The organism is Desulfocastanea catecholica, from assembly GCF_054657295.1.
Genome location: NZ_BAAHYZ010000015.1, coordinates 1 through 57,671, shown reverse-complemented (window position 1 = coordinate 57,671; position 57,671 = coordinate 1). Strand labels below are relative to the sequence as shown.

Annotated in this window: 53 protein-coding genes (1 of these 53 running past the window's edge); 13 read left to right on the top strand and 40 right to left on the bottom strand. The window is 51.0% G+C overall.

All coding sequences use genetic code 11. The features are described from left to right. Both ACYQ8U_RS14395 and ACYQ8U_RS14390 read right to left on the bottom strand, forming a co-directional pair. On the bottom strand, positions 1 to 109 hold the start of the coding sequence (locus ACYQ8U_RS14395) for a DUF3820 family protein (protein WP_459946250.1). Its footprint begins 119 nt before the window's first position; 109 of the gene's 228 nt are visible here — the first part of the coding sequence; the start codon lies at positions 107 to 109; its stop codon lies beyond the left edge, outside the window. Between the two features lie 12 nt (positions 110 to 121). Further along, positions 122 to 979, bottom strand: a complete 858-nt coding sequence (locus ACYQ8U_RS14390) for a DMT family transporter (RefSeq protein ID WP_459946249.1) — start codon at positions 977 to 979, stop codon at positions 122 to 124. Between the two features lie 290 nt (positions 980 to 1,269). On the opposite strand from ACYQ8U_RS14390, the gene ACYQ8U_RS14385 reads away from it, so the two are divergent. Continuing rightward, positions 1,270 to 2,481, top strand: a complete 1,212-nt coding sequence (locus ACYQ8U_RS14385; RefSeq protein ID WP_459946248.1) for an EAL and HDOD domain-containing protein — start codon at positions 1,270 to 1,272, stop codon at positions 2,479 to 2,481. On the opposite strand, the gene ACYQ8U_RS14380 is transcribed toward ACYQ8U_RS14385, so the two are convergent. The 3 genes from ACYQ8U_RS14380 to ACYQ8U_RS14370 are packed head-to-tail and all read right to left on the bottom strand — an operon-like array spanning position 2,476 to position 7,002. Then, positions 2,476 to 3,279, bottom strand: a complete 804-nt coding sequence (locus tag ACYQ8U_RS14380) for a polysaccharide deacetylase family protein (protein WP_459946247.1) — start codon at positions 3,277 to 3,279, stop codon at positions 2,476 to 2,478. The genes ACYQ8U_RS14385 and ACYQ8U_RS14380 overlap by 6 nt on opposite strands. Continuing rightward, complete coding sequence (locus ACYQ8U_RS14375) at positions 3,272 to 6,364, bottom strand: methyltransferase domain-containing protein (protein ID WP_459946246.1); 3,093 nt, start codon at positions 6,362 to 6,364, stop codon at positions 3,272 to 3,274. Before ACYQ8U_RS14375 ends, ACYQ8U_RS14380 begins: the two co-directional genes overlap by 8 nt. Before the next feature lie 5 nt (positions 6,365 to 6,369). Beyond that, positions 6,370 to 7,002, bottom strand: a complete 633-nt coding sequence (locus ACYQ8U_RS14370; protein WP_459946245.1) for a hypothetical protein — start codon at positions 7,000 to 7,002, stop codon at positions 6,370 to 6,372. 204 nt (positions 7,003 to 7,206) lie between these two features. Between ACYQ8U_RS14370 and ACYQ8U_RS14365 the strand changes: the two genes are divergently transcribed. Beyond that, positions 7,207 to 7,581: a hypothetical protein gene (locus tag ACYQ8U_RS14365; protein WP_459946244.1), complete on the top strand. Its 375-nt coding sequence runs from the start codon at positions 7,207 to 7,209 to the stop codon at positions 7,579 to 7,581. A 21-nt stretch (positions 7,582 to 7,602) separates the two neighbouring features. Here the strand turns inward: ACYQ8U_RS14365 and ACYQ8U_RS14360 are convergent, their stop codons facing one another. Genes ACYQ8U_RS14360 through ACYQ8U_RS14325 form a run of 8 tightly spaced genes read right to left on the bottom strand, consistent with a single transcriptional unit; the run spans position 7,603 to position 14,145 of the window. Further along, positions 7,603 to 8,427, bottom strand: coding sequence for a polyketide synthase dehydratase domain-containing protein (locus ACYQ8U_RS14360; RefSeq protein ID WP_459946243.1), 825 nt, complete (start codon positions 8,425 to 8,427; stop codon positions 7,603 to 7,605). Continuing rightward, on the bottom strand, positions 8,427 to 8,903 hold the full coding sequence (locus ACYQ8U_RS14355) for an acyl-CoA thioesterase (RefSeq protein ID WP_459946242.1): 477 nt from the start codon (positions 8,901 to 8,903) through the stop codon (positions 8,427 to 8,429). The genes ACYQ8U_RS14360 and ACYQ8U_RS14355 overlap by 1 nt, the downstream gene beginning before the upstream one ends. Continuing rightward, a complete protein-coding gene (locus ACYQ8U_RS14350) occupies positions 8,903 to 10,168 on the bottom strand; it encodes a beta-ketoacyl-[acyl-carrier-protein] synthase family protein (protein WP_459946241.1) in 1,266 nt (421 codons plus the stop codon). The genes ACYQ8U_RS14355 and ACYQ8U_RS14350 overlap by 1 nt, the downstream gene beginning before the upstream one ends. Positions 10,169 to 10,198: 30 nt before the next feature. Beyond that, positions 10,199 to 11,449, bottom strand: a complete 1,251-nt coding sequence (locus tag ACYQ8U_RS14345; protein WP_459946240.1) for a beta-ketoacyl-[acyl-carrier-protein] synthase family protein — start codon at positions 11,447 to 11,449, stop codon at positions 10,199 to 10,201. 7 nt (positions 11,450 to 11,456) lie between these two features. Further along, positions 11,457 to 12,455, bottom strand: a complete 999-nt coding sequence (locus ACYQ8U_RS14340; RefSeq protein WP_459946239.1) for a radical SAM protein — start codon at positions 12,453 to 12,455, stop codon at positions 11,457 to 11,459. A gap of 4 nt (positions 12,456 to 12,459) precedes the next feature. Then, the gene (locus ACYQ8U_RS14335) at positions 12,460 to 13,515 is read right to left on the bottom strand and encodes a radical SAM protein (RefSeq protein WP_459946238.1); all 1,056 of its coding nucleotides are present in this window, start codon (positions 13,513 to 13,515) and stop codon (positions 12,460 to 12,462) included. A gap of 13 nt (positions 13,516 to 13,528) precedes the next feature. Next, positions 13,529 to 13,795, bottom strand: a complete 267-nt coding sequence (locus ACYQ8U_RS14330; RefSeq protein ID WP_459946237.1) for an acyl carrier protein — start codon at positions 13,793 to 13,795, stop codon at positions 13,529 to 13,531. Between the two features lie 11 nt (positions 13,796 to 13,806). Continuing rightward, positions 13,807 to 14,145: an ApeI family dehydratase gene (locus tag ACYQ8U_RS14325; RefSeq protein WP_459946236.1), complete on the bottom strand. Its 339-nt coding sequence runs from the start codon at positions 14,143 to 14,145 to the stop codon at positions 13,807 to 13,809. Between the two features lie 361 nt (positions 14,146 to 14,506). Between ACYQ8U_RS14325 and ACYQ8U_RS14320 the strand changes: the two genes are divergently transcribed. Both ACYQ8U_RS14320 and ACYQ8U_RS14315 read left to right on the top strand, forming a co-directional pair. After that, positions 14,507 to 15,208, top strand: a complete 702-nt coding sequence (locus tag ACYQ8U_RS14320; protein WP_459946235.1) for a methyltransferase domain-containing protein — start codon at positions 14,507 to 14,509, stop codon at positions 15,206 to 15,208. Positions 15,209 to 15,269: 61 nt separating this feature from the next. Beyond that, positions 15,270 to 16,463 carry a U32 family peptidase gene (locus tag ACYQ8U_RS14315; RefSeq protein WP_459946234.1) on the top strand — a complete coding sequence of 398 codons (1,194 nt, stop codon included), beginning with the start codon at positions 15,270 to 15,272 and terminating at the stop codon, positions 16,461 to 16,463. Between the two features lie 18 nt (positions 16,464 to 16,481). Here the strand turns inward: ACYQ8U_RS14315 and ACYQ8U_RS14310 are convergent, their stop codons facing one another. From ACYQ8U_RS14310 to ACYQ8U_RS14290, 5 genes are read right to left on the bottom strand one after another with little or no spacing between them, the layout of a single operon-like run. Next, positions 16,482 to 17,519: a radical SAM protein gene (locus ACYQ8U_RS14310; RefSeq protein WP_459946233.1), complete on the bottom strand. Its 1,038-nt coding sequence runs from the start codon at positions 17,517 to 17,519 to the stop codon at positions 16,482 to 16,484. A gap of 5 nt (positions 17,520 to 17,524) precedes the next feature. Beyond that, the gene (locus ACYQ8U_RS14305) at positions 17,525 to 19,015 is read right to left on the bottom strand and encodes a B12-binding domain-containing radical SAM protein (protein ID WP_459946232.1); all 1,491 of its coding nucleotides are present in this window, start codon (positions 19,013 to 19,015) and stop codon (positions 17,525 to 17,527) included. Then, positions 19,012 to 19,818 carry a lysophospholipid acyltransferase family protein gene (locus ACYQ8U_RS14300; protein WP_459946231.1) on the bottom strand — a complete coding sequence of 269 codons (807 nt, stop codon included), beginning with the start codon at positions 19,816 to 19,818 and terminating at the stop codon, positions 19,012 to 19,014. Before ACYQ8U_RS14300 ends, ACYQ8U_RS14305 begins: the two co-directional genes overlap by 4 nt. Next, complete coding sequence (locus tag ACYQ8U_RS14295; protein ID WP_459946230.1) at positions 19,799 to 21,055, bottom strand: beta-ketoacyl-[acyl-carrier-protein] synthase family protein; 1,257 nt, start codon at positions 21,053 to 21,055, stop codon at positions 19,799 to 19,801. Before ACYQ8U_RS14295 ends, ACYQ8U_RS14300 begins: the two co-directional genes overlap by 20 nt. A 14-nt stretch (positions 21,056 to 21,069) precedes the next feature. Next, positions 21,070 to 21,327 carry an acyl carrier protein gene (locus ACYQ8U_RS14290; RefSeq protein WP_459946229.1) on the bottom strand — a complete coding sequence of 86 codons (258 nt, stop codon included), beginning with the start codon at positions 21,325 to 21,327 and terminating at the stop codon, positions 21,070 to 21,072. Between the two features lie 624 nt (positions 21,328 to 21,951). Here ACYQ8U_RS14290 and ACYQ8U_RS14285 point away from each other — a divergent pair. After that, on the top strand, positions 21,952 to 22,326 hold the full coding sequence (locus tag ACYQ8U_RS14285; protein ID WP_459946228.1) for a hypothetical protein: 375 nt from the start codon (positions 21,952 to 21,954) through the stop codon (positions 22,324 to 22,326). Positions 22,327 to 22,593: 267 nt separating this feature from the next. On the opposite strand, the gene ACYQ8U_RS14280 is transcribed toward ACYQ8U_RS14285, so the two are convergent. Beyond that, positions 22,594 to 23,790 (bottom strand): trans-sulfuration enzyme family protein, encoded by a 1,197-nt coding sequence (locus ACYQ8U_RS14280; protein WP_459946227.1) that lies wholly within the window; start codon positions 23,788 to 23,790, stop codon positions 22,594 to 22,596. Positions 23,791 to 24,165: 375 nt separating this feature from the next. Here ACYQ8U_RS14280 and ACYQ8U_RS14275 point away from each other — a divergent pair, with 375 nt between their 5' ends. Continuing rightward, positions 24,166 to 24,639, top strand: coding sequence for a VOC family protein (locus tag ACYQ8U_RS14275; RefSeq protein WP_459946226.1), 474 nt, complete (start codon positions 24,166 to 24,168; stop codon positions 24,637 to 24,639). A gap of 49 nt (positions 24,640 to 24,688) precedes the next feature. On the opposite strand, the gene ACYQ8U_RS14270 is transcribed toward ACYQ8U_RS14275, so the two are convergent. From ACYQ8U_RS14270 to ACYQ8U_RS14235, 8 genes are all read right to left on the bottom strand, one after another. Then, on the bottom strand, positions 24,689 to 25,948 hold the full coding sequence (locus ACYQ8U_RS14270) for a hypothetical protein (protein ID WP_459946225.1): 1,260 nt from the start codon (positions 25,946 to 25,948) through the stop codon (positions 24,689 to 24,691). Positions 25,949 to 26,026: 78 nt separating this feature from the next. Beyond that, positions 26,027 to 28,207: an acetate--CoA ligase family protein gene (locus ACYQ8U_RS14265; protein ID WP_459946224.1), complete on the bottom strand. Its 2,181-nt coding sequence runs from the start codon at positions 28,205 to 28,207 to the stop codon at positions 26,027 to 26,029. A 183-nt stretch (positions 28,208 to 28,390) separates the two neighbouring features. Beyond that, positions 28,391 to 30,286: a GNAT family N-acetyltransferase gene (locus ACYQ8U_RS14260; protein ID WP_459946321.1), complete on the bottom strand. Its 1,896-nt coding sequence runs from the start codon at positions 30,284 to 30,286 to the stop codon at positions 28,391 to 28,393. Positions 30,287 to 30,701: 415 nt separating this feature from the next. After that, positions 30,702 to 30,917 carry an amidohydrolase family protein gene (locus tag ACYQ8U_RS14255; RefSeq protein ID WP_459946320.1) on the bottom strand — a complete coding sequence of 72 codons (216 nt, stop codon included), beginning with the start codon at positions 30,915 to 30,917 and terminating at the stop codon, positions 30,702 to 30,704. Between the two features lie 286 nt (positions 30,918 to 31,203). Beyond that, on the bottom strand, positions 31,204 to 31,425 hold the full coding sequence (locus tag ACYQ8U_RS14250; protein WP_459946223.1) for a hypothetical protein: 222 nt from the start codon (positions 31,423 to 31,425) through the stop codon (positions 31,204 to 31,206). Between the two features lie 244 nt (positions 31,426 to 31,669). After that, positions 31,670 to 32,356, bottom strand: a complete 687-nt coding sequence (locus tag ACYQ8U_RS14245) for a cation:proton antiporter domain-containing protein (RefSeq protein ID WP_459946222.1) — start codon at positions 32,354 to 32,356, stop codon at positions 31,670 to 31,672. 382 nt (positions 32,357 to 32,738) lie between these two features. Beyond that, complete coding sequence (locus ACYQ8U_RS14240) at positions 32,739 to 34,001, bottom strand: NAD(P)/FAD-dependent oxidoreductase (protein ID WP_459946221.1); 1,263 nt, start codon at positions 33,999 to 34,001, stop codon at positions 32,739 to 32,741. Between the two features lie 72 nt (positions 34,002 to 34,073). Continuing rightward, the gene (locus ACYQ8U_RS14235) at positions 34,074 to 34,568 is read right to left on the bottom strand and encodes a 4Fe-4S dicluster domain-containing protein (protein WP_459946319.1); all 495 of its coding nucleotides are present in this window, start codon (positions 34,566 to 34,568) and stop codon (positions 34,074 to 34,076) included. 297 nt (positions 34,569 to 34,865) lie between these two features. Here ACYQ8U_RS14235 and ACYQ8U_RS14230 point away from each other — a divergent pair, with 297 nt between their 5' ends. The 6 genes from ACYQ8U_RS14230 to ACYQ8U_RS14205 all read left to right on the top strand — a co-directional run bounded on the left by ACYQ8U_RS14230 (position 34,866) and on the right by ACYQ8U_RS14205 (position 39,752). After that, positions 34,866 to 35,144, top strand: coding sequence for a hypothetical protein (locus tag ACYQ8U_RS14230; protein ID WP_459946220.1), 279 nt, complete (start codon positions 34,866 to 34,868; stop codon positions 35,142 to 35,144). Positions 35,145 to 35,162: 18 nt separating this feature from the next. Beyond that, positions 35,163 to 37,103, top strand: coding sequence for an aldehyde ferredoxin oxidoreductase family protein (locus tag ACYQ8U_RS14225; RefSeq protein ID WP_459946219.1), 1,941 nt, complete (start codon positions 35,163 to 35,165; stop codon positions 37,101 to 37,103). A gap of 21 nt (positions 37,104 to 37,124) precedes the next feature. Then, positions 37,125 to 37,622 carry a 4Fe-4S dicluster domain-containing protein gene (locus tag ACYQ8U_RS14220; RefSeq protein ID WP_459946218.1) on the top strand — a complete coding sequence of 166 codons (498 nt, stop codon included), beginning with the start codon at positions 37,125 to 37,127 and terminating at the stop codon, positions 37,620 to 37,622. A gap of 101 nt (positions 37,623 to 37,723) precedes the next feature. Further along, entirely contained in the window at positions 37,724 to 38,485 is a 762-nt protein-coding gene (locus tag ACYQ8U_RS14215) for a HesA/MoeB/ThiF family protein (RefSeq protein WP_459946217.1), read from the top strand. Next, entirely contained in the window at positions 38,482 to 38,754 is a 273-nt protein-coding gene (locus ACYQ8U_RS14210; RefSeq protein WP_459946216.1) for a MoaD/ThiS family protein, read from the top strand. The genes ACYQ8U_RS14215 and ACYQ8U_RS14210 overlap by 4 nt, the downstream gene beginning before the upstream one ends. Before the next feature lie 203 nt (positions 38,755 to 38,957). Further along, positions 38,958 to 39,752: an IclR family transcriptional regulator gene (locus ACYQ8U_RS14205; protein ID WP_459946215.1), complete on the top strand. Its 795-nt coding sequence runs from the start codon at positions 38,958 to 38,960 to the stop codon at positions 39,750 to 39,752. 720 nt (positions 39,753 to 40,472) lie between these two features. On the opposite strand, the gene ACYQ8U_RS14200 is transcribed toward ACYQ8U_RS14205, so the two are convergent. From ACYQ8U_RS14200 to ACYQ8U_RS14140, 13 genes are all read right to left on the bottom strand, one after another. Then, positions 40,473 to 41,663 (bottom strand): thiolase family protein, encoded by a 1,191-nt coding sequence (locus ACYQ8U_RS14200; protein ID WP_459946214.1) that lies wholly within the window; start codon positions 41,661 to 41,663, stop codon positions 40,473 to 40,475. Positions 41,664 to 41,775: 112 nt separating this feature from the next. Continuing rightward, positions 41,776 to 41,943 carry a hypothetical protein gene (locus tag ACYQ8U_RS14195; protein WP_459946213.1) on the bottom strand — a complete coding sequence of 56 codons (168 nt, stop codon included), beginning with the start codon at positions 41,941 to 41,943 and terminating at the stop codon, positions 41,776 to 41,778. Positions 41,944 to 42,089: 146 nt separating this feature from the next. Continuing rightward, positions 42,090 to 42,686 carry a hypothetical protein gene (locus ACYQ8U_RS14190; protein WP_459946212.1) on the bottom strand — a complete coding sequence of 199 codons (597 nt, stop codon included), beginning with the start codon at positions 42,684 to 42,686 and terminating at the stop codon, positions 42,090 to 42,092. Positions 42,687 to 42,790: 104 nt separating this feature from the next. Then, positions 42,791 to 43,804 (bottom strand): zinc-dependent alcohol dehydrogenase family protein, encoded by a 1,014-nt coding sequence (locus ACYQ8U_RS14185; RefSeq protein WP_459946211.1) that lies wholly within the window; start codon positions 43,802 to 43,804, stop codon positions 42,791 to 42,793. A gap of 94 nt (positions 43,805 to 43,898) precedes the next feature. Further along, on the bottom strand, positions 43,899 to 44,996 hold the full coding sequence (locus ACYQ8U_RS14180) for an NAD(P)/FAD-dependent oxidoreductase (protein WP_459946210.1): 1,098 nt from the start codon (positions 44,994 to 44,996) through the stop codon (positions 43,899 to 43,901). Positions 44,997 to 45,357: 361 nt separating this feature from the next. Continuing rightward, positions 45,358 to 45,897, bottom strand: a complete 540-nt coding sequence (locus ACYQ8U_RS14175) for a universal stress protein (protein ID WP_459946209.1) — start codon at positions 45,895 to 45,897, stop codon at positions 45,358 to 45,360. Positions 45,898 to 45,955: 58 nt separating this feature from the next. Continuing rightward, the gene (locus ACYQ8U_RS14170) at positions 45,956 to 47,188 is read right to left on the bottom strand and encodes a Tm-1-like ATP-binding domain-containing protein (protein WP_459946208.1); all 1,233 of its coding nucleotides are present in this window, start codon (positions 47,186 to 47,188) and stop codon (positions 45,956 to 45,958) included. A gap of 191 nt (positions 47,189 to 47,379) precedes the next feature. After that, the gene (locus tag ACYQ8U_RS14165; RefSeq protein ID WP_459946207.1) at positions 47,380 to 48,630 is read right to left on the bottom strand and encodes a Tm-1-like ATP-binding domain-containing protein; all 1,251 of its coding nucleotides are present in this window, start codon (positions 48,628 to 48,630) and stop codon (positions 47,380 to 47,382) included. A gap of 93 nt (positions 48,631 to 48,723) precedes the next feature. Continuing rightward, complete coding sequence (locus tag ACYQ8U_RS14160) at positions 48,724 to 50,319, bottom strand: AMP-binding protein (RefSeq protein WP_459946206.1); 1,596 nt, start codon at positions 50,317 to 50,319, stop codon at positions 48,724 to 48,726. A 34-nt stretch (positions 50,320 to 50,353) separates the two neighbouring features. After that, a complete protein-coding gene (locus ACYQ8U_RS14155; protein WP_459946205.1) occupies positions 50,354 to 51,547 on the bottom strand; it encodes an acetyl-CoA acetyltransferase in 1,194 nt (397 codons plus the stop codon). A gap of 72 nt (positions 51,548 to 51,619) precedes the next feature. After that, on the bottom strand, positions 51,620 to 53,038 hold the full coding sequence (locus ACYQ8U_RS14150) for an OB-fold domain-containing protein (RefSeq protein WP_459946204.1): 1,419 nt from the start codon (positions 53,036 to 53,038) through the stop codon (positions 51,620 to 51,622). A 119-nt stretch (positions 53,039 to 53,157) separates the two neighbouring features. After that, positions 53,158 to 54,627 (bottom strand): acetyl-CoA carboxylase biotin carboxylase subunit, encoded by a 1,470-nt coding sequence (locus tag ACYQ8U_RS14145; RefSeq protein ID WP_459946203.1) that lies wholly within the window; start codon positions 54,625 to 54,627, stop codon positions 53,158 to 53,160. Next, positions 54,620 to 56,371 (bottom strand): pyruvate carboxylase subunit B, encoded by a 1,752-nt coding sequence (locus tag ACYQ8U_RS14140; protein ID WP_459946202.1) that lies wholly within the window; start codon positions 56,369 to 56,371, stop codon positions 54,620 to 54,622. The genes ACYQ8U_RS14145 and ACYQ8U_RS14140 overlap by 8 nt, the downstream gene beginning before the upstream one ends. 314 nt (positions 56,372 to 56,685) lie before the next feature. Here ACYQ8U_RS14140 and ACYQ8U_RS14135 point away from each other — a divergent pair, with 314 nt between their 5' ends. Then, positions 56,686 to 57,633, top strand: coding sequence for a LysR family transcriptional regulator (locus tag ACYQ8U_RS14135; RefSeq protein WP_459946201.1), 948 nt, complete (start codon positions 56,686 to 56,688; stop codon positions 57,631 to 57,633). Positions 57,634 to 57,671 lie beyond the last annotated feature (38 nt).

The following is a 57,671-nucleotide window of genomic DNA, read 5'->3' as shown; positions in this document are numbered from 1 at the left end:
CATAGGGTTCGGGCAGGTCGATAAGCAGTCGCCCCGCGTACTTGCCGAAAGGCATTTTCATTTCCGCCAGATCGAGGAGCTGCTGAGGGTCAAAGGGAAGGTCGTGCACGTTCTTCTCCTGTCAAGGGATACGGCTGAGGGTGACCACGGCGGCAATAACCAGGGCAGCCCCAAGGGCCTGCACCGCGCCAAGGGTCTCGCCAAGAAAAACATAGGCAAGCAGCAGGGTGACTACCGGTTCCAGGGTGGACAGGGTTGATGCGTCATTGGCGCCGATACGCCGCATCCCGGCAAAGAAAAAGACGATGGGCAACAGGGTCGAAAAGACAGCTATCGAGGCCACGGCCAGCCAGCCGATCGATTCCTGTGGCAAACGTGGTCCTTCAAGCAGCATAGCCATGCCAAACACCACCGCTGCCGAGAGCATGATAACGCATCCGGCGCTGATGGCCCCGGTCTGCGAAGTGACTTTTTCCCCCACCAGAATATAGACGGTATAGACAAGAGCCGCACCAATGCCGCAGGCTATCCCTGTCGCCGTCCCGGCAAGACCGTCGCTGACAGTCAACAGAATACCAAAGAGCGAAACAAGGGCGAGCAGCATCTTGGTCCATGTCAGTCTGCGGCGACCAATTGCCGCGGACCCGATAATGACCAGGGCAGGATGCAGGTACAGCAACAGGCCGGTCAAGCCGGCGGTGGCATGGTGCAGGGCCGAAAAGAACAGAAAAGACTGGCCGGCATACCCGAGCGCGCCCATGGCTATCAGAATACCCAGGTCCCGTCCTCTCGGCCACGGTAAGCGCAGAACCGCCATCAAGGCAACCATCAACCCCCCGGCGCAAAAAAACCGGAAGAAAAGCACTGTGGTTGTCGATGCCCCTGAGGCAAAAGCAACCTTGCCGAAAATAGCCATCGCCCCGAAGCCGGTGGCGGAAAAGAGAACGAACAGGACACCTTGCAGGCGCGTCGACGCCATGGATCTCACCCGATTATTTCCTTATGCTCGATCATTACTTCTATTTTGTACCCTCCATTTCGCCAAAAGCAAACGGAATTGAACTTCCACAGGCTTTCTTTGACAGAACACCCATTCTGAAAAAATTGACGTCTGTCAATAGTTATCTCAATAAAGAATCAACCTTAATGTACTTTTTATCTTAAAAAGCATTCTGTCTCACTGATTCTTGTTTTTTTCCTCTAAAAGACCTAGGCTTTTAAGACTTCTTTAAAAAAAATACTATCAACCCGAAAAAAGAGAGCTTCAGATTGGAAACAATCATTGCCAGGCAACCGATATTCAACGAAAAAAGGCATCTCTTCGCCTACGAACTGCTATACAAAGGAGTGAACGCACTGAGTCTGGCCGATGTCGGAGGCAACCGGGCGACAAGCTCCCTCATCACCAGTTCGTTTTTAACAGAGGGGCTGGAGAAAATCAGTGGCAACAAACCCTGTTTTGTCAATTTTACCGAAGAACTGCTGCTGGAGAACATTGTTGAAAGCTTCCCCATCAAGAGCATTGTCGTTCAAATCCTTGAAGACGTTCACCCCACCGATAAAGTCATTATCGCCTGCAAAAAACTGAAGAAACTTGGTTATCTCCTGGCCCTTGATGATTTCGTTTACCATAAAAATTTTATACCCCTGATCGAACTGGCGGATATCATCAAGATTGACTTCCGCCTCACCCCTGTCGACGAGATTCACACAACCTTCGAGTGTTTGTCCCGGCACAGGGTAGATTATCTTGCCGAAAAGGTAGAAACACATGGTGAGTTTGCCAAGGCACAAAAACTCGGCTTCAAGTATTTTCAGGGATATTTCTTCGCAAGACCGGAGGAATTGAGGATTAAAGAGTTGGGGACTTCAAAAATTACCCTGCTCAACCTCCTCTCCGAGATAAATAAACAATCTTTCTCATCAAAAAAGATGACGGCTATGATTTCCGCCGATGTATCGCTTTCCTACAGATTACTGCGCTACATCAACTCAGCTTATTTCTATCTCATCAAGAAAATCGACTCCATTCACCACGCGGTGACCTATCTGGGTGAAAATGAAATCAGACGCTTTGTCACCCTGGCGGTCATTTCAGAAATATCCTCAAAAAAACCTGCCGAACTTGTCCGCTTAGCAGCTGTGCGGGCTAAACTTTGTGAACAGCTTGGTCAGGAGAGCTCTCAACAGACCAAGCCGAACGAACTCTTCATGCTTGGCCTGTTCTCCCTGCTTCATGCCATGCTTGATACGCCAATAGAGGATATATTAAACAAAATTCCGGTGTCCGATGATATTAAAGGAGCACTGACGGATCAGAGAGGACCTCTGGCAATATTTTTGACAATTGTCATCGCCTATGAACAAGGCAGCAGTGAAGAATGCTTCCAGGCCCTGGAAAAAATTGATATTCCTAAAGAAAAACTGTACCCTCTCTATCTCTCCTCGCTGGAATTTGCCGATATTTTTGTCAACTTATAACAAATTCGTTACGGCGATATTGACCGGGCGATTAATGATCTCTGCCAAGGGCACAACATTATAGTTCTTGGCCAGAGCGGCAAAAAGGTGCTCAAGTTCTTTTACCCATTCGTTTGATTCAGGGCTCCGATAGATAGGCAGGTCATGGAGCATGATAATATCCCCAGGCCGCAGGCGTCGTAAAATTTTATCGGCAAGGTTGTGGATATTTCGATTCCCCCGATCAAAGGCGCGGCAGCTGTAGGTAACGGTGATGAGGCCTTCCCCGGCCAACACCCCGCCGAGACGGGAACCGGTGATACCGACGGGTGGTCGGAAGACGAGAGGCCGTATCCCTGATTTTTTTAAAATTTCCTGGGTGGTATGGATATCGGCCCGCAGAGTTTTCCTGCTTCGCAGCATAAGAAAATAGTCGTGACACCAGGAGTGATTGCCGATGCTGTGCCCCCGGTCAAGGATCTCTGCCACCAGCTCCGGATATTTGGCGGCTTTTTCACCGACCAGGAAAAATGTGGCCGGCAGGTGGTGACGGGCAAGAAGGTCGAGCAAAAGAGGGGTCGACGCGGGGGAAGGGCCATCGTCAAAGGACAGGCAAATCGATTGTATCCCTCGCTGCCCGCGGCTGATGACCGGCAGGAAAAAACTGAATCCCGGCAAAAATGGCGCCACGGCACAGAGCAGGAGGAAAAGAAATAGCGGTACTGCCGCGAGTGACGGACTCAGAAAAAAGAGCAGAAAGGCCGCCGTCACGGCAACGAGACCGGTTTTCTCAGCAAGAGAAAACGATATTTCACGCATGTAGTGCAGCACCGGTTGACTCTTTTGCAGCCCGACAGACGATCCAGATCAACTCCGGATTGACCGCCGAGACCTCGTTGATGATGACAGTAAAACCCGCTCTTCTCATGCATTTTGCCAGATGTTCAGAGGAACGGTACCAGGGACGCCGGCCGCATACTTTTATCCGGCTGTCCTCCAATCGCCAGGACCAGGAAGGCCGACCCGTTGGCGGGAGGACAAACCTTGTCACCAGGATACCTTCATCGCCAAGCGCCTGAAAGCTGTTTTTAATGAGGGCAGTCGCCGTCTCGTCATCGAGATAATGCAGCATGTCAAGCAGCAGGACGACATCAGCCGGGCCCGGTGCAGGTGGCAGTTCCGGGGCCCAGCCGACAGTGACCGCACCCCGGTCGCCGAGGGCCAGGGCGGCCACCCTCACCCTCTCAGGATCAGGGTCAATGGCATAAATGTGTGCATCGGAATACTGTTCCAGGCACCAGCAGGCCGGCACGCCATAGCCGCAGCCGATGTCCAGAATGGTTGTCATATTTTTTCGTGTGGCAAGCATTCGCGGCAGATCGTCGAACATCGGATCAAAGCGCATTTTAAAGCGGGCAAACATCCGTGGATAGGCTTCCAGGGTTCGAAAACGATGCCGTACCCGAAGCGCAAGCGTATTGTCTTTTTTTTCGCGCAAGCGACCGATCTTGTGCTTTTCCCAGGCCATATATCTCTCGAGCAGGGGCGGCAACAGCAGGAAGGTCCCGAGCAGAGAATACCCAATACCGAGCAGCGATGTGATGCCTATACTTTTCAGCAGAGAGTGTTCGGCAAAGCAGAGAACACCAAAGCCGATCAGGGTCGAGGCACCGGCCATAAACACGGCGACTCGCACCAGAACATACGAGGGATGGGTGATATCGCGGTAACGCTGATGGGCGCGCACACAGAAAATAGAGTAATCAACGCCCATACCAAGGATGACCACGGACAGCATCAGCGCGGGAATATCAAGAGGACGGCCGATAAGGTTCAAGGTTCCCAGGGTACAGATATAGGCAAATAATGGGGGGAGCAGGGTGAGCAGGGTAAGCGGCAGGTTCAGATAGAAAAAGAACAGCAGCAGCACCACACTGCCGGCAATGATCGCCAGCATGGTGGTAAAGGTTGCAAAGAGGATCTGAGCCAGGCGCTCGGTAAAAAAAACCGAATCAAAGATCTTGCCGTCCTCACCGTAACGATGCAAAAAACCGGCCGCGTCATACTTTTTTCCCGGCAAAAGGGTGATAAACTGCAGCAGGCCGGAATCCTGGTCATTTTTTGATATGCCGAGCAGGTTGTAGAATTCGGCCGGAATCGGCTGCGTGTCGGCGTTAAAGGCCGGGTCGAGAAAAGAGTAAAAATCGCTGAAAGCATCGGGACTGAAGCCGAATTCTCCTCCAGCCGTGCCCAATGCCTTTTTGAGCTGTGCGATGCGCTGTTCGTCCCAGAAGGCACGCCAGGCGGCCAGATTTTGCTCGCCTCTTGCCCGGCCGGGAAAAATCATCGACGGCACAAATGCCCCAGCCAGCACCTCTCCTTCGATATCTTGTTCGATCTTATGCAGCAGGCGGTCGTTATCCGCCTGGATCGGCATGATGGCCTCGGCCGCGTTCATCAGCAGGACGCGCTGCCCCATGCTTCCCCAGACCTCGGTAAACAGTGCATCGGCGGCCAGGGTTTCCGCACTCACCGTGTTCATGCTGTTCAGGCTGACATAAAATTGCGGCCTGGCAAAAAAAAGCAGGCCAAGTGCCAGCAGAGCCGCGGCAAGTGCACCAGGTGTGCCGGTGCTGTACAAGATATTGACAAAACCACGAAGGGGCAAAACACGACCACTGCCGCGCGGCATGACCGGAAAAATTCGTGGAAAAACCGAATGGACAAAGAGAAAGGAAAAGAGGATGCCAAGGGCGGCAAATTGCCCCAGCTCGGCGAAAATCAAAAACCCACTCGAGCTGAGAATCAAAAAGGCGCCAACTGAGGTGACGACCGCCATGGTGCCGATCGACGAAACCTCATGTGACGCCTCCTTGCCCTTGGTTTCTCTGTTGCGATCAAGAAAAAGCAGGTAGGCGATGCCATGATCGACGGTGATGGATATTATCGCCCCGCCAAACCCGAGGACCATAACCGAGATCGAATCACGGAACAGGGAATAGACGAAAAGAGCGGCGGCGGTACCGGCAAGTGCCGGCACCAGGGACAACAAGCCCATCAGGGGCCTGGGAAAGGCAAAAAGCAGCAGTAATCCAATACCGGCTGTGGCGAGCAGCAGCGCCAGCTGTACGTCATGACGGATAATACGCTCATTATCCAGGGCAGCCCGATAACCGCCGACGGGGGTAAGGGTTACCTGTTGTCCCGAAGGACCATATTTTTCAGTGAGCTCGCTGGAGCTCTCGGCCAGAAGCCCGGTAATTCTGCGTGCTGAAGCAGTGTCGGTACCGGTGGCCAGTGGCCTGGCCGTAACGAGCAGATGCCTGCCGTCGGCCGAGAGGAGATGCCCCCGGTAAAACGTGGTGTTCAATGAGGGCGCGAGAGGCGCCATTTTCGCCAGGACCAGATCTTTCAGGCCAAGGGGATCCAGGTTAATAAACCCTGCCTGACCAATCCCGTCCATACTGGTTAAATCTTGATACAGGGTCAGCAAACGTTTGTCGATACGATCCGTTTCCAATAGAGGGGCAATTTGTTGCGTCAGCTCCTGTTGCGAGAACAGCAGCGGCAGGTTCCGCGCCGCGTGCAGGGCCAGCTGCGGAATGAGGTCGCCAATGGCATCGGTGCCGACCTGGGCAAAGAGCCCACTGTCGGCCATCTTATTTTCCAGGAAAGTGCCGATGGCAACCAGGGTATCCGGGGCCTCCTCATCGATCATGATATCGACGGCAATCTGATCCTGCAAAGGATGGTGCTCAAAAACATCAATCGCATCGGCGATGACCTGATCGCTCGACGGCAGGGAGCGAACCACATCAGTGTCGATGTCCAGACGCAGCACCCCCAGGGCGGCTAAAACACTGACCAGCAGCGCAACTACAGCGAGCAGGCGATAGTTGGCCATGGTTCTTACCATAATTTGCAAGCCAGAAGTGCCAGGAACAGCAAACCGGCCACAGGAATAAAGAGAACCGCCTTGTGATTCTGATACACCTCGTTCACCTTCTGGATAAACGGCAGCCCACCGAAGATTCGCCGCAGCCGGTCGATGATCACGGTCTGGTTATCGGATCCCGCCAGCCCCTGAAAGGCGCACATCGGATACAGGGCATAAAACTCCCGGTTATGACGGCGCAATAGCTCATCAAAAGGGACGCCCTGCCAGCTTTGCCGTACAATTTCTTTGGCAAAAGGACGATTCAGTACATATGCATGGGCGAGGCAGCGGTAGGTAATTTTCGCCAGAGGCATTTTTTTGATCCTTTTGCTGCCGTCGGTAATACAGCCAAGAAACAGTGCATCCCAATTGCCGGCAGAATCCAGATAGCCACACACCTCGGGCAAGGTTTCGGTCTTCGCCTCTTGAAAGAAGACATCGTCTTCAAAGATGAGGATGTGTTGGGCTTTTTCGTTCAACCCCCTGTTCAGGCAGATCATATGCGACTGAAAAATACCCTCTTCCCGGTTTGTCGGATGTATGGTGACAATAACGAACTCCACTCGGGGCAGTAGACCGACAGCGGCAAACTGTTTTTCGGCCAAGGCCCTCCTGTCCGGGCGCGACTTCAGAGAAATGCAGTAGATCCTGTCAAAAAAGGCCCAGGGGTCAGAATGGTTGGCTTTGGGTTGATTCACGTTGCTGGTTTGGTTACCTGTTGATACACTCATACAAAGATAAAAATCGGCATTCTCGGACAAGCTCCTGGCTGTCTCCGAATACCGTCAGACACCTTTCCCGCCGGCAATATGACTCGACTACTGAAGCAGACTATAGCAAAAATAGCTGCCACCGCTTACGTCCGCTCGGCTATTTACGACCAGGCCGACCTGTCGGCATTTCAACAAAAACCGACGCCGGTGGTCCTTGCCGGAGTCTTTGCCATCGGTTTGAGTTACGTTATTGGCTGGCCGGCCGTTGCTTTTTTTGGTGTCCTGTCGGTCAAGCTGCATAATCCATGGATCGTTGCGGTCGGCGGGCCGGTCACCTACGGTTTATCGCATGTGGTTTTTCTCCTTGGCATGTATCTCTCCGGAGCCAAGTACTCGCTGATCTTTCTTCGCTGGCTGATTAGGGTCGCCATGGAAAAACTGCTCACCTGGGCCAACCGACAGCCGGGCTGAACGGAAAAACCGTTACCCTGGTTACCTTGTCATTGTCCCACGCACATCGCGCATGCGCAGGCCGGTGGTAGTTTCATACAGCTGCCCCTCGTCGTCAAATATTGCCAGGTCAAAGACCAGTTCGTCGCTGGTCTGACAAACTTGTCTGACCTTCGTCTGGTAGCTGCAGCCCGCCTGCGTCGGCCGGATGATGACCCGTTCGGCAAACCCAACGGGAAAAGGAACAAAGTCGACGAATTGTTGACCGAGCACACAGGCGGCATGGAAAGCGCCATCGAGCGGAAAGGGCGAGCCGATAATTTTTTCGATGGGCGCTTGCGGCAGGTCGGGGGCCTGCAGTGTGCCCCACGCCTCAAACTCGGACAGATGCAGGGTCTCCCGCAGCGTTTGATACTGTGGTCCAAAGGGGACCAGCTGACGGTAGAGATATTCCGCGGGTATTTCCGTGAGCGGGCCGGTCAAGGGTGCGGCAGTAAGCTGTAAAACCGCGCGGTTTACGCTATCGCCCTGCTGAACTCCAGGAAAAAATACCTCGCCATGCGCCTTTATTCTGCTCATCGCCCGGCATTGAACGCGGCTGAGCAGTTGCGTCCGCAGTCGGCCATCGCCTGCGACCTCACAAAGTACGAGGCAGTCGAGGCTGGCGGCAGTGGGCGGAATTTCCAGGAATTTGGCAAAGCGGACATCTGCCATGACCCGGATATCGACTTCCGGATGAGTTTCACATACCCTGGCGGCGAGCAGAAGCATGGTCTCCACAGCCGGCAGAACGCTCCGTCCGGCAAAGCAGTGATCCTGATACCAGGGTTTAAGGGCAATTGTCAGGGGAAGACGCCCATCGCTCATCAACGGGGAAACCCATGCCACAGCTTGATGGTCTGTTGATCAATCTCCACCGGGATACTCTTGCCGTTAACGGCACAATGCCTGGTAAAACCGGTACAGCAGATTTCACCGTTGTCGGCCCTGGTAATGACATAGTCAAACTGTAATTTGACCATCTCCAGCTTGCCCGGTCGGGTATAGATATACATCAGGTCGTCGTAAAAGAGCGGCGAGTAATAGTTCAGCTCAGTTTTTATTATCGGATAGATATAGCCGCTTTCCTCAATTTTCTTATAAGGATAGTTTGCGTCGCGCATCAACGACGCCCGACCGAATTCAAAATATTTCAGATAGTTGGCATGATAGACCACCTGCGAACGATCGGTATCGGCATACAGGGTGCGCAGTTCGCAACGGTGCCAGATCTTGCCGCTGCGGCTCTCTTTGACATAGCCCGGCTGGTCGAGAAATTCGTGAAGAAAGGGTTTTGGTCGCATTATATTCCTCGAAAGACAATACAGCAGTTCGTCCCACCAAAACCAAACGAGTTGGACAGGACAAATTCATGCGCATGTTTGCGGGCTGTATCAGGGACCACATCCAGGTCACTGAACTGAGGGTCCGGGATATGGTTGACCGTGGGCAGGACGATCCCCTGCCCCATGGCCTCGATGGCCAGCGCCGCCTCGATGGCGGCGGAGGCGCCAAGGGAATGGCCGACCTGGGATTTATTGGCCGACACGGGTATTTTCGATACATTTTTGCCAAAAAAAGCGCGCAGACATTCGACCTCGGTGCTGTCGCCCGTCGGCGTCGAGGTACCATGGGCATTCACTGAGCCGATATCCGCGGGGGAAATTTCCGCATCGGCCACTGCGTCGTGCATCGCCCGAATAATGGTCGTCCCATTGGGCCGGGTAAAATGCAGGGCATCGGAATTCCAGCCGATACCGGCGATCTCCGCCCTCGGGGTGAGACCAAGAGAGCGGGCGGCATCTTCGGCGGCCAGCACCAGAACACCGGCGCCTTCCGCCAGGACAAAACCCTTCCGGTCTAAACTAAACGGCCTCGATGCCTGGCTGGGGTCTGGTGCTGCCCGATCCTTCGGACCAACCTTGATGGTTGCCTGCATGTTGGCAAATCCCTGAATGATCTCCGGAACGAGGCAGGTTTCGACGCCGCCGGCAAGAACAAAATCACAGTCACCGTCCCGAATCATCCTCGCCCCGATGCCGATGGCATGGTTGCCCGAGGCGCAGGCACCCTGGGGCGAAAAAATCGGTCCGGTAAAGCCCAGGAGCATCCCGGCCTTGCCGCCCGGCAGATTGGCGCAGACATTGGGCAGCAGATAGGGGCTGACCTTCAGCGGTCCCTTGTTGACATAGTTTTCCATGGCGATCCGGTAGGAATCGGTGCCATTCAGGGCCGAGCCGATCAGGCAGCCAGTTCTCGGCCCGGTGTCGTCGTTAATTTCCAGTCCCGCATGGACAAGGGCTCTGCGGCACACCTCCATGGTCAGAAAGACATAGGCCGCGTTCCAAAGAGAAGACTCTTTGCGGTTCACGTAGGAAAGCAGGGTCGGATCCCAGTCGGGTATCTCCCCCACCACATTGCTGCGGCTGGTGGTGGCGCAGCGGGTCAAGCGACGAAACCCGGCCAGACTATTCACCGCCCCCTGCCAGGTTGCGGCAAAGGTATTGCCGAGAGCCGTGGCGGCGTCATAACCGACGACCAGGACCTTTCTGTTTTTTGGTGCTCGCATGATTTTCAGATGCTGCTTATCAATTTGGTACTACGCTACTTTCTTGAAGACCGCACAGGCATTACAGCCACCAAAGCCAAAGGAATTTTTCAAGACAAATTCCTGTTCCAGGGAACGTTTCCCCTCGGCGACGCAGTCGATGTCGATGTCCGGATCAGCGGTATAATTGATGGTCGGCGGCAGGATACTCTCCCGCATGCCCTGCAGGGCAAGGATCGATTCAATGACACTCGAGGCGCCCATGGCATGACCGATGAGCGATTTATTGGCACTGACCGGCGGCAGATCATTGCCAAATACTGCTCGCATGGCCTCATGTTCCACCTTATCGCCGACTCTGGTCGAGGCCGCATGGGCGTTTATAGCCGCAATATCGCCAGGCACCAGCGAAGCATCGGTAATGGCATCGAGCATGCACTTACGCACGGTGTCGAAAGAGGGCGCGACAAAATGGTGGGCATCCGAGGTCATGCCCCAGCCGGCCAGCTCGGCATAATATCGTAGGCCATGGACCTCGGCAAAGTCCCTGGTGGTCAAAATCACCGCCCCGGCACCTTCGGAAATGACAAAGCCGCGACGATCGATGGAAAATGGCCGGCTACCACTTTCCGGCGGATCGTTTTCCCGGCCGTTGGGAGGATTGTACACGCCGTTCATGGTAAAAAAGCCGGCGACGATCGGCTCGACCAGGGCAAAATCCACCGCGCCGCAGATGGCCACATCGGCACGGTTCTGGGCGAGAAACATGGCGCCGATGATCATCGAGGTCAGACCGGTGGCGCAGGCACTGATGGTCGAGGTAATCGGCCCTTTGGCCCCGGTCTGGATAGCTATCTTGCCTCCGATCATATTGATACAGGAGTTGGCATTGACATAGGGCAGCGGCAGCCTGTTCTCCGCCTGCAGACGCCTGTCAGCGGCCAGAACCGCATCCAAGCCGCCGATTGCCGAGCTGTAGGTAACCGCTGTTCTGAGCGCAATATCCGGCGACAGCTCGATGCCGCTGCGCTGCAGAGCCCTTGCCACCGAGAGCATGGAATACTTGAAGACCGGCGAGGTCCAGGCGGCCTGATGCCGGGCGGAGAGAAAAGGATAGTCTTCCTCGTCAATATCCGGCACCTGCCCGGCAATGTGCACCGGGAAATTTTCCGGCAACGAAAAACGAGTCAGTGGACCGATGCCGCTTGTTCCGGCCAGGGCCTGCTGCCATTGCCTGTCCAGATCACTTCCCAGGGGAGAAATAGCGTCGTAGCCGACAATGACCGCATCTTTTCCTGCCATTGTCCACTTACCAGGGAATAAATTGATAGAGCTTGGCGAACATCTCGTAGACCTCGATCCAGTTCTGCAGGTCCTGTGGAGTTTTGATATGCGCCCTCTTGTTGACCATGACCCAGCTCATATGCGCCGCGCCATCCTTGCAGGTGCTGCAGTCGCGGGTTTCCGAGGTGCAACAGCGATGCATGGTCTGCAGGTCGGAAGACCAGCGGATAAAATTGGTCAGCCGTTTGGGCCGGGGCTCTCTCTTGTCGATGGGTTCGGTCACCGACGGGCATTCCATCCAGCCAAAGGGTCGGCCAAGCATCGTGCCGGTGGTGATGATCTGGTGATAATATTTCGAGGAAATGACCGTCTCCGGATATGTATCGAGCAGGTCATCCATCTCCAGACGGACAGCGAGCAATTCGTCCGGCTGCCATGAAAAGCCGTCGACATCCTCGTCATTGGACAGCAGCTGCATATGCACCTTGAGGCCGACGTCTTTTACCTTACGAATGATCTTTTCCGTCTTTCCCAGCTGTTTCGGGGTTATGGTATACAGATAGTAGGCGTGCGGGTCACCGGCGTAGTTGGCACTGGATATCCTGAAGGTGTCCTTGCCGCGCAGAATCTGTTCGTCTTCCGCATCGCCCCACAGGGAGATGCCGACCATCATGTCCGGAAAACGATCCCGGGGCACCTTAATGAGACCATTGGTCGCGCAGAAGGTCGGCAACCGCGTATAAAAGGCCTCGACTCGATCAAGACAGAGCGTCGGTTCGCCACCGATGAGAATAGCCAGATTCACCCCGCGGACCATCTCCTTGTCGACAAAGGCATGCCATTTGTTGACATCCTTTTCCTCCGAGGCTACCTCGTGCTCCCCCGAGGAGAAGAAGAAACACCCCTTGCAGCGCAGATTGCAGCGGTCGGTCACATCATAGATGGAACTGCGGATGTTGAGCTTGGAAATTTTTTTATAACGCTCGTACCAGTGATCATCGAGGAGGGAACTGACGGTTATCATGATTTTACGAAGGAGGTAAAGGCGGATTGATCATGGCTGCACACAGGTTCGGCCCCTTGGCATAGCCCCTGACCCAGACGGCAAGATAGGTGTCGGCATAGTCGAGCCAGGCGGAAAAAGTCACCGGATCGGTCGCATGCCGATACATTCTGGCGGTAACCACGGCACTGCCTGCGGCATAATGCCGGCAGTCGCGGCAATCGGTATCCGGCACACAGCAGGCGGCATCACGGTTCCACTGCAGATCGGTGCGATACTGCCGGAAGGATCGGCCGAGGCCGATATCGGTGGCCGCATTCATCCGGGGATAGGTACAGGAAAAAAGGTCATGCAGACCCTTTTCCGAGGTATGGGCGACAATATTATACGGTGAAAAAAGCACCGTTTGCGGATATTCAGCCAACATTTCACCCATGATTACCGCGGTTTTCCGCAGGGACTGGCTGGTATGACGAAGCGGGCCATCGTACCCGACAGGGGCGGAAAACATGTTAAAGGTGATCTGCTGGCCATTGTCCGCCAAGGTTTTCGTCACCTGACGAACCTCATCGATGTTGAATGGCGTGAAGGTATAGACAAAGAGTGCCCGTGGGTCGTCCTTATAGTTGGCCATCTGCCGGAGGAGCATGTCCGGGGCCTTACGCGTGACCAGACTGGTCTGGTCATTGCCCCAGACGGAAATGTGCACCCGGTAATCTATCTCCCGGGGAAGAGGTTTCAGGCCGTTGGTGGCTATCGCCCCAAGGGGAATGACCTCATGACAGACGGCACACAGCCGCGGCACCAGCGAGGGTTCGGCGCCAGCCAGAACGACAAAGGTAATGCCCCGCTCTTTTTCCGATTCCAGCAACTGCCGCCAGGCCGTTTCACTGGTGTTTTCTTCGGCAAACTGCTTGTCACCGACGAAATAATAACAGCCTTCACAGCGAATATTACACCGGTTGCTCATGTCGTACGTCGATTCGCGTAAAAAGAAATAGCGACGAACCTTTTCCCACCGCTCCCTGATAACCGGGTCGGCGATGATATCGGAGAATTTGTAGTGCTGTTCAGCGGACATCTAATCGTGATATCTAGTCGTTATTGGTAAGTTTGTCGTCGATGTACCGGGCAATGATACGAACGGTGGTCAGCTTGGGATAATCGTCTTCGTCGATCTGTATCTCGTACTCATCTCTGAGAAACAGGGCAACAGTGGCCATATCCATGGAGTCGACGCCCACCTCGTTGACTAAATCCAGGTCGGGATCAAAGGTCTCAGGGGTGACATCTTCAAGTTTGAGCTCGTTGATGATGATTTCAGCGATTCGGGTGATGGTTTGCGAGATATCGTTGTTCATGAATTCGTTATTTATGTCGTTTTCGTGTTGTCGTGTTGTGCTTTGGCAAAAAACATCCAGCCGGAACAGACATCGTCGTTCCCGCAGGTGATCTTGAAATTATATTGATCTTTTTTATCGCCGCATATGATTTGAATATCAAGCACATCCCCCGGCCTGACAATTTTTCTGAACTTAATCCGGCCAAGTCCCGACATGGATAAACCACCTGTTCCGGACTCGGTAATAAGATCGGCAACCATCTTCAACTGGGCGATTCCCGGCAAAATCGGGTTGTCGGGAAAGTGACCGGAAAACCAGGGTGAACTCCCATCCGTTGTCACCGAGGCAACGATTTTACCTTCTTCCATTGTTTTTTCAACTCGCCAAGACCACACGTTGACACCACATCCTCGCCTCGGTCGCCTGGCTGTATCTCTTATATTGGGTAAAAATTATAAAACCCAAGTTTATACCATCTAGGGTGGAAATACACAACAGGTAAGCCACGATGCATGTTGCCATATTTCCCTGCCGCAGCCCTGCGGCGTCACGTCGTTCACCCAAGGAATGTGAGAGCTCCGCCCCCCTTTTTTTCCGGTCGGATAGTCGAGGATTTCATCCCTATCCGGTTTAACGTATTGAAAGCCAGGCAAGAGTGATGGTATATAATTACCAGATGCACCTGCCGGTCTGCGCATGCCGGCACAACGGGAAAAGGAAAGAGACCGCATGCAGAGAGTTCCGGAGCCAGAACTTATGAACTATGCCGAGCAGGCCGCCGCTTATGCAGGCTCGGCGCTGGACAACGCCTACTGGCTCTTCGTGCAGCTGTTTCACAAATATTTTCCCGACCCGGTCGCAAACACTGCAATTCTCGACCTTGGCTGCGGCCCGGCTGCCATCCCGCTGCGCCTGGCCCGGCTTTTCAGCACCTGCGAGATACACTGTGTCGACGGCGCCGCCCATATGCTGATCGAAGGAAAGAAAGCTGCCCAACGCGAAGGTCTTGAAAATAAAGTACTTTTTTTCCATGGCACTCTGCCGGACAAACTACCGCTGCCACGCAACCGTTACGAGATCGTCATCTCCAACAGCTTTCTGCACCACCTTGCCGAGCCGATGATTTTGTGGCACGCGATCCACCAGTATTGTCTGCCCAAGGCGTCAATCCTGATCATTGACCTGCTGCGGCCCAAAAATGAACAAGCGGCCCGGCGTATCGTCGACAGCTATCTGCCCGACGGATCGCCATTGCTGCGCCATGATATGCTGCTCTCCCTGCGCGCCGCATTTACCGTCGACGAAGTCAGGGCGCAATTACGGCAGGCAGGTCTGGCTGAACATCTTACGCTGACCATGGCATCTCCTTTCCAGTTTGCTGCCCACGGTCAGCTGAACGGAGCGCATTCCGACAAGCAGAATGGATTTTAATGCCCCGCGCCAAGGTGGCAGGACAAAAAAAGAATTCCCATGATACCGAAAAGGAAAGTGCATGAAACTAAGCGTTGCTGCGAATTGGGACATGGAATTGCTGGACGGCCTGGTGGACATCCCGGAGGTAACGTCGATCTATGCCAAACTGCCCTTCGACGTTGTCGGCGGAGGCAGAGCCGGCATTGTTTTGCCCTCGGTGGACTGGGATTTTGCCACAGCCTACATTGATGCCGCCCATCGGCAAGGTCTGTCCTTCTGCTACCTCCTCAATGCTCCCTGTCTTGGCAACCTGGAACAAACCGAGGAAGGCAAGAAGCACATACTCAGCTTCATTGGCCAGCTGGTCGACATCGGCGTCGACAGCGTATCGATTGCCAACCTCGCCGTGGTGGCGCTGGTCCGCCGAAATTTCCCGGATCTGGCTATCCGGGGCAGCGTACTCAGCTGGCCGACCAACCTTCCGCGCTTGAAGTACCAGGAAGCACTTGGCATCGATCCACTGATTATCCCCTACAGTGAGTTCAACCGTGACTTCAGGATGTTACCGAAAATCCGGGCAGGACTGTCCTGCGGCATGCAGCTGTTTGTCAACGTCTCCTGTATCTACAACTGTTCCTACTTGGCAGAACACGCCTGCAGCGTGGGCCATGCATCCCAGCTGACCCAGAATACCCAGCGGCCAAACGCCTTTCTCGATTTCTACCTCTGGCAATGCACCCGTCGGCGCCTGCTGCATCCGGAACTCTTTTTGATGAGCCGCTGGATCCGCCCGGAAGATCTGCATATGTACGAAGCGATGGGCTTTGATGAATTTAAGATTATCGACCGTTCACGTTGCACGCCATGGCTGTTGCGTGCGACCAGGGCCTATGCCGATCGACGCTACACAGGCAACCTGCTGGACATCCTCTCACTGGAGCTGCTCGGCGACCCGGCCGGCTTCCACAGCGATATAGAACACCAGGTTCATGAACGGATGCGCCACTATCAGCCGGAGGAGAGGCGGCTGCTGCTGCGCATGCTCAAGCTGCGACGGCGGCTTCTGGCACTAGACCTGACCATCGACAATGCTGCATTAACCGACTTCCTCGATGGCTTTCGGAAAATGCGCTGCGCGGAGACCTACTGCGAGGATTGCCGCCACTGTCATCGATACGCCAAGCGGGCCGTCCGCTTTGACCGGGCAGAAGCCGAAATACTGGCCGAAGATATCGGCCAACTGCTGGAGGATTTCCTGACTTTACAGGCCTGAAAGCCCGCCGCCCCACCTTTACGACTTTTCAGAATCGGCATTGCGCCAGCAGGTGGGATCCGAGGCAAGATAATCCCCGGTGAGCTGATAGGCGGCGCCTCTGCAGCCATAACATTCCGCCGCTTTTTCACAACTGCGGCATGGTCCCTTGATCATCTGGCGGTAATTCTTCAGATTGTTGATCACCTCACTGTGTTTCAGAATAGCGGCGAGCGTATTGTGACGAATATTATCCAGAGGAATGGTCACGCCGACGCAGGGCATGACATCGCCGTTTGCCGTGACCACACAGGAGACCTGGTGGCGCATGCACCTGTTGCCGACCAGCGGCGGCTGGGGTTCCCAGCTCCGGCCGAATGTTTCCCGATCAATTGCCGAAAGGCGGACAAACAACTCTTTTAATTCCCCCGGCCCAACGTCGAGCGAACTGTTGCCAAGAGCATTGGCCTGGGGGGTAATGACCTCGAAATATGGCTCAATATTGCCTTCTCGCAGCCACTGCCACATAGAAGGCAATTCCGCAATATTCTGCCGGCAGATGACCGTGCTGATGGCGAGAAACAGCTCTCTGGACGGATACCCCGCCGCCTGCAGTGCGGCAAGCGCCCCATTGATTATCCGCCATGCGCCCTTTTTCCCGGCCAGCTGATCCTGAATCCTCTCGTTACGGGAATTGAGTTTCAAGGCGATCCGCACCCTTTCCTCAGCCAGGACGGTGGCCAGCGCCTGATCAATTCCCGAACCGTTGGTGAACATCTCAATTTCCAGGCCTTCCTGCCCGAGAAACCGGAGCATTTCGACAAGATACGGATAGATCGAAGGCTCGCCGCCGAGGATGATAATTTTTCGTGCACCCAGCCCTTTTGCCTGCAGAATAACATCCTTGATTTCTTCCCTGGAAAGCTCGTCGGTGCATTCTCTCGCAGCATCGACATAGCAGTAGGAACAGCGAAAATTGCAGACCCGGCTGAACTCGATCTCCATGGAAAGCAGTCTGTCGGCCGCCACAGCCTGACGGACTTCCTGCTCGGTAAATTCAAGATTATATATCTGCATCGCGCTCAATAATCCTCAAGATCGTCAAACTTGTTCATATTTTCCCATCGATCGACTTCTTTAAGATAACGGCCCTGCCAGCCGATCTTTTTCAGGATCCTGCTATAGCGCAATTTTAATAAAGGTTTAAAGAGGAAGCGCCAGATGGATATCCACGCCCAGCCCTGGCTCCTGACCTGAGCCGGGGGGTTCCACCAGCCCAGCACCACTTGCCGCTGAAACCAGAATTGATATTGCAGCTGTTCCGCATCCAGATATTTGGTCCGTACATTGGCCCACAGGCCATTATATTTTTTATAATCAGTCTGGTTGGTGACCAATCCCTGGTCAAGGAGGTACTGGCGCATTCCGGTTTTCGGATAGGGGGTCAACACCTGGCAGTAGGCGGCGTCGGCATCGATCGATTTGAGGTATTGATAATTTTCCCTGATCGAATCTTCATCATCTTCAGGAAAGCCGAAGATGAGGCCACCGATAACCATCATGCCGTTTTTATGGCAGTTTTCAATAGCCTTGTTGGCAAACTCGACAATGTTGCCTTTGTCGGCAACGCTCAGATTCTTTTTCGAGCCATTCTCTATGCCAAGAAAAACAGAACAAAAACCAGCTGCAGCCATTTTAGCGACCATCTCCTCGTTTTGTGCCATGGAGACACAATCGGCCTGGACAATGATGCGCAGATCGTCGTATTTCCTGGCAATGATCGCATCGCACAGCTCCATCACCCTGGAGGGTTTCAGGACCATATTATCATCGGTGATAAATATATATCTGGTCTTCCGTTGGTAATAAATATCGTCAATATCGGCGAGCACTCTGCTTATCGGATAGGTCCTGAAAGTGCGGCCATACATATGCTTCATCGAACAGAAGTTGCATGAGCGGGTGCAGCCGCGCGAGGTCTCGATCAGTTCAACTTTAGAGTGAAGGATATGATATCCCCAGGTCAGTCTTCGCTTGTCGCGGATCGGCAGCTTTAAGGTACTGAGGTCCAGATTTTCACCCCGGGGATTATGGGTAAACACACCGTCTGTTTTATATGACAGTGAGGGGATGTCAGCCAGAGTATCCCGACCGGCAATCGAGTTCACCAGGCGCCGACAGGCTTCCTCCCCTTCACCCCGGACCAGATAATCGATCCACTGCGCCTCCTCGGATGCCGCCGTCTCTTCATACATGAGAGTGGCATGATATCCGCCGATAACAATTTTGACCTCGGGGCGGAGTTCCTTGAGCAGGTGGGCAATCTTGATACAGGTATCGTACTGCCAGGCCATGGCGGAGAGACCAACGAGGTCGGGCGCGATTTTTCTTATCACCCTGGTGAGATATTTTTTAATCGAACGGCGTTTGCGGATCAGATCGATAAGGTAGACATCATGATCCGGGTCAATATTGCCGCCGATACAGGCTATACCGTGGTTTGGCAGATGAACTGCGGCCTCGTGGATGATGATCGGCACCACATCGGGCATGGATATTAGAATAACTTTCATGTCTGTCGCTCGCAGTACGCCTGCCGCACCCTCAGCTCAAGCTCTGCCGTTGTGGGTGGGTTCTGTTGATAGTCCGGTTCGATACAATCGATAATTTTAACGCTGATCCTATTTTTCATCCTGGTATTAAAGAGAAATTTCCCTGGAGTAAACAGTTTATCGGTATTGCGGATGTCCAGAACATAGATGGGAGCCCTGCAGAGCCGGGCTATTTTGAATGCCCCTTTATTGAAATTGCCGAGCTTGCCGTCCCGGCTCCTGGTTCCTTCCGGAAAAACAAACAGATTGCCGCCGGCTTGCAGATAGGATGGCATTGTGTCCATCTGCCTGATCATCAGTCCGGCAAACGGTCCCTCACTGGTCGCAGGAAGATACCCCGCCCTGGCAATTATCCAGCCAAAGATAGGCATGGTAAAGAATCGGGTTTTAACGATGGTCCGCTGTTGCGGGAAAAGAGCGATGAGCAGCAATGGATCGAGATAGGAAAGATGGTTGCAGACAATAACTGATGATCTGATAGCCGCCACCTGTGCATCAATGTCTATCCGCTGCCGGGGAGCGGTCACCCTGACTATACGAAAAAATATTTGATAGAACCGGCTATTCAACCGCTGAAAGGTCAGTTCCGGATCTTTGACAAGCAGAGCGGCGAGGAGATAACGCCAGGAAAAAAAGAGGATGAAACCAAACAGAAACCAGGCCCAGCAGATCAGGGTGACAATGCAGTCCATAATGCAGTTAATACCTCGATCCAGACAAGGCTGAGGGTGACTGGAACCGTTATCAGTCTGCATCTCTGCCATTTTTCACCAGCAGACAGGTATTCACGCCACCAAAGGCAAAATTTTGAATCGCTGCTATTTTCGTCTCAGTCTCCGTCAATTCACGGGTGTGCCGCAGCATGCTGCAGCGTTCATCGACATTTTCCAGATTCAGTGTGGGAGCAATAAATCCCTGTTCCATCATATACAGGGTCAAAATAGTCTCGATCACCCCACAGGTGCCCATGGTATGGCCCATATAGCTTTTCAGACCGGTCACCAGCGGCCTGTTCAGCGGATCATCGCCATACACGGCATCGATGGCCTGGGCCTCGATGACATCACCCATTTTCGTCGCCGTGGCATGGGCACTGACGAAATCGACATCCTTGGCAAGTATCTCCGCGTCTTTAAGGGCCAGTCGGAGGGTTGCGGTAATGCCGTCGAGGTTGGGCAGGATAAGATCTCCACCGTTGTTGTTGCAGGCAAATCCGATGACTTCTCCCAGGATGTCCGCGCCACGTTTTTTCGCCGACTCGTACTCTTCGAGAAGTACCGCGCCACCACCTTCTCCGACCACCAGGCCGTCTCGCCCCGCATCAAAAGGACGCGGAGTGCATTGCGGCCTCTGGTTGTACTTCACCGAACAGGCAAGCAGGTTATCAAAAACCGCCACCGTCGTGGTATCGTACTCATCCGCGCCGCCACAGATCATCGCATCCTGCATGCCGTATTTGATCGTTTCATAGCCAAAACCGATGGATTGACTGCTGGTGGTGCAGGCTGTGGATGAGGCAATGATCCGCCCGGTGATGCCGAACATGCGGCTGATGTTCACCGCGGTCGTGTGCACCATGGAACGCAGATAATCGACCGCGCCGATGGAAGAAAATTTTGACTCGAGATCGCTGAAAAAGGTTTTGTAGATTTCCCGCTGCACGGTCGGGCTGCCATGGGTGGAACCAAAGGCCACGCCGAGACGGCCGGAAGTGATAAATTCCTGGCTCAGCCCGGAGCTTTCCAGAACATCTTTGGCCACCTGACAGGCATAGTAGGCCACCGGCCCCATGGTTTTGCGGTATTGCCGCTTGAAACCATAGTCGATAGGATAATCCACCGTGCCGAAAACACGGGAATGGATGTGCTTTGACAACAGGCCGTCATCACGCAGGAAACCGACTCCGGACTTGCCCTGCCTGAGACTGTCTATAATATCGTTTTTTCCGTAGCCGATGGGAGTAATGGCCGAGCAGGCAGTAATGACAACACGTCGTTTCATGAAAAGAGACCAGCCTAGGAGGTTCGGGATTGTTGAATTCCTTCAACATAATCGAGAATATCATTAATGGTCCTGATGTCCATAGCCTTTTCCTTTTCTTCCCGGGTGAAGGAAAAACCGAGAATAAGTTCAATTTTCCCCAGCAGCTCGATGGCATCGATACTGTCAAAACCATGGTCATCCCGGAGATTGTCATCCAGGCCCGGCTGTTCAAATTCAAAATCCTCGGTAAGAATCGTCAGGATTTTATCTTTAAATTCATCTTTGGTCATAATAGCAGGCGGCGAACGAGGAAAATCACAAAAAAAATAACTACTTATATCATTATCACTGCGCTGGTCAGACGGAAAGTTGAGTCGGATACTACACAGTTTTTGGCAATTTCAAAAGGAAATATTGAACGGGCAGAGCAAAGGCGTACGACAGGCGATTATTATCTTCTTACGCCTCCCAACCATTTAACCCCACTCGGTTATTGTTGTCGGAAATATTTTAAAGTTGTCGGCAGACCGGCAAATTTTGCGCACTTATAGCGCAAAAAAGGTACTCCGCTCAACATGTTAATGTTGCCGATCATGTGCAGATGCCTGAATTGTGCATTCATTCGTGTTGGCATGATATGTGCTTAACATTCTGTTATTTACTGCCATAGTTTATTCGGACATGAGTCCATCTATGCAACGCAATGTAGAACAGTAAAGATACTGCGTCGTTTCATCCATCTCAATCCATAACAAAGGAGTTGACTTCAGACAAATGTGGATTGTCGGCGATGACTTATTGTTTAAAAAGTTTCAGGGGAAGACTCTGAAACAAGATCCTACCGAAAAGCAGGTTTGCCTGTGTGTCTGTATTGTACAGATACCCTGCAGACTGCACTCAACATGGGGGGAAATATGAAAAGACTGTCTCTATTTGTATCAGTGCTGGTGATGCTTTTTGTAGTAAATGGCGCTTTTGCTGCTGATGAACTGGCAATAAGCGGCAATGTAGATGCTATTGTGGCGAGTATCGAAAAGGGTACCGACCTAAGCACAATTAAAGCGGACTCCGTTGAACCGTATGTCTTCGTGATGGAGGAAAACGGCAAGATGCTGGTTCATCCTACCCTCGCCGGAGAGAGTTTGAAAGAAAAAGCGCCGCCTGTGTATGACGCCCTTATGAAGGCCAGCCCCGAAGGGGTTTGGGTGCAATATGAATGGGCCGGCAAAATGAAACATACCTACGCCAAAAGGACGAGCGGTAATCTAATCGTCGGCAGCGGATATTAAGTATGTCATTCAGCTGCACCCATGAATAACTTACAGATTATTTTCTTGTTTTTTTGCAAGAAAATAATCTGTACCAAGATATTTATCCCAGCTTATCTTCCGTTTACCGGGGTTAGCTTTATAGCCCATGGTACCGTGCAAAAGACACCTCTCTATTTTAGTAATTGAACAAAGGCTGGGCAAATGCAGCAAAGAGGTGTCTTTTATTGTTATTGTCGCCTGACCAGGAGATATTGGTCATATGGGACTAATTGACCTATTGGGCACTCAGACCTTGTCGAGGGCTTGCTTGAAGTCTGCCAGCAGGTCAGCGATCTCCTCACAACCGATGGACGCACGTACCAGTCCGTCGGTGATACCCGCTTTGAGTCGCATTTCGCGAGGCATAGACGCGTGGGTCATGCTGGAAGGATGTTGAATCAACGTCTCGATGCCGCCAAGGGAGACCGCCAGGGTCATTAACCGAACGTTGTCCAGTAGTCGCGCGCCGGCGTCCGTACCCCCTTTTACTTCAAAAGATATCATGCAGCCGGGACCCTCCATCTGTCTCGCGGCCAAGTCGTGCTGAGGGTGGCTGACAAGCCCCGGATAGCGCACCCATTCCACTTTCGGATGATTTTCCAGAAACTCGGCGACCTGCTTGGCACTCTCCTGGGCAGTTCTCACCCGCATGCCCAAGGTCTTTAAGCCGCGCAGGACAAGCCAGGCTTGATGGGGATCCATGCACGCCCCCAAGTAGCGATGCACCGGGAGAATGCGACGGAGCAGCTCATCGCTGGAAGGTACGATCATACCGGAGACCACATCCGTGGCGCCGTTGATGAATTTGGTCATGGAGTGCATGACGATATCAGTGCCCAAGGCGATGGGGTGTTGCACGATGGGGGAAACGAACGTGTTGTCCACCACGAGCAAGGCGCCGTGAGCCTTGGTGATCCTCGCAACGGCTTCGATATCCGTGAGGATGATGGTGGGGTTGGCCGGTGATTCTACAAATACGATTCTGGTCTCGGGCCGTAGCGCGGCTTTGATTTGGCTCAAATCAGACGTGTCGACAAAGGTCGATTGTACGCCGAACCGGCTCCAATCCCGTTCCACCACCATCCCGGAAGGGCCGTAAACGGAATGCGTGCCGATCAAGTGATCACCCGCGCGGAGGAGGGCGAAGAGAATCGTATTGAGCGCCGCCATCCCGGAACCCACTGCTATGCCTCCGGCTCCGCCCTCCAGTGAAGACACCGCCTGCTCCAGACGAGCGGTTGTGGGATTGCCGATTCGTGTATAGATATACCCAGGGTCGGTCCCCTGAAATCGGGCCATCCCCTGGGCGCAACTCTCGAATGCGAACGTGGAAGTTTGGTATATTGGCGGCGAAACGGCCCCTGTCTCCGGGTCTGGATGCTGACCTGCGTGGATAGCGCGAGTGGTCCAACCTACATTTTCCACGTTCGTTCCTTTTTTCATCGTGCCTCCTTCTTTTCGGCAGTTTTGATAAATCACCGACCTTTATTCGGTACAATTTTAATCATTGTTGTATGAACGTCGATAGAGCAAGGTAGTTGACGGACTTTTTTAAATTGGTGATTCGGCCATATAAATGGACTTCTGTTTTTGATATTTATTCTAGCTTGATGGGCTTTTGAAAACCTAAATCTGTGGATGGCTATGTGAAAATGTTCATCTGTCATATAGGCTCCTCATTTTTTCCTTCTCCCGTTGTTGCGTTCCTCCACAGGAAGACTACATTACACATTGAACAGGACTGATTGCCCCCTCGTTGGGCAACTTCCTGTTGTAGCGAACAAATCAGACAGTACATCACCCGTAAGGAGGTATATCATGACTAAGCCAATCCCGGAAGGATATCAAACCCTTACCCCTATGTTAATATTCAAGGACGCCGCCAAGGCAATAGATTTCTATAAAAAAGCCTTTGGCGCAGAAGAACGGCTCATAATGCCCGGGCCTGATGGTAAAGGCGTGATGCACGCCGAGATCCAGATTGGTTCTTCACTCATCATGCTGGGAGAAGAAAGCCCACAGTGTCCCGGAAAAAGTGCCGAGACCATGGGTGGATCGCCGATAAATTTTTATGTGTATGTCAAGAACGTCGATGATGCATTCAAGGTGGCGGTTAATGCAGGAGCCAAAGTTCGGATGCATATCGAGGACATGTTCTGGGGAGACCGTATGGGAACCGTGGAAGATCCGTTCGGCTACTGCTGGAACCTCGCCAGCCATACCAGGGACCTGACAGCGGAGGAAATCGAGGCGGGAGCAAAGGCTGCATTTGCCAAAATGTCTGAGAAATAGGCATGTTGGGCACAGAACAGACCGGAAATTATCAATAAATATCGCCTCTTTAATGCACAAAGAAAAAAAAGTTCATTAAAGAGGCAATTGCGCACATCACAACAGCATAATGCCAATTGCTGTTGATTATCCCTTGCGGTGATGCATTATAGCGACTCACCAATGCCAGCCCTACTCCGGACAACGGACTAGTTCCGGTTGAAATAGCCCAACTGCTTAGAAAAAGAAACCCCAACTGAGAAGGATCGGGATTGAGGGGGATGAGCAACGGACTCACGATTGCAATACTGACAATCGGATGAACCCCCATGGCCCCGACCACTATCATCACAGCTAAAGTTATGACAAATAACATTGGCGTAAAGGTTGAACCTGCGAGACTAAAAAATGAAGGGTACACGTGGGTAAGAGATTTTATGCCGGTAGAGAAGACTCCTGCGGCAAGAAACAGGGCAAATTGGCTATTTACCGATTCAATTCCGTTAGTGATGAAACACCCTATCGTGGCTGATCTTGGCCGGCCTTTCATGAACATCAATGCGCCTAGAGGTGAGACCAGACAAATCAGCAGCAGGACATTGACATCATGCCAAAAGTGATGAACGCAAATAACCACGGCGGCAAGAAAAACCGGAACGGTGAGGCTGTCAACCCGCAAAGGATACCCTGAAAATTCTTTTTTCCTGCAAAAACACACCTCAACGACGGAATACGTGATTGCGATAGCACTCATGGTGATCCCGGGAATCAAAGTTTCTTTCCAGCGCATTCCAGGAGCATGGGTGAGGGCAACACCGGTGGCGATAAAAAATGGCGACCACCAGGCAGCTGCGCAAAATGAACGGGCAAGAATGGTCATTTGTTCCCTGCTGAGAGTGCCGCTTTTTTGCAGTCGATCTGCAAAAAAGAACAAGGCTGACAGGTTGATCGCTGCCCCGAGAACATGTGTTCCCAGCGCCGTTGTAATTACGGCGCTGTTGCCTTGAGGTAGCTCCGAATTTTCCAGCCCCTGATTAGTCAGAGCAAGAAAAGCAACTGCAACGAACATGGCGAGAAGGGGCAGGTTCGCGGCAAAAATCTCTTTCCAACCGAGATAAACGCCTTGGCCGGCTGAAAAGAGAATCGCCAGGAAACCGATAAACAAAAGGGCCAAGGTCTGTTGCACCGCCCTCCGGCCAAGCATGCGCCATTTCAAAAGAGGAACCAGCCACGCCAGAAGGGTCGGCACAATCAGGATCGAGGGTACCAGTACGCTTATGAGGTACAAAACGAACGTACCAACTATCATCAATCCGGTATATTTTTTCATTACTGCCAATCAGTACCTTACCCCTCAAAGCCTGTCACTCAGTTCAATGCCCTTGAGATTTACCGGGGAAGTAGACCCTTAGGGTCGAGTTCGCAGCCGTGCCGGTTTCTTTCCCTCTCGTGCAGCTTCCCTTTCTAGAAAATCGCGATATTCACACATATGTCCCAATGCCTTAACTGCCCGTTCGGGACTGTTGAAGAAGACGCCGTTATATTTTGAGTTTTCAACCTCATAAATCGAACGTTTTTTAGGATCGGAAGTCATGGTTACACCAAGAATCGGCTTTCTAAACTTCTCCATCAATTCAACCGTATGCCTGACATACTGATGCTCCCATTTGTGCAGCCCTGACAGCATTTTCTGAGAGTCTTTCGGATCAGTCTCCGCGTCTACTGCATTAACGGATTCCAGCACCATCTGCAAAAGATATTCCCGTCCCGAAATTCCCAGATGTATTATGGCGTCACAACCATCCCAGGCCGCTAACACTTCAATGGCTTTCATTGGCAGTTCCAGATCTTTTTCACCAACCAGGTCAACGGGGTTGGTACGACTCCAGTAAGGTGGCAGCATTCCATCGAGCACAGCAACTATTTCATCGCTGAGCGGCTCCACGCGCAAATTCTGATCACTGCACAGATCACTTGTGACAACCCCCCATCCTCCACCGAGAGTCATAATTGCAACCCTGCGACCTTGAGGCATCGGCAGTGAAGAAAACACCATCGAGGCATCCAGCATATCTGCCGGATGATGGACGCTCACCACACCGGTTTGACGACAAAGCGCCTCAAAAAGCCTGAAGTCTGCTGCCATTGCCCCGGTATGACTTGCCGCTGCGCGATCTCCGGCCTCGGTTCTGCCACCTTTAAGGACAATTACCGGTTTCTTCCTGCCTACTCTGCGCGCCGATTCGAAAAATCTTTTCCCGTCTTTGACACTCTCAAGATAGAGAAGAACCGTCCTGGTCAGTTCATCTACCTCAAAAGTTTCCATAAAATCCTCTACGGCAACCATTGCCTCATTGCCACTTCCTCCGAAGGCTCTGATTCCCAACCCCTGGGAATCGGCGAAACTCAGCAACTGGACACCCATGTTCCCGGATTGCGATATAAGTGCGGTACTGCCCGGTTTTGGCCCTACATGGACTCCGGTTAAAATGATGTTGGCATGGGGATTCTGGATACCCATGGTATTGGGTCCAAGGAAAACAATTCCAGCATCACGTGCATCCTGGACAAGCTGATTCTCTAAAATTCTGCCATCGTCTCCTGTCTCAGAAAAGCCGGAAGATATCAACAAAACAGATTTTACTCCCTTTTGTTGTAAATCCTTGATCAAACCTCGCACCAACGCAGCGGGAATGGTGACAACGGCCAGATCAACAGGTCCTGGTACTTCGGATATGCTTTTAAAAACAGGTCTTCCCCACTGCGTTCCCCCTTTGGAGTTAATCAGATAGACCTCTCCCTTGTATCCATGGGCCAAAAGGTTAGCAGGTAATGACTGCCCCCATTTGCCAAATACGCTCGATGCACCAATAAAAGCAATTGATCCGGGATGAAATATATCACCAATGAGAGCAGGAGAGATAACGGGGCGTGGTATTTTGGGAGTCTCCTCCTGCAGCACGACCAGGCCATCAACAGCACTGACCTGACCATCCGGGCCAACAAGCAGTGGATTGATATCAACCTCTGCGACATCCGGTCGCTCAACTGCAAGTTTGGAGAGCGCTAATAGACAGTTGACAAGAGCTTTTCTATCCGCCGCTTGCTCGCCGCGATATTCGCCTAAAAGTTGAGAAGCTTTTATCTCGTCAAGCATGGTTTCGGCTTCTATTTCGTCGATGGGTACAGCTCTAAAGACTACATCATCCAACACCTCGGTAAACACTCCCCCAAGTCCGAACATCACGATTGGGCCAAACATAGGGTCACGCATCAAACCTGCGACAAACTCGCGCTTACCGTTGAGCATGGGCTGGATTAAATACCCTTCCAGATCTTTACCAGCTGACTCAAGGATCCCCTGCGCTGCTTCCCGGACCTGGTCAACATTGGATAAACCGAGTCGCACTAATCCTCGATCGCTTTTATGCGTTAGTTTTTTTCCATTGCCCTTTAATACAACCGGAAACTTAAGGTCGATTGCCGCTTGAACTGCATCTTCTCCATCTTTGGCTATAATTTCCTGTACTACCGGAACGCCATAACCAGCCAGAAGCTGTTTTGATTCTGATTCACTAAGACTTCTCATGTACATGTCCTTTTGATAAAAAGGTGGGAATAAGATGCAGTAGATTTAAAGATCAGCTCAATTAATGAGTAAGGACATACAGGATGCGATACAGACGCTAGAGATCTTCTATCGCACTAAGGTTGGATATCATCGAATGCAAGGCCCACCACGCTGCAGATCCCGCCTCCATGTTCCGTCTGATTATCCTTTTGCATCATCTGCCGCATTGGAGGATGGCTTGGGAACTGAATTGAAATCCATGATGATGGTGTTGTCGATGCCCACTTCCACCTTGGCGTTGGGATATCTTTTCTTGAAGACCCGCATCATCGATTTATTCTCCTTAAGTACGGTGGCGACAAACCCATGAAAGCCATTTTCCTTGGCGATGGATTCAAGCAGCGGCAGCATATGGGACGTAACCCCCAGGCCCTGGAAATCTTCGCGCACCACGAAAGCAACCTCCGCCCGGCCGGTTCCCTCGTCGGCATAGGTGCCGATGGCCACGATTTCCTGAAAGCCACCGCTCTGGATCAGGCCGATGATGGATATATTCTTGCGGTAATCCACGTTGGCCCACTGCTCCTGGGCATGCTCGTGGGAGAAAAGCTTCCTTTTATAAAAGAAGCGCAGGAAAATGGTCTCCTCTTTCAGTGAGTAAAAGAAATTGCGATAGGCAAACTCGTCCGAAGGCAGCAGGGGGCGGAACTCGATGGATTTGCCGTTGCGTAGCGTGACGCGGGATTTATACCCCTCCAGGAAGATCAGGTCATCCTGGGTCGGCGGCATCTGGTCGGCAAAAATGTAGTGCCGCTTCTTGGCCACGTCGATCAGCTCTTCCCTGAATTTGGGATGGGCGATCTGGGCCAGCTCCATCACCCGCTGGTAGATGCTCTTACCCTTGAGCTCGGCGATGCCGTATTCAGTGACCACGAAATTGACGTCACCGCGGGTGGTCGCCACGCCGGCGCCTTCGCTCAGGCTGGGCACGATACGCGACACTCGTCCACCCTGGGCCGTGGAAGGCAGGGCAATGATGGTAAAGCCTCCCTTGGACATGGCGCTACCGCGTAAAAAATCCACCTGGTCGCCGATACCGCTGTAAAACAGGTAGCCCATGGAGTCGCTGCACACCTGGCCGGTGAGATCCACCTCCAGGGCCGATGATATGGAAATCATATTGTCGTTGCGGGCGATGACCACCGGGTCACTGACGAAATCCGAGGCCCGGAAGTAGAACTGGGGATTGTCGTGCACGTAATTGTAGAGTTTTTCCGACCCCATGCACAGCGAAGCCACCACCCGACCGTCCAGCAAGGTCTTTTTCTTGTTGGTGATGACGTTTTTTTTCAGCAAGGGCAGGAACGAATCGGTGATCACCTGGGTATGGACTCCCAAATCCTTCTTATCCATCAAATGCGGCAGAATCGCATTGGCCAGGTGACCGAACCCGACCTGAATCGTGGCCCCATCTTCCACCATTTGATTGACGTAATAAGCAATGCGGGTGATCACCTCCTGGTTTTTGCTCTTCGGTATCGCTTCCACCAAAGGTTCTTCGAAGGGCACGATCAAATCGATGTCGTCCACGTGTACGATGCAATCGCCCCAGGTGCGGGGCATGCGGGGATTGACCTGGACGATTTTCAGCCGCGCGGCATCCAGGCCCGCCTTGGTGATATCCACCGAGATGCCCAGGCTGCAATAGCCGAAGCGGTCCGGCGGGCTCACCTGCACCAAGGCTACATCCAGGCCGATGCGACGGGTGGCGAACAAGTTGGGAATCTGGGAAAGGTAGGCTGGCAGATAGTCGATTCTGCCCTCGAAGGCAGCCTTACGCATGCTGGCACTGATAAAGAACAACTTCAGGGCAAAGCGTCTGAGGAAATCGGGATCGTCGACATACTTGGACAGGGTGATGGAGAGCATTTGATAAATCACCGCATCCTGGAGGATGGAACTGTCCACCAGGTTGTGGATCAAGTGCTGGGGTTCACCGCAACCCGTGCCGATGAAAATACGGCTACCGTTCTTTATCTGCGAAAGCGCCTCATGGGCGGTGACCACTTTTTCTGGGCAATAAGCCTTGAGATCCATCCGTATATCCTTTAATAACCCACTGTACTGAACCAATACATCGCCTATTTACCACAGGTTTTCGCAAATAGTCTTCTCACGAAACCATCATTTTTCCTTCTCCTGTCCACGATCATCGTTCCACAGTAGCCACCTGCGACAGTTTTTATCGTTTTTCAGAAAATATAAAGATACTTTATACACCTCTTAAAAATCAAGTTCCTAATGTTTTTTCGAATTACTTTATGCCCAACAACCTTTCGGCATTTCCGTGAAGAATGCTCGCTTTGGTGCGGTCTGAATAGGGCAGCGCCAGCACCCTGCTGATAAACCCTTCGACATCCAGCGATACCGCCGTCCATTCACTGCCGAACGAGATCCGGTCGGAATACCTTTTGAGATTCGGGAAATACCGGGACAAATGCCGCGTTGCAATTCATGCGATGCCAATGTGCATATTGCGGTGCCTCGAGATCAGCCAGGCGGCCCGGTCGTACCAGAATGGCCGCCCGCCGTGTTCCATGATGATCGTCAAATCTGGAAATGCGTCCGCCACATCATCCAGCAGCAGCGGGTCGGTATATTTGATCCGCGTCCCGTTGAAGATGGATGAACCGGTGTGAAACATAACCGGCAAGCCCGGCGATTGTATGTATTCACAAAAAGAAAATATAACTCTAAACTATTCTCAGTAAATTATTATATTTGTAACGATACCATTATGTTAACCAATGCTTAGCAGAAAAACAAATATCTCTTTTACTAACGACATGCACCTACTGCCCAAAAGGCTCTCTAACAGGACCAAGTTCTCTGCCGGCTTGATTATCAGATCATAGGCGTATCTTAAAACTGCCCGGATGACTTCAAGAAAGGTTTTGCCAACGAGTACATTATATTGAATATCCATTAGTTGTACAAAAGGGGCTACCAGTTTCTCAAGTCGACGTAGGGTGTTCAGTTGCCAGCGAGATCTGCAGTTCAGATGATATCGGTCCCCCTGGAGGTAACCCGTAGCCTGGCGTGATGACCGGGATCACATCGACAACAGTCAATCGTGCATTATTGCTTTCCGCCAGAGAGACGACCGGGGCAATTGCCGTTTGCTGCCGTTCAACGCTTGGTTCGTTGACATAGAGAATATTCTTGAAACGTCTCATATCTCACTCACTCCATAGCAATTTTTCCAGTCTTCCAGCCGCATGATGCCAGTGCTGTCTGTTTTCGGATACAGGGTCTGATGTTTTTACCAACTTCAACCAACGGGCAACCAATGGCAGCGACCACCCCTGGGTCACTGCGGAAACAAGGACAACAAAGAACACCACGTTAAAGAGCAGGTTGCCGCCCTCTCTATCCCAGCCAGAAGAGGAAAGGTTTCCAGGGTGATGGGTACAGCCCCTTTCAATCCAGCCCACCCAAGAAACAAAGTTCCCGCAAGCGAAAATGGAAGGGAAACACAGAAATCAGGACCGCGAGAGGTCGAGCCACGAATATCAACACCAAGGCGATTAACAGGCCTTCGCCGGAAACCACGATCAAGCGGCTGGGAAAACTCAGCAATCCCAGGATGACGAACAGGACAATCTGGCCAAGCCAGGTGCCGGCGTCATGAAAAAGGAAAATCCCATTCCGGAACACGATGGAGCTGGTGCCTAGAACAATGCCGAACAGGTAAATAGCAAGGAAGCCACTTCCCCCGAGTACTGCGGCCAATCCAAAGGAGAGCAGGCCGAGGGACAAGGCCAGGATTGGGTACAGGCCTGGATAGTCAAGGTTGATCCTGTCGATCAGCCAGGCGGCGACATAGATGATGCCGATTCCTACCCCGGTCCCGTCGCCGAACTGAAGCGCGGACAGCAGGGTGATGTCGGCAACGGTATCGGCAGTCTCCATGATCACGGCGATAAGACTGACTGTCAGGAATAGGGCCATCGGATCGTTCGATCCGCTTTCCACCTCGAGCGTGGCGGTCAATCGTTGGGGCAGTTTCAAACCACTAGTGCGGAGTACTGAAAAAACCGCCGCCGCGTCGGTGGAACCAACGATGCTGTCGAGAAGCATGCCGTGGAGCAGCGACACTCCCAACACCCAAGCAGCGGCGAAGCCTGTCAGTACGGCGGTGAGCAGCACCCCCTATCGTCGAAAGCGACAGGGCGGACTTCCATGTAGAGCGGACCGATGCCAATGACGTTCGAAGACCACCGTCGAACAGGATACAAGCACAGGGAAAATTCAGCGCTACAAACTTCGGGAGACTTTGACACCCCCTGATACCTGTGCATTATAGCTGAACACCGATAAACCCATCAAGGATATCCGTTGGCAGCGTCGGTGACGCACGCTTGATGCCTGATAAAGAGAAATATTCTCATGTGGACCGCCCTAAGCGGTTCCTTCGATATCCGCCTGGTCGACGACCACGGCCGCGCCGCCCAAGCGGCGTTGAGCGTGGAGATCGTTCAATGATCGGCTAGGGCGTTTGTAACAGATTTCCCATGTGGATCTGATGCCATGAATGCACGGCGCCGAGGGAAGAAATCTGTTTCGTCTTGCGCCTCAAGCGGTTCATATCGTCTCTGCGCCACATGGCACCGATGAAAAAACCGATGCTATCGGCGTATTTTCCGATGGCCTGTCCACCCATTACCTTTCCATCCAGCAAAACAATACGCAGGTAATCGTTTCCGTTTTCCTTTTCGATCAACTCCTTATCGCCCAGCATACAATCGTTGGCCCGCATGGTCTTGCCGAAGGTGACGGCGTGGGTGTCAAAAAAATGGGCCCGAGCAAACGCATAGGCACCAAGGTATCTGGCATTCTCACCCAATATGTTCCGGGCGACAATTTCGCCCTGTTCGATGGCGTTGTGTTTGAGTTGAAACATGGCCATTTCACCGGTGCAGGCATCGATGGTTTCAACGCAATCACCGCAGGCGTAAATGTCCGGGAGCGACGTTCGCATATACCGATCGACCTGGATACCTCTGTTCGTAGCGATACCGGCGGTTTTGGCAAGGCCGACGCCGGGGACCACCCCGGTTGCAACTACAACCGTATCACAGGGGATCTCACGCTTATCGGTGATGACCGCAGAGACCTTATTATCTCCCTTGATACGCAGAACTTTTTCTCCGGTATATACATGAATGCCATAGCCTTCCATTGCGGTTTCGAGCCGTTTGGCCGTTACCTCATCGAACAGAGCCGGCATAATCCAGTCCATCAGTTCGATGATGTATACCGCGTATCCCTTTTTCTTGAGCGCCTCGGCCGCCTCTATGCCGATAGCGCCGGAGCCGATCACAACTGCCCGTTGCCCGCTGTGCGATCGAAGCTTGAGGGTTTCGCGCAGCTGCTTACAGCTGAAAACACCTGCGCTGCGGATGCCCTCGATAGGAGGTATGAAAAGGTCGCCACCATGCGCAAGCACCAATTGATCATATTCAATCTGCGATCCGTTTTCCGTGGTAACCGTTTTGGCCTCCGGTGAGATGGAAACGGCCTTGCTGTTATACTGCACATCGATCCGATTGTTTTCGTAGTCTTCCATCTGCCGTCTAAACACGGCTGCCTCCTCACAGTCGCCACCTAATAAATAAGGCAACGAACAAGGGTCGTATTCCGGAAACGCCTCCGCCGAAACAATGCAGATGTCGGTTTCCTGGCAGCACTTTCGAATCGAAAAGGCCACCTGATTGCCTGAAATTCCATTTCCGATAATTACAACTTTCATGGTTTCCGCTCTTTTCGGTTGCTTAACGTTATGTTAATGGTTCACGTCGCCCCAAGGACGATTCGCAACACCTTAGCGCGAAGGGAAAATCTCCCTTCCCGCTCCCGCCCGTTCCCTGACAATATCGGCCGTCAAGGATTCGCCTTTGGCCATGGTCAGCGCGCCTTCATGGCCGCATGCCGCGACACACCACGGCCCCGCCTCATCGTTCATGCACATATCGCAGGTCATGGTCTGTCCCGTATAAGGGTTCGCCGAAGGACTGCCCACGGGACAAATGTAGATGCATGCCCGGCAACCAATGCAAACGTCCGTGTCGGTGACAACCGTGCCGTTGGCCTGCCGCACACGCGCGTTCATGGGGCAAACCTTGATGCATGGAGCCTTGTCGCAAGCCATGCAAATGATGGGCACATTGAGGGTCTGGCGCTCTAACCGCGTGACCTTGATTCTGGAAAGTGATGGATTGATGACGTTGTAGTGTTTCATCGAACACGCAATCATACATCGCATGCATCCCGTACATTTTTTTGCATTGACCAGTAGCTGTTCACGTCGTTTTTCCATGATTACATACCTTCTCGAGATCACCTGGGATCGTTTGGTTAATTCGAACGATCCATTGCGGGCCGAAATAATCGAACTTAATTCACTATAGTGAATATTTTCTATACTCAATTCATAGTACGAACACGCACAGATGTCAAATTAAAAATCTATTATACTATTAAATTATCGCCATTAAATAACAAAAAAATAACTTGAAATAACAAAAAATAACTTGACCGAATACAATTCTTACTGTATCTAATGTTCATTATAGTGATTTTTTTCTGAAATCAACCACAACACAAGGAGTTTCACATGTCTACTGACGACAGCAAATCTTCCGCATCTGAATCTCTTCGCAAAACCCGAACGTTCGGCAAGGTCAGATGCCACAACCCCAGCTGCATGGGGCGACTGGAACCCACTCCCGGCAGCCAGCAAATTTCATGTCCGAGCTGCGGGATGACCTATCGCCTGCACTGGGTAACACCACAACTTCCAAGAATTCGCGGCCCAGTCTGGAGTATCAACTGCAAATTAGCCGAGGAAACGTTAGCCAAAAAATTAGAGTCGTCCACCGACGATTCCAAATAGACAAGGAGGGAACGCGACATGGCACTGGATCGGAAAATTGCATACATCGACCTCACGACCGGCAACATCGAAATCAAACCCATTCCGTTGGAGGTCAGGAAAAAATTTATCGGCGGCCGCGGCCTGGATGCTTATCTGCTTTACAACCACGCACCCGAAGGCTGTGACCCCTTGGGTCCTGAAAACCCGCTCATCATCAGCGCCGGCCTGTTGTCAGCCACTCTAGCATCCGCCACATCGAGAACGCATATCATGGCCAAGTCTCCACTGACCAACCTGTTGGGCAGCTGCAATATGGGCGGTTTTTTTGCGCCGGAAATGGCCTGGGCCGGGTTCCACCACCTGGTGATCACCGGCAAGGCCGAAAAACCGGTTTATCTTTGGCTTCACAACGGTGAAATCGAAATCCGCGATGCCTCCCACCTATGGGGAAAATCAAGCACGGAAACCCAGTGGGCCATTCGGGATGAACTGGGCGATCAGGAGATCAAAAGTGCAGTTATCGGAGCGGCCGGTGAGAATCTTGTCACCTATGCCTGTGTGATGACCGGTATTAAAAATGCCGGCGGCCGGACGGGCATGGGGTGCGTGATGGGGTCGAAAAACCTTAAGGCCGTCGCAGCCCGCGGTGACATGGACATCAACATCGCGCACCCCGTCGATGCACTGGAGCATAACAAAAAATTCATTGAACAGATCACCAGCGCAAAAGTCAATCAGACCCAGGGCATCTTGGGTACCCCCTTTGTCTGGGGCGCAACCAACTGCTGGGGCGGCGTTCGGACCCGGAACTTTCAGTATAACCAGATGCTGTACGCCGACCAGATCGAACCTGAAGCCATCGATGAAATCGCCACGGAGACCATGGGCCCCCATCATATGGCGGGATGTTTCGGCTGCCAGGTGCATTGCCGGGCCAAATACAAGATCAAAACGGGTCCGTTGGCCGGCAAATACGATGAAGGACCGGAATACACCTCTCAGGGCGCCTTCGGCAGCGAACCAGACTGTAACAAGGCCGAAACCGTATTGTCCGCCAACCATCTGGTCAACCAGTACGGTGTCGACAACCTTGAAATCGGCAGCATCATCTCCTGGGCCATGGAGCTTTATGAGTTAGGAATCCTCACCAACAAAGAGACCGAGGGCCTGGAACTGCAATTCGGAAATGACCGGGCACTGATCGCGATGATTCACCAGATCTGCAACCGAAGCAGTTGGCTGGGCAATGTACTGGCCGACGGCGGCATTCCTGCATCCCAGACCATCGGCAAAAATTCCTTCGATTATCTCATTCAGGTCAAGGGAATGAACAACCTCCACTCCGATGAGCGGGGGACCCCTGGACTGGCTCTGAACATTGCCACCGCCTCCCGTGGTTCCGACCATCTGCGCAGCCGGCCGGCAATCGACCTGTATCACCTGCCGGAAAAGGTGCTGAGGAAAATATACAGCAGCCCCATTCCCTACGACGGGCCACTCTCTTCGGAACATACCGAGTATATTGGAAAGCCCTGGCAGGTTTTCTGGCATGAAAACTGTTACATGGCCGTGGACAGCTTAGGGATCTGCAAATATCATACGCTGTTCCTGGGTGCGACACTGCCCAATTTCGAAGACTGGCCGGCGGTTATTTACCACAATACGGGGCTTGAATTTACCCCGGTAGAAATTTGGGCCGCGGCAGAACGATGCAACAACCTGGAAAGGCTTTTCAATTTGAGGGAAGGGTTGAAACGAAACGATCCTTTCAAAGGCGACACTCTCAACCATCGCTATTTTGACGAACCCTGTCGAAGAGGCGCCCCTGACGTTGTCGGCCGTAAAATCGATCGGGAAAAATTCAGTATCATGATCGATGAGTTCTACGAACATCACGGTTGGGATAAAGAAGGCGTTCCGACAACTGAAACCTTAACGCGCTTAGGGCTGGATCAGGAACCCACCCATTTACTTTAAAAGCTGTCGAAGGAGAAAATAATGGACAAATTTCTCACGGTTAATGCCGAAAAATGTACCGGCTGCCGACTTTGCGAACAGGTATGCTCCGTCGTGCATGAAGGGGTATCCAACCCGGCGAAGAGTCGAATCCAAATCGTAAAGTGGGAAGATGAGGGGCGTTACATTCCGATGATATGCCAGCAGTGCGAGGATGCTCCCTGCATGAATGTCTGCCCGGTACGAGCCATTTCCATAGACAAGGATTACGGCTTTCTGGCGGTCAATTATGAAGTATGTATCGGTTGCCGTTCATGCATCAACATTTGCCCCTTCGGGGCCATGAATTACAATCGGACGACGCATCGCGTCTTCAAATGCGACCTGTGCGGCGGGGATCCGCAGTGTGTACGGTTCTGTGATGTTAAAGCGATCGATTTTGTATCATCCAATGCCGTCGTCGCCGGGAAGAAAAGGGAAAGCGCTCTGCGTCAATCCGAAGCAAAGGGGCTGCATGCGGCGGCAGGTGAACACGTTTAGTCCGAGTAAAGGTACCAACCGTGTTATGTCGGAATGATAATGATTGGTATGTTTAATTGTCATAGTACTCGAATTGATCCGGCCAGACAGGAGCGATGACCATGCCTCTCACACTTTCCGCCGAAGAGCTTGAGCGGTATGACCGTCAGGTTTGCATCGCTGAAATCGGCACAACGGGACAGGAAAAACTTAAAAAAGCAAAGATCTGTATCTGCGGGGCCGGCGGGCTCGGCTCTCCGGCGGCCATCTATCTGGTGGCCGCCGGTGTCGGCACCATCACTCTCGTGGATCATGACCAGGTCGCATTAAGCAATTTAAATCGTCAAGTCCTCCACCATGAAGCCGACATTGGCCGCCACAAGGTCGATTCCGCAAAAGAAAAGCTCGGCAATTTGAATTCGCATGTCACTTTAGACACCAGCCGGCTTAGAATTACCGAAGAAAATGTGGTCAGGTTAATTACCGGCCACGATATGATCATCGATGCGCTGGACAATCTGGAAACCCGTTATATTCTCAACCAAGCAGCGCTGGATTTGAACATTCCGTTCATTCACGGTGCAGTCAGCGGATTTGAAGGTCGCGTGATGACCGTCATTCCAGGCCAGAGCACCTGCCTGCGCTGCCTCTATCGCGGACCGGTGAAGCAACCCAGAAAAATACCGGTCATCGGCGTTACCCCAGCAGTCATTGGTGCGCTTCAGGCCACGGAGGCCATCAAGTACATTACCAGTATCGGTGATTTGCTGACCGATCGGCTACTGATCTATGATGGATTTAAGCTCAAATGGAGCGAATTCAAGTTACTGAAAAACCCAACCTGCGACCATTGCGGAAAGTCGCGAGGCAGGATTTCATCATGACCATTACGCTAAATATTCACAAAACACATCGACAATTTACCGACGGGATAGAAACCTTTGAAGTAGAAGGAAGCACGGTCGGGAATTGCCTCGATGCATTGGTAGAACGATTTCCCGGCATGCAGGAGGCGCTTTTTGACGGAAAGGCTAAACTAAAAAACCAGATTGAAATTTACCTGAATCTAGAGAGCGCATATCCTGATGAGCTGGGCAAAAAGGTCAAGGCCGGAGATGAAATCACCATCACCGTTATGCTGGCCGGTGGATAACCGCCTTTATTGTACCGTGAAGTCGGTGAATTATGGGTGAAAAGCAACACCCTGTTCCCATGTCACTATCAGCCTGGCCGTCACCCGCGAGGATCTGCAGCCGGTCTTAGTCTACCACACCAGGGATAACCGTATCAGGTCCCACGTGATGCTGTGCTGGCTCGCCCTGCTGCTTATTTAAATGTGTTAACAATTTGGATTATATGGGAAAAACCACTGTTCAAGACAAATTGGCCGGCTACAAGGCCCCAGCAGTACATCGCGCATTCGATCTGTTGCGCAAGGTGGCCCAATCGCGTGAAAACCTTAGCCTTACCGAACTGGCACTTCAATTGGGATATAGCAAAAGCACGACCCATGGACTGGTTCATGCCCTGCTTCGTGAAGGTGTCCTTACTCAAGGTCTTGACGGACGCAAGCTTTATTTGGGACCAGCGGTTGTTGACCTGGCCTTTTCGAGTTGGAATTATCTCAAAATGGTCGAATCAATCCAGGCATCGATCGACGAATTGAGGAATCAGATCAAGGAGACGATTGTTCTGGGTGCATTGATCTGCAACCGCATTCAGATTTTGGCCACCGCAGAGTCAGCGGACCCAATGAAGATATCCGCCTCACCCGGGACGGTTCTCCCCCTCTTTGCCGGGGCCTCAGGGAAGGTTCTTCTCGCTGAAATAAACATCGAGAGGGTGAAACAACTGATCCATGAAAAAGGTCTCCCCCGGCATACTCCCCGCTCAATCGTCGACGAAGAGAAGTATCTGACCGAACTGGAACAGGTGCGTACCAAAGGGTATTCCATCGACGACGAGGAGTACCTGACCGGTGTCAGAGCGGTAGCTTTGGCTTTGCATAACCTCAAAGGCCCACCCATGGCCATCTGGGCTGTGGGGTTGTCCAGCAAAATGGGGCTCGACAAAATTGAGGATGCCATTGCAATCATGACTGTCGCGGCGAAAAATCTTTGCAATTCGCTTGATGGGTCGTCCGGATATTAAGGAGACGATTGGGAGACACGCGTCCTATCGAGGACACCATGCCTCTCCGTTTTCTTCCCAAGACAGCGAAACGCAGATCGCGTCTCTCTTGCCACAACACTCCTGTTCCCACGCCCCCTCCTACAGCTGCGCGCACGGCGATCCTGACAACAAACAACCTGTCTCGTGCCATGTCCTTTTTCAATCCCTTTTCATGTCCATGTATCCATTTCCCGGAAGAACCATATTAAAATCATTATAAATTAAAGCGCCACCGCAGGTTATTCAGCTGACAAAGACAGCCTGATTTTGTAAACACACGCCGAATTCGCAGATTCTACTGAAAGCCGCAGCGCGCCTAGGTTTCAGCAGATTTGTAAACTTACCGGGCGCAGACCCAAATTATGTCCTGAGGGTAAAAAAGTGGAGCCGGACAGCTGAGCACCGCCTGGGAACTCCCAGCAAGACCCAGCGTGAAGTCCTATCGGACTTTGGCTACCACGTTGATGAGAGTGGGGTCTTACAGGGTCTTGTAGGCTAAATCTTTATACTGAGAGGGTTCACGGCCAGTCACGCTTATTATCCCCGAAACTCCTTTTACTCTTTTGGATCCTGTAAAGATATTCAGTAATGCACAAGGCATCGATCTCTACGTTGTGGCTCCCATAGGAAGCCACAACCAGCACCGGGCACAATCAAGACAAAATCCTGAGATTACTCAGAGGGGCAAACCATTGATGCTTAATTAACACGAAGGACCAAAGCCGCACCGGTGTCACCTGCCGCACAACCTGCGACGAGCACATAACCGCCGCCAAGCAGAACCGCTTCCTCAATGCCTTCGATCACCAGTCTAGCAACGGTGGGAGCTTGTGGGTGACCAAAAATCATAGAGCATCCGTAATTGTTCATTGTTTTAAGGTCAATGTCGAATTTCTTGGCAAAATAGAGATCATTGGCCGCAAAGGGATTATGGGTTTTTATGACCGAAACGTCATTAATGGTTATCCCGGCACGATCAAGAGCCATCTGTGCAGCGGGAACAGCAGCGGCAGGCATATGCGCTTTTTCCACCCTGGAAAAACCATAGGAGAGAATCTGGATTGTCTTGCTCGGATCATTACTCAGTTTCTGTGCCCTCTCCCGAGTCGTCACGATAATTCCTGCATTGCCATCTGCCGGATGGGTTTGGCTGGCATAAGTATGAATTCCACCCGGCATTACAGGTTTGAGATGGGCGATCCCTTCCCGTGTCACAGGAGTAACACCTTCATCGGCGTCAAGAGTAATGGTCTTTTTGCGGCTGACCTTCACTTCTACCGGGAACATATACCGCTTCTGGAAAGCTCGATCGTTTTTTAATGCCTCTTCATATTGCTCATAGCGCATGACAGCAAGTTCATCCGTTTCCTCACGGGTGGCAGTGATCAGCTTAGCAACATTCTCAGCGGTATTCAGCATCCCAAAACCAGTTGACGGATCAGCGTTCATATTATCCATATTCCAGTTCTCAGAGATCACTTCACCGCCTGGCCCATTTGGATTTGGCCAGATAAGATGAGGTGCATTTGACATCCGGTCAGCCAGGAAACAAAACGGTGTGGTCAGTGTGCCCGTTTCGACTGCCATGGCTGCGGTATGAATGCAGGTGGTTGAAGTTGAACAGGCCTGGATGATTGTCATTCCAGGAACTTGCGCACCCATCATTGCATTTGCCCAGGTACTTCCGTAAAAGCATGACTTCTGGACAGCAGTTATACCATGGTAGGTGTAATCAAAGACAGGAGTTTCCCAGCTATTGAAAGCCATCCAACGTTTTGCGGTCTCCGCACCCAGAATTATCGAATTTTCATTTGATAAACTGCCCTGCCATTTGGCAAAAGGACTACAATAGTAACCACCATAGGGGATATACGCTTTTTCAAACTTCATGGTAATAGACCTCTGTCATGTGGAATTTATTTTCTTGCTCTATTGTCCGCCTGGAAAAAAGAGTGACTTTTGATTCATTCTGCTTATTCCATTAACAAAAAAACAGCAAATATCATTCGATTTTTGTTGGATCACTCAGCCCTAAATCTACTTCTTGAAATTTGGCTTTCGCTTTTTCCAGAAACGCCATTATGCCTTCCTTAGAATCGTCAAGGCAATGCGTATCGCCGGATCGTTCATGGTTAATCTCAAGAGCGTTGTATAAGCCTTCCGTTTTCACGCCTCGATTAATCAGGTCAGCGATAACGGTCAGAACTTCTTTATGGAACGTATTGCGTCGGAACTATTTTGCCAATCGTGTTTTCGAAACACTTGATGCCGCATTTACCCCAGCAGAACTCGGTCTGACAGAGATGGCGGCAAGTATCATTCATTGATCAACCGTTTGACTATTCTTGGAATCGCCATTGTCAAAAGTTTTTCAACTTCTTCAATTGTTTTGAATACATATTCCGGATTTTCCTCCCAATGTTCCCAAACATCGTCTTGCCGCAAGGCCTCGGAATGATCTTCGCTGAACGCAACCCCTTTCCATTTTGCAATTTCTTTGAGGGTAACCATGTTTTGCTTGTACTCAGGATATAGCGCTGATAATTCTTTTTTCTGTTCAGGCAAGGAGACAACGATCAAATTCGCCTCTTTAATCATCGCGGGAGTCACGCACTGTGAATTCCATGCTACGGGGGCGGCGAGCCCCTTTTCGAGTAGCAGACGACGAACGTGTTCGCTCATATCAAGCCCATAAAATGGGTCTGGATGGGTGACAGCGAGCTTATCCAGAAATACCTTGAGTTCCTGAGGGAAAAATCCAGCAGACCGGACCGTTATTTTATTGGATAAAATCCCCTCCAGCCGTTTCATTTTTTCTCTTGTAAAAAGTTCGGAAAAGACACTTCTCACCCGGTTACGTATACAAAGAAACAATACGTTATAGGACGACGCCTTCTGCATATCTTTTTGCATATATTTTTTCCTTTATCGGTTGTTTCTCATTTCCCAACCTTCACCCCGTGCATTATCTACCCGCTATCAAACACATAAGCGAACTATTAACCTTCTTCAATCATCTAAATTGTATCCAATTTCACTACAATCTTTCCGAAATGTTTGCCCTTTTGCATGAATTCAAATGCATCGTGTACCTGGTCCATTGAAAATACACGATCGATGATCGGTTTTATTTTGCTCACCTCAAGGAATCCATGGAGTTGTTGTTGCATATCACGACTGCCCACATAAATACCCTTGACGGACAATGATTTCCTTATGATGGGCATGGGATTGACAGCTCCCTCAGTTCCGGTCAGCACACCAACCAGACTGATGCGCCCATTTGTTTTGGCGGACGCCATCGACTTTGCAAGCGTCCCGACCCCGCCTAGCTCCAGTACCAGATCGACGCCCAGCCCGTTGGTTTTTTCCAAAACAATTTTTTCCCAATCCGGGTTTTGTTTATAATTGACCAACACATCCGCACCAAGTTCTCCTGCCCTTTTCAGTTTCTCGTCGCTGCTTGAAAGCAGAATGACTCGCGCACCTGCTTTTTTTGCTATCTGCAAGGCAAACAGCGCCACGCCGCCTGTTCCGAGAACAAGCAGCGTTTCACCGGGTTTTAAGTTTCCATTGATAATCAATGCATTCCAAGCCGTCACGGCCGCACACGGCAGTGTTGCGGCCTCTTCGTAGGATAGATAACCTGGGAATTTAATGAAGCCGTCTTCAGGCCCGGTCACCAATTGCGCCAGCATTCCATCGACGGTTGCATTGCCCCTGACAGTGCCAAATTTGGTATCATCGATCTCTCCGCCCTGCCATAAAGGGAAAAATAGACCAACTACCCTGTCACCCGGTTTCAACCCGATTACCCCTGCGCCCACTTCCTCCACCGTTCCGGCACCATCGGATAACGGAATCAACGCCTGACTCACCCCCCGCGTAGCGGCAACAATGTCCTTGTAATTGATCGATGCGGCATGCACCTTGATTCTAACTTCGTTCGTGCCGGGTTTTTGCGGTTTCATTTCTTGAATGGTCAGCGCATCGAGGCCTTTTTTGCCGGGAACGATTACAGCTTTTTTCATATCTTTTTCCTATTCTTGATTTTTTATTCTTGAGAAAGGGGGAAAGCCAATCCTTGCATAGTCTCGCTTTCTTAAGTGTGGTTCGGTTGAACGGTTATTGAATTCTAAGCGTCTCGCCATAGGCAAAGACAAGTGCATCAAGTATTTTTTCGTTATGACCGGAGGCTTCTTTCTCAGCTTTTTTATTCACACTTACCAAATGCCGAATCGCCTGTATTATGGGTTGTATTGTATCAATATATTGACCGGCAAGGTCTTTTTCGGTATTCGACGTTTCCTTTATCGCTTCCGCGGCAAACATACCGCTCTTCAGCGCCGTGCCGATCCCTTCAAAAGTGATCGGTAAAATAAGCCCGGCAGCATCGCCCACCAGTAGGACGTTGCCTTGTGCGGGAACAAACGCGCCCGAGATCAGATCTTCATGAAGAAGCGGCTCCACGCAGCCGTCCTTCCAAATCGGCCTGGAACCCGGGTCAAAACCGTATTGCGCCAGGATGGTATTGATTTCGGTTCGAAGCTCTTTAATGCCGCTGCCTTCAATCAGAAACATGTCGCCTTTATGGTTCACATTAAATCTCGGGCGAAGCTTAAGTTTAGGAAAAAACCAATGAATATAATCTTTCTCCAAGTCCAGTGCTCCCATGTAACATTCACGAATCGGCGTCGTGTATTTCACCGGAAGATTGGGAAAAAGGGATTTTCGGGTCCGTGATGATGCCCCATCGGCACCAATCATATGGCGGCACACCAGTTCGATTGATTCGTTTCCTCGATCTATTAAAACCTTGACTTTTCCATCGGCGTTCATGATCGAACGCAGCCGGGTGCGGTCCCACACCTCTACACCGTCTGCAACGGCTTTTTCAGTAAGCCATGAATCAAGATCCCGCCTCCAGGCGATCGGCGTATGCCATTCTATTGTTTTCGGCGAAAGCCCGGGAACGTGAAACATATTGCCGGATAGGTATTTTGGCGCTGTGAGAATGTGCTCGGGAATAGTTCCGAAGTGTTCTTCAATCAAATTTTTTGCCCACGCCCCCATGACCATTCCTGAGCAAACCTTATCACGGGGTAGCGTTTTTTTTTCAAGCAGCAAGGTCCTGAAACCCGCCTTTGCACATAATTTCGACGCTAGTGACCCTCCAGGTCCTGCCCCGACAACGATTATATCGTATTTTTGAATCAAGCCCATAAATTCTCCCTCGTCAACCAATCTTTATCCGGCAATAAGCAAATTGGATTGGTACCATGGCCTTCCATAAATTTACCAGAAGACGCCCGGAAGGAATGGTTCCCCTATTACAACCAGGAACGATTCCATCAGTCGCTTGAAGGCTTTACCCCGGATGAAATTTATTTCAAAGAGCATATGCGTGAATTACCGATCACGGGCGCCACGATTGGGGCTAACTCAAGTCGCCCTACGGGCTCCATACGTTAGACCCAATCGTGAAAAGCGGCTCCATCAACCCGGGAGGGACTAACCACCGACTTGGAATTTATCACAGCCGGTTGGCTGTCCAAACAATGGGGACCACCCAGATTCTCATGCCTCAGTCAGGCGAAACATCGACTGGAAGAATTTTCTGGGGAGGGATGATAAATGTCGGTATGGGTGACAATTTAACAACCGCTTTAATTGTTTGGGATATCAAGGTACCGGGGGAAATATTTTCATGCGGGCTTAATATTATGATATCACAGTTTTTCTCTTGTGCAGTCGATAGTATTTGATCGGCGACAATGCCTTTTTTAATCAAAATTTCATCGGGCTGAAGAAACTCAGGATTGTTCTCATTTGATTCTTCGCAAAATTTTTTCAAAGCAGAATGAATAATTTTGCTATCTTTTCTTTTTGCTATTAATACATTCCTTGCATCACTCTCATGCTCTTTCATGATTTCATCGAATTTATCATCTCCAAATAACTTTTTAACTCGTTCTTCGAGAGAAATGGGAAGATCTTCAATAACATGCAGCAAAGTAATCGACCCTTTTAAGGACATGGCCAAGTGGACGGCCACGGGATAGGACTCTTGGCACTCTTTCGACAGATCGGTAGCGAATAGAATTTTTTGGGGGACTGTAATCATGACGAATCTCCATAACCATTAGGGTTGCTATTATCGCATAATGATAATTTGTTTGATTTCATTCGATCTCGGCAAAATATTCAACCGCTATCTCGCCGACTCTGACAAGATATTCCAAATCATCCCAGTGGCAATTTAGAATTTCCAAATGAACTTTAGGGTCCAATTTTTTTTCAATGGTTTCTATAAAAGCTTCTCTTCCTTCAGGATTGAAATACATCTGATCTTCTTTATCATAGTGATGAAAACCTTTTCTTGGGATTACAAAAGCGACCTTACCTTTCGAAGGGTTTAATCTTTCAGCCATGATTTCGGCCGTTTGAACCATCTCCTCGATAGTAGCCTTAGCCGTACCGATAATTTCATTGTGGGTAATGGTAAACCGCCCCTGCTTGCCGAACCTTTCCATATCCATGGCTGTTGGGGCAAATACGCCGACGTTTCCAGGTCCAATAATTGTGGGAATCCCCATTTCTGCGGCAGCGGTGAGCCTGTTTTGAGCGTGACAAGCAGCTCCGGCTATTGCGTGTAGGATCTCGAAGGAACAAAGATCGATCATTCCTTTTATGACCCCTTCCCGAATCAAATCCTCAAGAATCGAGCATTGCATACTTATGGAGTGAGCAACAGTAACCTTATAACCTTTTTCTTCAAGGAGTTTTTTCAATGGCCCCGCACAAGAAGAAACCCAGCCAATGGCGGTGAGTCCAATCCATTTTCCCTTCTCCAATGGATCTTCTTCAGTAACGACAGCGCATAGGCTTAATGCTGCACGTTTAAGATCCCTTTCAGACCATTGAGTTAGGCCAAAAAAGTCTGAAATCGGTTGTACAAGCATAATATCTGATCGAATAAACTCTGGATGAAGGTAGTCTGATACGGCAACGGTAGAAATCAACACTTTAGGGAAACCAATAGGCAAAACCCTGAGCGTTCTCAACGCCAAGGCGGTTCCCATACTTCCACCGATAGACAATACACCATCTATTTTTTGTTCTTCTGCCAATTGTTTTATTATGATTTCAGCGCCGCTGCCGAGTTTTTCAACAGCGACTTCGTAGCGACCGCTCTTTGCCGCTTCCATTAGCTCATCTAGGGAAGATCCGATTGCCTTGCTAAGATCCCTCCTCGTAAAATCGGCTGTAAATTGAGTCGGGTCCGATTTCAACCCAAGGTCCAACACCATACACTTAAGACCTTTTGATTCAATCAGCTTTTTCATGTAAAGGATTTCATCGCCCTTTGTGTCGCAGGTCCCTGTAATAAGTATCGTTTTTTTCGGCTGCGTCATTTCAATTCGCTCCTCTTTTGGCTATCCATGTCCAGTTCCAGGCACGCTATCGTTGTCGATATCCATTGTTCTTCAACAAGAAACGTCCCCCCCTTTGCCCTCCGACTTACCTGAGAAATGGTGCTCAGACTTTATGGACTGGTTGATGCATAATTCTTCTGCCATCAAATACGATTGAATCAAATGATTAATCAAGCATTTGATCTCCCTTTTATTGGTCCGGAGGCCATCATGGCATCCAAGCTGTCGACCAATTTTTTTGCTGTTTCAAAATCTTCCAGATTCGCATCGATCTCTTCGATTTCAATAGGTTTTTCCAGTTGTTTTTTAAGCGCTTCAATAAAATACCCATCTTGTTCAGGATCATAAAGAACGCTCCCCGACTTATCGATTGAAGACCACCCCTTCAAAGGGACAACCAGCTTTACAAGCCCTTTGGCATGGTTGAGCTTCTCGGCATAAAGGCGGGCTCCGATTTCGAGCTCGTCTTTTGGAAAACGGGCCATGGACCGCATTTCGTCCATTTTGAACACCCGACCGGAGGCTTCGTATTTTTCACGGTTTACCCTCGTTGGGCCGGCGCCAGTGATATTCAGGCAGCATGGCGCCCATACCTGAGGAATGCCCCGTTCGCCGGCGGCATCCAATCGGGTCATGTCCGCAGCTCGATTGCCGCTGGTTTTAGCTTCTATAAGTCCTGCGGGAACAATGTCGATTACGCCATCGAAGAAACCCTGGCTGATCAGCTTGTCCATGGCCCGGTCACTGATTCCCTGGGCATGGAACGGGAATACGGTATATCCTTTCTCTTCCAACAAGTTTTCTACGTTTTTCGCGCACCGGTCTGAAAATCCGATCTGGGTGATAGCAATGGACCCCTTGGGCAGCTTTAATTCGCGATGGTCAACTGATGCTGCCGCCATGCCGCAAATGGCCCCGGCTACTTGTGAAATGGCATTTTTAATCAAATCGTTGGTTCCGGCGATTTCCATGATCAGCTGCATCACCGTAATGTCCGTCGCCCCGAACAATTTCCCAACATAAGCGGGCATAGCTGCGGTGGTGCCGATGACCTTTGGAATGCCAAATGGCAGTTGTGACATAATTCTGGCACCGATCAGTGCAATGCTCATCCCACCGAGCGAAACGATGCCGTCAAGCGAATTTTCGCCAAGTAGCGCGCGTGCCTTGGCGACCGCCCCTTGGGTCATCCAGTTGGTGATGACCGCTCTATCCTCTTCAGCAAAAATATCTTCCATTTGCTTTCCCGCAAGCGAGGCAATCTCATTGGGACCGATATCCGCCTGATAACCGTGTTTTCCACCCATGCTGAGATCCATCAACACGGGATGATGACCGATCGCGGCGATTTTCTCCTTGAGCATCATCAATTGCTCGCCCTTGGTGTCCATGGTTCCGATAATAACTATTTTTTTTCCCATTTTTCGTCCTTGATAATCGTCTCAAAGGTTTTTTCACTGAATTGTGAATCGCTAACCACCTTTATAAGAAATCCATGGGTTTACCGATGTTTATTAACGGCTTATCTTTATTCCGGCCTGTTCACGATCCCAGGTATTCGCAGTAATGCCGGCTTTCTTGAGCAAGTGCTTTTGAACTCTTTCAGTCGGTGTTTTGGGAAGTTTTTCGACGAATTCGACAAAGCGTGGGACTGCAAAATAGGGCATCCGCTCATTGGCATGCGCAATGAGGTCCCCATAGTCGATGGTCTCTCCGGGCTGGAGGACAACACAAATTTTTACTTCGTCTTCGGCAAGTTCGGATTTCACGGCCACCGCAGCCGATTCCAGGACTTTGGGGTGCGTGTTGATGGCTCTTTCCACTTCGAAGGAGGATATGTTTTCTCCGCGCCTGCGCAGCGCATCTTTTTTTCGGTCTACAAAATAATAGTATCCATCTTTGTCCTTTTTAGCCAAATCTCCTGAGTGGAACCACAGGTTACGGCTGGCCTCCAGGGTTTTTTCAGGCATGTTGTAGTATTCGAGCATCATGACAAAGGAATCCTTGGGTCGGAAAACGATCTCTCCGATCTCACCCACGGGGACTTCACTATCGTCATCGTCGACGAGCTTGATTTCATAGATATCCATGGGTTTGCCACAGGATCCTTTGCGTCTGTCATCCACCCTCACATGGATGGGGATACCGATTTCGGTCATACCGAAACCTTCCAGGCATTTGATGCCGAAGCGGGCTTCCATTTCAGCCATCACATCGGCCGGACATCCTGCACCTAAGGCGACGACCGCAGGGTTGTACAGATCATCATCTTTTCGGGGTTGTTTGGCCAGAATCGGCATCACCGCCCCCAGGTAGTTGAATTGGGTCGCCCCATATTTGCGTATTTCATCCCAGAAATGTGAAGCGCTGAAGTGGTCAGCCAGCACCATCTGCGCTCCGGCCACCAGCGTCGTCAAGGTAGTCAGCACCTGGGCGTTGAAATGGTACAGCGGCATGAAGGTATAGAAAATATCGTCTTTGCCGCCATTTCGATACTCAAGCATTTTTTCCGCGCAGACAATCCAGAACTTGTGCGGCCCCAAGGCACCCTTGGAAAGACCGGTGGTACCTGAGGTGTAGATAATGCTGATGGGATCGCTGGGCGAAACGATTATGTCGACGGCTGCTTCAGAGGCCTTAAAAAAGTCTCCATAACGAATTGCCGGAATGTTAATTTTTTCCGTGTCCATTTCACCGGATGAACCGACAACGATTATTTTCTCTACTTTGGCAAGATCGGTCTCGATCAGCTTTAACCGTTCCAGATACTGTGCATCTATCACCAACATCTTCGAATCTGACTGGTCTACGATGTGCTTAAGGAATTCACCTTTGTAATTGGTATTGACCGGAACTTCAACCGCACCGATTTTGGACAATCCCATCCACAGATAGATAAACTCCGGGCAGTTAGGCAGCATGATGCTGACCTTGTCGCCCTTGGTTATGCCCAAATCGGTAAATGCATTGGCGCAGCGATTGGAAAAAAGATCCAGCTCCCTGTAGGTAATCGATTCTTCCTTGAATCTCATGAAAACTTTATCTGCGTTTTTTTTCACTCTGTCGGCAAGAAGTTCACCAAGTACTGTCGGTAGATTAGACTTTTTCATGGTTTTCCTTTGGTTATTTTTTTGGCGTCACACGTTATAATTTTTCATTGCCCAACACCACACAGCTGGCGATTCCCATCCCAGCGTTTCCACCCAGATTGTGGGCCAACCCCAATCTGGGATTTTTCACCTGTCGGGGACCGGCCTTTTCCTGCAATTGCTTATATATTTCATACATCATCCTCAAACCGCTTGCGCCCAGCGGATGGCCGAAGCATTTAAGCCCTCCATCGGTATTGACTGGAAGATCGCCGCCCAAAGTGAAGGTTCCCGCTTCAATATCCTCTACAGCCCCTCCTCGAGTGCTGAAGCCCAGGTCCTCGTACAGAATCAATTCATGGGTGGTAAAACAGTCGTGGACCTCGGCGAGGCTGATCTCTTTTCTAGGATCGGTAACACCCGCCTGATCGTACGCCATTCTGGATGCACGCACATTCTCTTCCACATGCACGTAATCATAATCCTGGCGCATGACTCCCTGACGCGCGCCTACACTGATCGCCAGCCCCTTGACATAGATCGGGTCCGATCGAAATTTTTTTGCCATATCCGCACGCACGACAATAGCCGCGGCAGCGCCATCGCTGACGCCACAGCAATCGAACAAACCCAGCGGCCAGGCCACGATGGGCGCATTGACAACCTGCTCCACCGACAGCTTGTTGTGGAAGTGGGCCTTGGGATTCAAGCTACCATTGTGATGATTTTTTACCGCGATCTTCGCAATCAGCTCTTTTCCGTATTCGGGTGTCAGTCCATAATGATGGAAATAACGTGTGCCGAGATAGGCAAACGAAGCGGGTGCGCTGAAACTCGAACCGATCGCCGAACTGCCATCGGGGTTGTCGCCCACAATGGCCGGCCCCTTCACACCGGTTTGGCCCGAATCCTTCAGTTTTTCCACGCCGATGGCCAGCGCGATGTCGCAGGCGCCTGAGGCAACGGCATATACCGCGCCCCTTAATGCTTCCGAACCTGTGGCACACATGTTCTCCACCCGCGTCATGGGGATATACTGCAGGCCCAAAGCCGACATGGTAAGGGCCGTTACCCCTGAAAAAACGGTTCCCAACCAGGCAGCCTGGATGTCTGACGGCTGGATACCGGCATCTTCGAAAGCTTCATAAGCAGCCTCAACGAGAAGGTCTTCAACCCCCATCTCCCAACGTTCGCCGAACCGGGTGCAGCCCATACCGATGATTGCGACTTTGTCTCTGATACTTTCCATATTGACCTCCTTAGCAACCGAAACAGGTTGGTATATTTACGAGTGCATTTTTTACTGCCATCAACCAACCAATCATTCGGCAACTGGCTTGGCTTTCCAAAAATAGTTGACAATACCTTCACCCTGAGACATTTTTCGAAAGGTCATTTCCAATGGCATGCCGATTTCAACACGGTCCAGATCATAATCGGTCAACTCGCATATCAGTCTCCCACCGCATTCAAAATCAATGACGCCATTGAGTCCTGGAGGATTTTTTGTCGGTTGAAGGTGATCCACGGCATAGGTAAACAAGGACGCCCTTTTGTCTGAGAAACAATAGGGCTCGAAATCGTCTTTGGTCTGGCAGCCGATGCATATTCTTATGTTTTTCCCGAGCGTGTGGATTTGCGGCAACCCGCAGTTTCTGCATTTAACCCCGGTAAGCGTCGAAATGACCTGACGCTCCCGCCACCGGCTGGAAAGCGACGGTTCTCCCCGGGGAGGCAGGCTCGGCGCTTCGAGTTGCATCAGGTTGCGCCAATTGAGATATCTACCGTAATCAATCGACCGGGCTGTCTGCATTTGTTTCTCCAAACCTGCCTGAAATGAAGTAACCGCTTCTGTCACCCGTAGGACAAAAGCATCTGCCCCATCGCCGTAGTTGGCCAGCAGTATCCGGTCTCCCGATTTGGCTTTGCCCACGGCCGCAATCAGCATGATCATGGGCCCTGCGGTACCGACATTTCCGATAAGGTCAAAGAAAGGATTCTGGATTTGGTCCGCTTTGAAACCGAGCTTGCCAGCTAACTGGGCATGCGCCCGAGAATCGGATGCCGGAAATACAATTTTTGAGAAATCATCCGTCTGAAGATTATTGGCCTTCAGCAACCCGTTGATGGTTTCCAACATGATGGGTTGATACCCTTGCTCCTCGACAAATCGCCCTTCTCCGGATTTGACAAAATGATCCTCTGTGGTGCGCCAGATACCGGTGAACTCACTGTTTGAACAATAACTCGATTCCACTTCGGCGATCACTCCTTCCCGGCCGATTGCCAGGCAGACCGCCGCATCACCGAGAAGCTGTTCATGCATCCCTTTGGGCGCACCCAATCGACAATCCGAAGCAGCCACCAATACAGTACCAGCAGATCCTGCCTCGACTGCGTCAAGGGCTGATCTCAGCGCGGTTGTACCCGCCCTTAGGGAATTGGTAATGTCGGCCGTGACGGTATGTCGTTTTGCTCCGATGGCACTGGCAATGATGGCCGCGCTCTGTTTTTCCAGATACGGCGCGGTTGTGGTCGCAAAGTAAAGCCTGTCCGGGTGAGATAAGTGATGCTTCAAGCATTCCTGAGATGCGGCCACGGCCATGGTGACTGCATCCTCGTCATATCCAGCCACTGCTTTCTGTCCCCCGATTGATCGCGTCCCCCACATTCTGGCGATCTCTTCACGGTGCAGCCTGTATATGGGGATGTAAGCCCCAAATGATGTTATGCCGGTCATCCCTGTCCTCCCTATAAATTATGACAAACCGTTTTCGGAATTTGTTTTGTTACAAATAGTTACATAGAAATGAAAACTTAACCGCCTGCACCTTGCCTTTTCTGTTATTCAGCGCGGCTTTACTGTTGGTGGTACATCTGGTTCGCCACCGCCGCCGCTGCAAAGGCAGCGACCCGGATTTTCTGCACGGACTTGAGCGGTAGTTTATCGGCCAGCATTTGTTTCTGCTCGATCATCACCTTCATGTTCTCGAGCATTCCTTTTTCTTCCTCGATAAAATGGGTATCAAAGTCGCCCTGTAGGAATCGCGGATTTTCCAACACCGCTTGATGAAAAAAAATATTGGTTTTAATGCCGCTGATGATATATTCGTACAATGCACGGCGCATCCGCTCCACAGCTTCATCCCGGTCTCTGCCCCAGGCGACGAGCTTTGAAATCATGGAATCGTAAAACGGTGATATGGAGAACCCCGCATAGACACCACTGTCCACGCGTATCCCGATGCCGCCCGGTGATTGGTAGTTTTTCAGCATTCCGAAGCTCGGTGTAAAATCATTAGCCGGATCTTCGGCATTGATCCGGCACTCTATGGCCCAACCGTTAATTTGGACATCCTCCTGCCCAAAGCTAAGGGGATTGCCGGATGCGATGCTGATCTGCTCCTTGACGATATCAATCCCGGTGATCATTTCCGTCACCGGATGCTCCACCTGAACCCGGGTGTTCATTTCAAGAAAGTAAAAATCTCCATTAGAATAAATGAACTCCATGGTGCCGGCCCCTTGATAGCCGATCCATTTGGCGGCTTTGACTGCCGTTTCACCCATTTTTTGGCGGATTTCCGGCGTCAACGCGGTAGACGGCGCCTCTTCAATCACCTTCTGATATCTTCGCTGAATCGAGCATTCCCGCTCATTGAGATGAACGGCGTTGCCGCGGGAATCGCCCAGTATCTGAATTTCGATATGCCGAGGATTTGAAATGTATTTCTCGATATAAACCTCGTCGGACCCAAAGGCGTTGACCGCCATCGCCCTGGAAGCTTCGATCGCCTTTAAAAGATCATCCCGGGAGTGAACGATCGACATACCGATGCCACCGCCGCCATCGGCAGGCTTAACGATCACCGGATAACCGATTTCTTCGGCGATGTTAAGGGCCTGCCCAGCGTCGCTGGTCGCCTCATCCGTACCCGGAACCACCGGTGTACCGGCCTTTCTCATCTCTTTTCTGGCCGATATCTTGTTGCCCATAATTTCAAGCACTTTTGGGGATGGTCCAATAAAGATGATGCCCTCTTCTTCGCATCGCCTGGAAAAAGTTGGATTCTCAGCCAGAAACCCATAACCGGGGTGAATCCCCTCGGCACCGGTTTCATGGGCCACTTGAATTAATTTTTCGATATCGAGATAGCTCAATTTAGGCGATGGAGGACCGATTAGAACAGCCTCATCCGCATATTTTACAAATAGAGCTTTCTCATCCGCTTCCGAATAGACGGCAACAGATTTGATCCCAAGTTCCCGGCATGCACGCATGACCCGGATGGCTATTTCACCACGATTGGCAACGAGTATTTTATTCATCTTTCTGCTCCACTACGATTAAAGGCGCTTCAGTATCGATGAAATCGCCAACCTGAACGTAGATTTCAGACACCGTCCCGTCAGTCGGCGCCAGTACCTCCCGTATCATTTTCATGGCTTCCGTTTTCACCAGTAAATCGCCTTTGGAAACGCTCTGGCCCTTTTGAACATCAACGGAGACAACCATACCTGCCATTGGTGTCAGTACAGCACCCGGAAGAATCGCTTTCGGCTTTGCCGGTCCGCTCGCAGTCCCTTCCCCATCATCGTTCAACGGTGTGATTTTCACGTTGAAAGTCTCGCCATCCACATCAATGGCAAAAGCATTCGGCATACTTGAAAAACCGCCGATGGGTACGCCGTGCTGTTTTGGCTTCTGTGTCGGCCTCATTTGCTTGGGATTCTTACCGGTACCCGGCATTGCCGTAAGACCCGGAATCAGAACCCGAAGCAAAAACTCATCATCATCATATTCATGCCCGATTTCATCCCGCAATACGGACAGGGGTTTGCCCCTTCCCTCAGGCTTCCAATTGAGTAATTTCTGGGTCTCTGGCGAACTCTTGATACGCTCCATGAGATCCTTGTCAACTGGCCCGATGATCTCGCCGTAATGCCCCATTACATATTTAACCGTTTGATCGAGTATCTTTTTATAACGCTGCCCTTGCAACACGTTCTCTACCGCCTGGCTACCCACTATTTGTGAATAGGGAGTGGCCATGATCGGATAGCCAAGATCTTTACGGACCTGGACGATTTCAGTGAGAAATTCATTAAGCCGGTCCCCCATCTTCATTTCCGCAAGCTGGCGCTTCATGTTCGACATCATGCCCCCCGGCACCTGGTGCTCGAAATGAGACAGATCGTATTCTTCAGGCACCCCGATTGGAAATCCGTTTTCTTCGGCAACCTTTGTAAAATGGGCGGTAACGGCCTCAAGCGCCTCATCATTGATGTCTGTCTCATACCCCATGTGACGCACATTCTTGAGTATATTTTGAATGGACGGCAAGGACGTCGCGTTGGCTAGAGGCGCCACGGCCGTATGTAAAACGTCAGCTCCAGCCTTCACTGCCTCCAAGTAGCACAGCGGCGCCAGCCCCGAGTTGCAATGGGAATGAAACTCAATGGGAATACCGTTACTATTCGCCTTGACTGTCGACACAAGCGCATAGGTCTGTTCCGGGGTCAATACCCCGCTGGCATCCTCAATGTAGACGGCATCGACCAGATCGCCAGCATCAAGGATCAGCTTTGTCCTCTTGGCCCAGAGTTCCGGAGTATGATAGGGGCTTTGGCAGACCATCAATGAGGGAACGCACCGGGCTCCCAGGTCTTTGACGGTTTTGGCAAAATAATAAAACCGCTCCATATCGGTCTGGTAATCGCACACCCAGAAGCTCTTCACCCCATTTTCCACTTGGCGCTTAATCCACAGGTCGATCACATCTTTGGGCGTATCCACATCAAAAGAAGCCAGGGCTGCCGTCATGAAAGAGCCTCGAATCGGTGTGTTGGGCATCAGTTTGGCAAGCGTCCGGATTCTCTCCCAAGGATTTGTGTCATAGTAACGAATTTCGACGACAAAGCCGTTACTTCCGTTTGTTGCGATCTCATGATAGCCAACTTCATCCATGACGGGGGCGATGGGGGTTATCATGTCCGTGCTCATCATAAGGCCCCAAAGGCTTTGTTGAGCATCACGTATGGTCTGGTCGACAAAATGAATTTTTCTGCTCATACCAAGCATTCCTTTATTCTGATTTAATTTTTTGGAACATGCCACTTTCGATGAAACATGTGCTAATCAAAATCCTGTTGGCATTCCGGGTATTCTGGTTGCGGCCTATAAACAGGCCAGTTGATGTTTATTTAAATAGCAGTAAACGAAATTATTTAGAATATTGATTACCTAATACTTATATTAGAAATTTTAAAATATGTGTGTTGACCATAAGTTACGTGTTGACTATAAATTACAAAAATTTTATTGTTTTAAAAAGAATGGTCGCTTTCAACAATTTGGGATCGGACAAAATTGGTCATGGAGATTAAATGGGACGTTTTCAGCTCAACCTGCATCACGTAATATCATTTTATTTCCTGGCAAAAGAACAAAGTTTCAGCAGAGCCGCTGAGCGATTGGGGATTACTCAACCGGCGGTGACCCAACATGTTCGCGGTCTCGAGACACAATTTGGCATAAAGCTGATAAATCTTAAAAAGCAGCGTGTCTGTCTTACAAAGGCCGGGGAGAGTTTGATTGCATATGCAGAAAAGCTGTTGAATCAGGCAGAGTTGACGGAAAATTTTCTTAAAAATTATAGTTCCAATAATCTCTCCATAGGCATTGCCGGCGGGTTGATTTCATCTTTTACAGGCCTAATCGACCATTTTAAAGAAATCCATCCTTCCATTAAGGTTTCACTAAGGGAAGCACCTTCTATAATTTTGATTGAAGAACTGCTCGATTACCAGCATGACATTTGCGTCGCCGGCACCATGTCGTCATATAGTGATAAGTTGAAATGCTACCGAATCAATTGTGATGAACCGATGGTTTTCGTGGCCAGCCCGGATTATCCGATAGACTGGTCAGGACCCGCGAAATGGACAGAATTGGCATCTCACCCACTTATTCTTCCTTCGGAAGGTTCTGATGGGCGAGCCATCACGCTGTATGAATTTAAAAAAAGAGGTTTGAAGCCCAATATCGGCACCGAGGTCAGCAACATCGAAATCGCCAAAGAACTTGCGAAGCTGAATAAAGGGATCGCGCTATTATTCGAGCCTAATATACGGCGACAAGTTGAAAAGGGTGAGCTGAGAATTATTCGAGTCGACGATGGCGAAATAAAAATGGGATCGTTCTATGTCATGACAAACCGTGAAGTCAAGCTTTCTCCTCCCGCGAGATTTTTCCTTTCATTGATTAGGGAGCAATTTAAAAAAACAATTCATGATCTTTTGGATGATTACAAGCCGGAAGTATGGAAGCAGTAGGCGCTTATTTCATCCACGCATGAATCTATCAAAATAAA

Bases quoted from the DNA above. Each gene is read 5' to 3' on its own strand.
- ACYQ8U_RS14340 (WP_459946239.1), bottom strand. From the start codon at position 12,455: ATGATAACCGTCAGTTCCCTCCTCGATGATCACTGGTACGAGCGTTAT.
- ACYQ8U_RS14165 (WP_459946207.1), bottom strand. From the start codon at position 48,630: ATGGGAAAAAAAATAGTTATTATCGGAACCATGGACACCAAGGGCGAG.
- ACYQ8U_RS14135 (WP_459946201.1), top strand. From the start codon at position 56,686: ATGGGACGTTTTCAGCTCAACCTGCATCACGTAATATCATTTTATTTC.
- ACYQ8U_RS14345 (WP_459946240.1), bottom strand. From the start codon at position 11,449: ATGGCAGGAAAAGATGCGGTCATTGTCGGCTACGACGCTATTTCTCCC.
- ACYQ8U_RS14320 (WP_459946235.1), top strand. From the start codon at position 14,507: ATGCAGAGAGTTCCGGAGCCAGAACTTATGAACTATGCCGAGCAGGCC.
- ACYQ8U_RS14145 (WP_459946203.1), bottom strand. From the start codon at position 54,627: ATGAATAAAATACTCGTTGCCAATCGTGGTGAAATAGCCATCCGGGTC.
- ACYQ8U_RS14205 (WP_459946215.1), top strand. From the start codon at position 38,958: ATGGGAAAAACCACTGTTCAAGACAAATTGGCCGGCTACAAGGCCCCA.
- ACYQ8U_RS14220 (WP_459946218.1), top strand. From the start codon at position 37,125: ATGGACAAATTTCTCACGGTTAATGCCGAAAAATGTACCGGCTGCCGA.
- ACYQ8U_RS14190 (WP_459946212.1), bottom strand. From the start codon at position 42,686: ATGCAAAAAGATATGCAGAAGGCGTCGTCCTATAACGTATTGTTTCTT.
- ACYQ8U_RS14375 (WP_459946246.1), bottom strand. From the start codon at position 6,364: ATGGCCAACTATCGCCTGCTCGCTGTAGTTGCGCTGCTGGTCAGTGTT.
- ACYQ8U_RS14170 (WP_459946208.1), bottom strand. From the start codon at position 47,188: ATGACGCAGCCGAAAAAAACGATACTTATTACAGGGACCTGCGACACA.
- ACYQ8U_RS14360 (WP_459946243.1), bottom strand. From the start codon at position 8,427: ATGAGCGATGGGCGTCTTCCCCTGACAATTGCCCTTAAACCCTGGTAT.
- ACYQ8U_RS14280 (WP_459946227.1), bottom strand. From the start codon at position 23,790: ATGAAAAAAGGAACGAACGTGGAAAATGTAGGTTGGACCACTCGCGCT.
- ACYQ8U_RS14200 (WP_459946214.1), bottom strand. From the start codon at position 41,663: ATGAAGTTTGAAAAAGCGTATATCCCCTATGGTGGTTACTATTGTAGT.
- ACYQ8U_RS14185 (WP_459946211.1), bottom strand. From the start codon at position 43,804: ATGAAAAAAGCTGTAATCGTTCCCGGCAAAAAAGGCCTCGATGCGCTG.
- ACYQ8U_RS14380 (WP_459946247.1), bottom strand. From the start codon at position 3,279: ATGCGTGAAATATCGTTTTCTCTTGCTGAGAAAACCGGTCTCGTTGCC.
- ACYQ8U_RS14295 (WP_459946230.1), bottom strand. From the start codon at position 21,055: ATGAAACGACGTGTTGTCATTACTGCCTGCTCGGCCATTACTCCCATC.
- ACYQ8U_RS14160 (WP_459946206.1), bottom strand. From the start codon at position 50,319: ATGAAAAAGTCTAATCTACCGACAGTACTTGGTGAACTTCTTGCCGAC.
- ACYQ8U_RS14325 (WP_459946236.1), bottom strand. From the start codon at position 14,145: ATGGAAGAAGGTAAAATCGTTGCCTCGGTGACAACGGATGGGAGTTCA.
- ACYQ8U_RS14270 (WP_459946225.1), bottom strand. From the start codon at position 25,948: ATGAAAAAATATACCGGATTGATGATAGTTGGTACGTTCGTTTTGTAC.
- ACYQ8U_RS14260 (WP_459946321.1), bottom strand. From the start codon at position 30,286: ATGGATCTCAAGGCTTATTGCCCAGAAAAAGTGGTCACCGCCCATGAG.
- ACYQ8U_RS14275 (WP_459946226.1), top strand. From the start codon at position 24,166: ATGACTAAGCCAATCCCGGAAGGATATCAAACCCTTACCCCTATGTTA.
- ACYQ8U_RS14215 (WP_459946217.1), top strand. From the start codon at position 37,724: ATGCCTCTCACACTTTCCGCCGAAGAGCTTGAGCGGTATGACCGTCAG.
- ACYQ8U_RS14390 (WP_459946249.1), bottom strand. From the start codon at position 979: ATGGCGTCGACGCGCCTGCAAGGTGTCCTGTTCGTTCTCTTTTCCGCC.
- ACYQ8U_RS14210 (WP_459946216.1), top strand. From the start codon at position 38,482: ATGACCATTACGCTAAATATTCACAAAACACATCGACAATTTACCGAC.
- ACYQ8U_RS14350 (WP_459946241.1), bottom strand. From the start codon at position 10,168: ATGCGAGCACCAAAAAACAGAAAGGTCCTGGTCGTCGGTTATGACGCC.
- ACYQ8U_RS14290 (WP_459946229.1), bottom strand. From the start codon at position 21,327: ATGACCAAAGATGAATTTAAAGATAAAATCCTGACGATTCTTACCGAG.
- ACYQ8U_RS14305 (WP_459946232.1), bottom strand. From the start codon at position 19,015: ATGAAAGTTATTCTAATATCCATGCCCGATGTGGTGCCGATCATCATC.
- ACYQ8U_RS14330 (WP_459946237.1), bottom strand. From the start codon at position 13,795: ATGAACAACGATATCTCGCAAACCATCACCCGAATCGCTGAAATCATC.
- ACYQ8U_RS14240 (WP_459946221.1), bottom strand. From the start codon at position 34,001: ATGAAAGTTGTAATTATCGGAAATGGAATTTCAGGCAATCAGGTGGCC.
- ACYQ8U_RS14310 (WP_459946233.1), bottom strand. From the start codon at position 17,519: ATGCAGATATATAATCTTGAATTTACCGAGCAGGAAGTCCGTCAGGCT.
- ACYQ8U_RS14225 (WP_459946219.1), top strand. From the start codon at position 35,163: ATGGCACTGGATCGGAAAATTGCATACATCGACCTCACGACCGGCAAC.
- ACYQ8U_RS14365 (WP_459946244.1), top strand. From the start codon at position 7,207: ATGACTCGACTACTGAAGCAGACTATAGCAAAAATAGCTGCCACCGCT.
- ACYQ8U_RS14315 (WP_459946234.1), top strand. From the start codon at position 15,270: ATGAAACTAAGCGTTGCTGCGAATTGGGACATGGAATTGCTGGACGGC.
- ACYQ8U_RS14180 (WP_459946210.1), bottom strand. From the start codon at position 44,996: ATGGGCTTGATTCAAAAATACGATATAATCGTTGTCGGGGCAGGACCT.
- ACYQ8U_RS14300 (WP_459946231.1), bottom strand. From the start codon at position 19,818: ATGGCAGAGATGCAGACTGATAACGGTTCCAGTCACCCTCAGCCTTGT.
- ACYQ8U_RS14265 (WP_459946224.1), bottom strand. From the start codon at position 28,207: ATGAGAAGTCTTAGTGAATCAGAATCAAAACAGCTTCTGGCTGGTTAT.
- ACYQ8U_RS14235 (WP_459946319.1), bottom strand. From the start codon at position 34,568: ATGGAAAAACGACGTGAACAGCTACTGGTCAATGCAAAAAAATGTACG.
- ACYQ8U_RS14230 (WP_459946220.1), top strand. From the start codon at position 34,866: ATGTCTACTGACGACAGCAAATCTTCCGCATCTGAATCTCTTCGCAAA.
- ACYQ8U_RS14355 (WP_459946242.1), bottom strand. From the start codon at position 8,903: ATGCGACCAAAACCCTTTCTTCACGAATTTCTCGACCAGCCGGGCTAT.
- ACYQ8U_RS14250 (WP_459946223.1), bottom strand. From the start codon at position 31,425: ATGAGACGTTTCAAGAATATTCTCTATGTCAACGAACCAAGCGTTGAA.
- ACYQ8U_RS14285 (WP_459946228.1), top strand. From the start codon at position 21,952: ATGAAAAGACTGTCTCTATTTGTATCAGTGCTGGTGATGCTTTTTGTA.
- ACYQ8U_RS14335 (WP_459946238.1), bottom strand. From the start codon at position 13,515: ATGTCCGCTGAACAGCACTACAAATTCTCCGATATCATCGCCGACCCG.
- ACYQ8U_RS14155 (WP_459946205.1), bottom strand. From the start codon at position 51,547: ATGGAAAGTATCAGAGACAAAGTCGCAATCATCGGTATGGGCTGCACC.
- ACYQ8U_RS14140 (WP_459946202.1), bottom strand. From the start codon at position 56,371: ATGAGCAGAAAAATTCATTTTGTCGACCAGACCATACGTGATGCTCAA.
- ACYQ8U_RS14150 (WP_459946204.1), bottom strand. From the start codon at position 53,038: ATGACCGGCATAACATCATTTGGGGCTTACATCCCCATATACAGGCTG.
- ACYQ8U_RS14175 (WP_459946209.1), bottom strand. From the start codon at position 45,897: ATGATTACAGTCCCCCAAAAAATTCTATTCGCTACCGATCTGTCGAAA.